Below are 56,434 nucleotides of genomic sequence, written 5' to 3' on the forward strand. Positions count from 1 at the left end.
ACACTATCCTCTGGGTCGGCAGCGTGAGTTGTGTATAGGAGAGAGGGGCGGGGGCGGGCGCCGCAGCAGGTGCCGCAGCAGGCGCCTGAGCGGCTCCCGGAGCCGGAGTGGCCGACTCCATCTGCGGCAGCGCCGATTGCGGCGCGGGCGGACTCACGGGTTGCGCAGGCCTCACGCTGGCGCCAGCGGCACGCGTCGCATCGGTCTGCGGTTCCGATTCCACCGCGCCGGTGACGCTGCGGGTCACCGCGCCGGTCACGGCCGGCGCCTGATCGTCCCTGGGGTACAGCAGATAACCGGCGACGCCCGCATCGACCACGAGCAGCCCGACTATCATCATCTTGCCGGTATTCGTCATATCTAAGCAACAACCATTAAGCAACTGCGATTGACTGATGATAAACGACCATTTCGACATCGACGCTTCTTGTCGGCATATTGCGGCGCGTCACGATGATTGATGTCCGAACGGACCTGGCACGAACGGCGCGCGCTTGCCGCTAAAGCCATTCGCCGGCACGACGGAAGCGGACATTTTTTCCGCGTGCCGCGATTTTCTTTTTCGACCAGTTAGTCCCCCGCAATTGCGCGACCGGCGCCTGCAGGAATGCGATTTAAGTTGTGCCGCCAATGCGCGGAGCCTGTACTATACGAACCATTGCAGACGACCGGCAGCCACGGTTCGATTATCCGGCGTGTGAAAGCGACTTGCAGCGACTGGCTCGCAGCGCACATGCCGGCAGGCCCGCGCCAGGCTGCGCCACCCGAGACGCGCGAACAGCGTCGATAGCGGCGCGAACAGCGACGGCGGGCGGTCACCGGTAGTAGCGACAAGAACCCATTGATCATGCGGACCCGCGGGCGAGGCATCGCCCGGCATTCCTTGGGCAGTCGCTTGGCGAAACGTCAGATCGACCGACCGGTCGGTCGGGGACCTTCGCGGCGGCGTGAGAAACACGTGAAGATATGAACAACTTTATTCGACCTCCCGTTTTTTATCCGTCCACAGTGGTTTTCGTCGACGACAACGACAGCTACCTCGACGCGCTCCGCCGTTTCTTCCCGGGCACCTACACGAACCTGTTTTTCACGCGTCCGCAAGCGGCCCTCAACTATATCCGCCAGCACGCGCGCGAGAATTCGCTCGAATTCGCGGCAGCGTCGGCGTGTCTGAGCGAACCGGGCGTCGAGCGCTTCGTAGAGACCTCGGCGGAGCGCGACATCGTCGCGCAGCCGTCGCGCTTCGAGGAAGTGGCGGCGGTCGTCGTCGACTACGACATGCCGGGCATCGGCGGCGTCGAGTTTTTGTCGTCGATCTCGCACTTGCGTTGCGCGAAGGTATTGCTTACCGGCGTCGCCGATGAAACCGTCGCGGTGAAGGCCTTCAACGCCGGCATCGTCGACCTGTACCTGCGCAAGACCGACGCGGATTCGGCCAATCGCCTCACGCACTTCCTGAAGGACGCCAAAAGCCGCCATTGCGCGGAGTCGGGCTGGCTCGCGCTCGGCGAAAACGGCATGACCTACTGCGATCCGCGCACGCGCAAGATGATCGACGAAGTGGTGGCCGCTCAGGGCATCGTCGAGTATTACTGGCGGCCCGAGCAGAACGTGATCCTGATGTTCGACGCCGCGGGCAACCCGAGCGTGTTCGTCGCGTGGGCCGAGAACGACTGGATCTCGCAGGGCGAGATCGTCGCTGACGAGGGTGGCCCGTCCGACCTGCTGCGCCAGCTCGCCACGCGCGAGGTGATGCCGCTGTTCTGGCCGGACCTCGCGTATCGTGGCGGCATGAAGTTCCGGTCGCTGACGCCCCAAAGCATTCCTGGCTGGGACGACGCGTTCTTCGGCTGGACCCGCATAGAGCCGGCCGAGGTCGGCCTCGATCTCGTCACGTTCGCGCAGTGGCGCAGCGACCGCAATCGCTGAGCCGCGATAACGCGCCGGGCGCGGCGGTGCATATCGCCGCGCTAATGGCGTGCGTTTTCGCGGAGAAATTCGCATACAGCCCTGTGCATGGCCTGCACGCCGGGGCTTGTTTCAAGCGCGCGCCAGCATCCATGCACGAGCCCCGTGCCGACCAGCAGCCGGGCATCTCCACCGGCTTCGCGAATTCGCTCGACGAACACGCGCGCGTCGTCGCGTAGGGGGTCGTGCTCGGCGCCGATGGCAAGCGTTGGCGGCAGCCCGTCGAAGCGGGTTGCGGCGAGCGGGATCGTCCACGCGGGGCCGGGCGTTGGGTCGGCTTCCTCTCCTTTTCCCCAGTAAGCGTCGCGAAACTTATGCACGTCCGCGAGCGTCAGCATCGGCGCATCGGACTCGGTGTCGCGCGCGGGCAATTGCGGCTCGGTGCCGAGCATCGGATAGACGAGCGCGATGCCGCGCACCCCGCTCGCACATTCGTCACGCAGGCGTAGCGCGACGCTTGCCGCGAGCGTGCCGCCGGCGCTATCGCCCGCGAGTTGCAATGCGGCGCGCTCTGGGAGGTCGAACGGCAGGCGGTGGTTCAACGCGGCACGCGTGATCTCGAGGCAGTCGTCGTGCGCGGCCGGCACGCGATGCTCAGGCGCGAGCCGGTAGTCGACCGCGATCACGTCGAGGCCGGTGTCGGCGGCGAGGCGCGCCGTCACCATCTGATGACTGTTCAGCGAGCCGAGCACGAAGCCGCCGCCATGAAAATACAGTACCGTGCCGCGGATCGTGCCGTGTTCGCTTGCCTTCGCTGGATGCCGGTAGAGCCGAAGCGGGATCGCATGGCCCGCGTCGGTGCGAAAGCTTGCGTCCCGTGTGGTGAGTTCGCTGGGCAGTGGTGGCGTCAACGTCGCGGCGTAGCGGTCATACAGCTCGCGCTGCTCGCGCGGCGTCATCGCCGCGTGATGCGACGGATAGAGCGCGCTCGCTCGTTCGATAAAGGCGGCGATTTCCGGCTCGAGCATGGTCACTCCGTTTGAGTAGTGTTTCCCGTTTGCACTGCGCATGGCAAAGCGATCACACGTCCCGCGAAACGCGCCGGCGGCAATGCCGCATGGGCTTGCGCCAGTTCGTGTACGCGCGCTTTGACGTCCGGATCGAAAGCAACGCCGCGCGGTCCGCTGGTATCGACGTGCAGCAGCATCTGCTCGCCCGAGGCGACGGGGCCGGTGCGTTGGCTTTGCGTCGTGTCCAGCGCGAACATTTCGAAGTACACGTGAATACGTTTCGCGTCGCAGCCGAGCACGCGCATGTCGACACGCACCTGCGTGCCTTGTTTGATTTCATGCAGATAGTTGAGATGCGCTTCGAGCGTGTAGATCGATCGATGCCGCTCTTTGCGCACCGCATCGGGCAGGCCGATCAGATCGATCAGCCCGTCGACCGCAAGACTGAAGATCAGCAGGTAGAACGCGTCGCGCATGTGGCCGTTGTAATCGACCCATTCGGCGCGCACGCCGTCGCGGTAAGAGGGCAGGGCAACGGGATGCGACATGAGCGTCTATCTCCTCGATCGAATGCGATGGCTGCGGCGCGTCGTTGGGCGTTATCAGTGTAGTGCATCGCGTTGAGGCTGCGCCGGAACGTGGTGGCCTCGAATTGTGGCCGCTATGGCAACAGTGAATTCATGGTTGAGGGCTTACTACGTGGCTCGACCGGCTTCTAAACTGCGTTAACCGCTGCGGATGGCCGATGGTCGCACCAGGCTCCGCGGCAATCGCATGAAGCCATCTCGGGAGGTTGGAAATCATGAAGTCCATCAGGTCGCTGATCGAAGCAGGGGCTATCGCCGCTCTCGTTGCCGCGCCGCTCGCGGCGTTTGCCCAGTCGAATCCGGCCGATCAGCCGCTCGCGCGCGCCCAGGTCCGCACCGAACTGATTCAGCTCGAAAAGGCCGGTCATGATCCGTCCAATGCGAACGTGATCGACTATCCGGCCAAGATCCAGGCGGTCGAAGCAAAGGTCGCGGCGCAAAACCAGGCCGCGCAGAATAGCGGCTACGGTGCGCCGTCGAATGGCTCGTCGCAGCGCAGTGGCCGCACCGATTTCGCGCCGACTTCGTATTCCGTGCCGGTGGTGAATTACACGCGTTGATTGCAGCGTGTACAACTATCGTCACTTCCGAAGTGCAGCAACGCGACGCCGTCGAATCTGACGAGCGGCGCGGCCGACAGCACGGGCTGAGGCTTCAGTTCACCGTTCGTCGTGAGCCCGATGGGCGCGGGCACCGACCAGCAGCGCATCCTCGGTGCGGGCCACGCGGCCAGCGCCGGCAGCGGCAGCAAGACGGCCGGAATGGCGGAGTGGATGATCGAAGCGAAGGGGCTTTGTGCGGTGGAAAGCGGCGGTATGAGGCGCGGAAGAAGTGTTGGCATTGCCCGGTGATCGAGATCACCCCCCTGCAGCACCGAGTGCAGGCGACGCGGAAAAAAACGGGCGGAGCGGCAGTGCGCTTCGCCCGTGCTGTCAGTTTTGAATCCGGCTGCTCAGTGCCGCGCGCGCGACGCGCGCCATCCTCAGATCACCCGTTCACGCAGCCACGCCGAGCCGAGATCGATCACCGTCACGACGACGATCACCATGATCATCACCGCGGCCGTCTGCGCATAGTTGAACGAGCGGATCGCTTCGTACAGCACGACGCCGATGCCGCCCGCGCCGACCATGCCGACCACCATCGCCGAGCGCACGTTCGACTCGAAGCGATACAACGCGTACGAGATCCACAGCGGCAGCACTTGCGGCAGCACCGCATAGACGATTTCGTCGAGGCGCGTCGCGCCGGTTGCGCGCACGCCTTCGGCCGGACGCGGATCGATCGCCTCGGCCGCTTCTGCGAACAGTTTGGCGAGCACGCCCGTCGTATGTACCCACAGCGCGAGCACGCCGGCGAACGGCCCGAGGCCGACCGCGACGATGAACAGCATCGCGAAGACCATTTCGTTGATCGCGCGGCACGCGTCCATCAGGCGGCGCATCGGCTGCACGACCCACTGCGGCGCGAGATTGTGCGCGGACATCAGGCCGAAAGGCACCGCGCAGACGAGCGAGAGCGCGGTACCCCAGATTGCGACCGCCAGCGTCACGTACATCTCGTGCACGTAGCTGCGCCACTCGGTGAAGTCGGGCGGGAAGAAGTCCGCGGCGAACTGGCCCATGTTGGCCGAGTCGCTCAGCAGATCGAGCGGCCGCATGTCGGCGCCGTGCCACGCGCCGCCGAGTACCGCGAGCACCGCGATCCAGCCGAGCAACGACCACCAGTTGCGCTTGCCGGCACGATCTTTATCTTGCGCCGTCCGCGCGGCGGCCGCTTCGCTCGCGCGCGCGGGCGACGTGCTCAGATCGGCGGAGTTCATTGCTTCGACTGTGCGTTGCTGAGCGCGCTCAGCTTCGCGTCGAGAGCGGCCAATTGCGTCTTGCGGTCGCTATCGGACAGATGTGCATCGTTCTCGATCTTCTGCTTCTGCTGGAACAGCACGATCTCGCGAATCGGCAGCAGTTGCCGATCCGACGATGCCTCGAAGCCGCTGTACTCGGTGATGCCGGCCATCACCGCTTTTTCGTGCAAATCGGTTTTCGCGTAGTTCAGGAAGAACTTGCGCAGCTTGTCCTTCGTCGCTTCCGGCAGATCCTTGCGCCACACGAGCGGGTCCGAAGGAATCAGCGGCGAGGTCCACAGCACGCGCACCTGTGCGAACTTGTCCGGATGCTCGCGCTTGAGCGTTTCCATCATCATGCTGTTGTTGGTCGCGATGTCGATCTTGTTGTTGACGACGGCCAGCAGATTCGCTTCGTGGCTCGACGGCAGCACGCTCTTGAACGACGTGTAGACCGGCGCGTTGTGCTTCGCGAACAGGTAGTAGCCAGGCACCAGCGTGCCCGACGTCGAGTTCGGATCGCCGAACCCGAGCGTCACGCTCTTCGTGTCCTTGAACACGTCGTCGAGCGTCTTGAAGCGGCTGTTCACGTTGGTGATCAGCAGCGAGTAGTAGCCGCTGTCGCCGTTCGCGTGCTGCGCTTTCGCGAATACTTCGCCATTCGAACGATCGACGGCTTCGATTGCCGACGCGTTGCCGAAATAGCCGACCTGCACCTTGTTGAAGCGCATGCCTTCGATGATGCCCGCGTAATCGGTCGCGAAGAATGCCTTCACGTTCAGGCCGGTCTGTTTCTTCATGTCATCGATCAGCGGTTCCCAGCGTTGCTTGAGCACCGCCGACGAATCGGTCGAGATGATCCCGAGGTTGATGTCCTCGGCGTGGGCCGCGGCGATGCAGGCGAAAGCGGCAGCGCCGGCCGCGAGCGTGATCAGGGAGCGCAGGAATTTCATCGGTTGAGATCCGGTTGAGTGGACGGAGAGAATCAAAAGCGCGCGATAGCGTGCGTGGTTCAGTTCGACGGCGCGGCGTTCAACGCGAACGCATAGCGCGCGGCGGCGGTGTCGGGGGCGTCAGGCTCGTCGTGAGTTTCGTCTGCGTCGTGCGTCGCGTCGTCGAGCAGTTCGCGCGCATCGCCGCCGTAGAGTTTCTTTAGCAGCGTCGGTGTCAGCGCACTGGAAGGGCCGTCGTAGACCACCTTGCCGCGACGCAGCGCGACCGTGCGCGGGCAGTACTGCATCGCGATGTCGACCTGATGCAGCGACACCAGCACTGTGATCCGGTGCTCGACGTTCAGCGCTTGCAGCATGTCCATCACGCGGCGCGACGACTCGGGATCTAGCGAGGCGATCGGCTCGTCGGCGAGTACGATTTGCGCACGTTGCACGAGCGCCCGTGCGAGCGCGGCACGTTGCTGTTGACCGCCCGACAGGTTCGCGGCCCGCTCGCGCGCATGTTCGCCGATCCCGACCTCGTGCAGCGCGGCCCGCGACAGCGCGCGTTCCGCGCGCGGGAAGCGGCCGGAGAGACGCCGCCACCACGGCAGGCGCGCGAGCGCGCCGATCAGCACGTTGGTTTCGACCGACAGCCGGTTCACCAGATTGAACTGCTGGAACACGAAGCCGATGTCGCGGCGAATGCTGCGAACCTCGCGCACGATGCGGCCGTTCTGCTGGATCGGCCGGCCGAGAATCTCGATTTGCGACGGCTGCGCGTCCGACGCGGTAAAGCCCGCGATAAGCCGCAGCAACGTCGATTTTCCCGAGCCGGACGCGCCGATCAGCGCGACCATTTCACCGGGCGCGACGCGCAGATCGATTTCGTCGAGCGCTTTGCGGCCGTTACCGAACGTCTTGCTCAAACGCTCGATTCGAATAGCTTCACGGATCGCTTCCATCTGTATTCCCTCTTGCATCCGGCCACTGCCGGCAGGTGTGGGCTCATTCTAGGAAGCGACTGTGACGGTTGAGTGAAGGCATCGCAACGTCTAGATGACTACATCTTTGTGCGTCGGGTTTTCCGCTGTGTCATGTGTCGTCAGGATGGCAAAACGAAGTCAGAGCGAAGTCAGTGATTCGAACGAAAAGTGACATACGGATGACACGATTCGCGTGCAGACGTGCGCGCTCGCGCGTGCTGACACACAGCCAGGCTATAGTGCGGGTTTTCCGGCCGTCCTTAATAATCCCGACACTCCGGTCACGCCGTCATGCCGACTCCTTTGAGCTTTCTTCCGGACAGTTTTGCCGAATATGAAGATCTCAAGTCGATACTCGACCAGGGCAGGGCGAGCTTCGAAATCCGCGCGGTCTGCGAGACCGAGGTACGCGGCCGGCGCTTTTCCATCTACACCGCGAGCATCGGTTCATCCGATCCGCTCGCGCCAGCCATTGGCTTTTTCGGCGGCATTCACGGGCTCGAGCGAATCGGCTCGCAACTCGTCCTCGACTATATGCGCGCGCTGCTCGCTCGGCTCGAATGGGACGAATTGCTGGTGCGCCAATTGCAGTCCATCCGGCTGATCTTTTTACCGATCGCGAATCCCGGCGGCATGTGGGCAGCGACGCGCGCGAATCCGCGCGGCGTCGACCTGATGCGCAACGCACCGCAAGACGCCGACGCGCGCGTGCCGCTGCTGGCGGGCGGTCAGCGCGTCGGCGCGTGGTTGCCCTGGTATCGCGGTCGCGCGGGCGAGCCGATGGAGGTCGAGGCGGCCGCGCTGCTGCATGTAGTCGAGACGCAGCTCGCCGCGCGGCCGTTGAGCATTGCGCTCGATTGCCATTCCGGCTACGGCTGGAGCGACAGCATCTGGTTTCCGTACGCCCGAACCCGCCGGCAGATGCGGCATCTGCCCGAAATGTACGTGTTGAAGAGCATGTTCGAACACGCGCATCCGCATCACGGCTACACGTTCGAGCCGCAAAGCCATCAGTATCTGGTGCACGGCGATCTGTGGGACTACGCGTATGACCGCACGCCGGCGCCGAACGTCTTTCTGCCGATGACGCTCGAACTCGGCTCGTGGCTGTGGATCAAGAAAAACCCGCGGCAGTTGTTTTCGCGGCAGGGCATGTTCAATCCGGTCATGGAGCATCGCACCGCGCGCGTGCTGCGGCGCCATGCGAACCTGTTCGACTTCCTCGCGCGCGCGGCGTTTTCGGCGCAGCGCTGGCTGCCGCAAGGCAACCGTCGCGAGCAGTTGCTGCAAAGCGCGCTCGATCACTGGTACAGGCCGGATCGCGTATGAGCACATGGATTCTGCTGCGCGGACTGACGCGGGAAACGCGGCATTGGGGGCGCTTGCCGGCGGCGTTGCGCGAAACCCTGGGTCAAATTTCGGGCGATCGCTTGCGCGATGCAAGCCCAGCCGCAACGAGCACGACCGGCTTGCGTTTGCTGCTGCTCGATCTGCCTGGCAACGGTGAATACGTGCGGCGGCGCGCGCCGGCGAGCGTCGCGGGCATGGTCGCATTCGTGCGGCAGGCAGCGCTCGAAACGGGCGTGCCGGGCCCCTACAACGTGCTCGCGATGTCGCTCGGCGGCATGGTCGCGACCCACTGGGCACAGCGTCATCCCGGCGAGATCGAACGGCTCGTGCTGATCAATACGAGCATGCGGCCATTCAGCCGCATGCACGAGCGGCTGCGGCCGTCGGCGTGGCCTGGTCTGCTCGGCGTCGCGGCGCATTGGAGCGATGCCGTCGATGCCGAGAGCGGCATTCATCGACTCACGTGCAATAACCTCCACACCATAGGCGCGGATCTCGCTGCCTGGACCGCGATTCGCCGCAGCGCGCCGGTGAGCCGCGCGAATGCGTTGCGGCAATTGTGGGCGGCCGCGTGCTTTAGCGCGGCGCCCGCCGCGCCGGAGTGTGCATTGCTGATTCTGTCGTCGGAAGCCGATGGGCTCGTCAACCCGGTCTGTTCGGCGAAGCTCGCGGTGGCGTGGGGCGCGCCGCATCGCAAGCATCCGTGGGCCGGCCATGATCTACCCCATGACGATCCCGCGTGGACGGCCGCGCAGATTCGCGCGTGGCTCACCCAGCGCGCCGAGAATAGCGATGCGGCCGCGCCGGCAGCGGCGCCCGCAAAGCCCGCGCGTTGAGCCGCGCACGGCGTTGCCGCGCCGCAGCGATGCGAGCAGAGCCTGGCGATTCTTCGACGACCGGTCAGCGGGTGGTCAGCGGGTATTACCTGACTGCGCGAAACGGCCGTATCGCGTACGGCAGGCGCATAATTCCAAGTCAGACGTTGCCTGCGAATCACGCGATACTCACCATTGCCGCCAGCCAGGGGAGTCGATCATGCAAGCAAAGAACGAAGAAGCCGTCACACACCTGCTGAACGATGTTGTCGAATTTGCGCGGGGGCGGTTGCCGGAGCCGGCCTTCAATATCGTCGAACCCTTCCTGCGGCATTACTACGATTTCGTCGACGCGGGCGATCTGCAAAGCCGCTCGATCGCCGATCTGTACGGCGCGGCGCTGGCCCACTGGCAGACCGCACAGCGCTTCGTGCCGGGCGAGCAGCGGCTGCGCGTGTATAACCCGATCCTCGAACAGCATGGCTGGCATTCCGATCACACGGTGATCGAAATCGTCAACGACGACATGCCGTTCCTCGTCGATTCGGTCTCGATGTCGGTCAACCGGCATCGGCTCGCGCTGCATTCGGTCGTTCATCCGGTATTTCGGGTCTGGCGCGCGCCGGACGGCAGCATCGCGCGCGTGAGCCAAGGTGCCGAAGAAGCCGGCGATACGCGCTCGCATCTGACCTCGTGCATCCATTTCGAGGTCGATCGTTGTGGCGATGCCGCAAAACTCGACGCGTTGCGCGACGACATCGCGCGCGTGCTCGGCGACGTGCGCGCGGCGGTCGAGGATTGGCCGAAGATCATCGAACGCGCGAAGCAGACCATTCAAGATATGAAGGTGCGCGAAACCGGTCCCGAGGGCGTCGAAGCGCGCGCGTTCGTCGAATGGATGGTCGCCGATCATTTCACGTTCCTCGGCCACCGTGATTACGAACTGGTGCAGCACGACGGCGGCTTCGGTTTGCGGGCGGTCGCGGGCTCCGGTCTCGGCATTCTGCGCGATGCGCTGCAGCCGGGCGGCGCGGCGGAAGTCACGCCGTTGCCGCCGGCGGCCGCGGAGATCATCTCCGGGTCGTCGCCGATCTTTCTGACTAAGGCCAATTCGCGCGCCACGGTGCACCGGCCCGGCTATCTCGACTATGTCGGCATCAAGCTGAGCGGCGCCGATGGCAAGGTGACGGGCGAGCGGCGCTTCATCGGCCTGTATACGTCGACCGCTTATTTCGTGTCGGCCGCGGAGATTCCGATCGTGAGGCGCAAATGCGCAAATATCGTCAGACGCGCCGCATTCCTGCCGAAAGGTCATCTGGCGAAATCGCTGGTGACGGTGCTCGAGACCTATCCGCGCGACGAATTGTTCCAGGCCGACGAGGACCAGCTGTACGACACCGCCCTCGGCGTGCTGCGTTTGCAGGAGCATCAGCGCACGCGGCTGTTCGTGCGGCGCGATCGCTTCGATCGCTTCGTATCGTGCCTCGTGTTCGTGTCGCGCGACAAGTACAACACCGATTTGCGGCAGCGCATCGCGAACCTGCTCGCCGACGCATTCAATGGTGAGAACGTCGAATTCACGCCGCTGCTGTCGGAGTCGACGCTCGCGCGAATTCATTTCGTCGTCCATGCCAAAGCGGGCGGCATGCCGAGCGTCGACACGCGCGAGCTCGAAGCGCGCCTCGTGCAGGTCGCGCGACGCTGGCAGGACGATCTGGCCGACGCATTGCTCGACGCGTACGGAGAAGAGCAGGGCAACCGTTTGCTGCAGCACTACGCCGATTCGTTCCCGGCCGGCTATCGCGACGACTATCCGGCGCGCACGGCCGTGCGCGATATCGAACTGATCGAGCGCGTGCAGGGCAGCGAGCGGCTCGCGATGAACCTGTACAGGCCGATCGAATCGGGACCGCGCGCGTTCCGTTTCAAGGTGTATCGCGCGGGGCTGCCGATCGCACTGTCGCGCAGCTTGCCGATGCTCGAACATCTGGGCGTGCGTGTCGACGAAGAGCGGCCTTATCTGATCGAGGCGCCCGGTGCGATGCCCGCGTGGGTCCACGACTTCGGCCTCGAACTCGCGGACGATACCGAGTTTGACATCGAGCGGGTCAAGGATCTGTTCGAACAGGCGTTCGAGCAGGTGTGGACCGGCACGATCGAAAGCGACGACTTCAACCGCCTCGTGCTGCGCGCGCAGCTCAATGCACGCGAGGTGACGATTCTGCGCGCTTACGCGAAGTACTTGCGACAGGTCGGTTCGACGTTCAGCGACGCGTATATCGAACGCGCGGTGACCGGCAATCCGGCGATTGCGCGCATGCTCGTCGACCTGTTCATCGCGCGCTTCGATCCGGCGCTCGGCGCGGTACGCGAGGCCCGCGTCAACGCTTGTCTGGAGACGATCGACAGCGCGCTCGACCAGGTGCCCAATCTCGACGAAGACCGCATCCTGCGGCAGTTCCTCGGCGTGATCAAGGCGACCAAGCGCACCAACTACTACCGCCATGACGCTCTGGGCCAACCGAAGCCGTATCTGTCGTTCAAGTTCGATCCCGCCCAGGTGCCCGGCTTGCCCGAGCCGAAACCGATGTTCGAGATCTGGGTCTATTCGCCGCGCGTCGAGGGCGTCCATCTGCGAGGCGGGCGCGTCGCGCGCGGCGGCCTGCGCTGGTCTGATCGGCGCGAGGATTTCCGCACGGAAGTGCTCGGCCTGATGAAGGCGCAGATGGTGAAGAACGTGGTGATCGTGCCGGTCGGCTCGAAGGGCGGCTTCGTCGTCAAGAATCCGCCGCCGCAGAGTGAGCGCGATGCGTGGATGCGCGAAGGCGTCGCGTGCTATCAGACCTTCCTGCGCGGCTTGCTCGACGTGACCGACAATCTGGCGAGCACCGACGTCGTGCCACCGCCTGACGTGGTGCGCCACGATCCCGACGACCCGTATCTGGTCGTCGCCGCGGACAAGGGCACGGCCACGTTTTCCGACTACGCGAATGCGATCTCGCAGGAATACGGTTTCTGGCTCGACGACGCGTTCGCGTCGGGCGGCTCGGTCGGCTATGACCACAAGAAGATGGGTATCACCGCGCGCGGCGCGTGGGAGTCGGTCAAGCGGCACTTCCGCGAAATCGGCGTCGACACGCAGAGCGAGGACTTCACGGTGGTCGGTGTCGGCGACATGTCGGGCGACGTGTTCGGCAACGGCATGCTTCTGTCGCCGCATATCAAGCTGCTCGCCGCGTTCGATCACCGCCATATCTTTCTCGATCCGAATCCCGATCCCGCGGCGAGCATGGCGGAGCGCGCGCGGCTCTTCATGCTCGACCGTTCGAGCTGGGCCGATTACGATCCGTCGCTGATCTCGGCCGGCGGCGGCGTGTTCCCGCGCAGCGCGAAGACGATTCCGCTGTCGACGGCGGTGCAGGCGGCGCTCGGGATCAGCGCGGCGGCGCTCTCGCCGGCCGAGCTGATGCGCGTGATTCTGCAGGCGCCGGTCGATCTGCTTTACAACGGCGGCATCGGCACCTATGCGAAGGCGAGCCGCGAGACCAATCAGCAGGCGGGCGATCGCGCGAACGACGCGATCCGCGTGAACGGCGCGGATCTGCGCTGCAAGGTCGTGGCCGAGGGCGGCAATCTCGGCTTGACGCAACTCGGGCGCATCGAGTTCGCGCAGCGCGGCGGCCGCATCAATACCGATGCGATCGATAATTCGGCCGGTGTCGATTGCTCGGATCACGAGGTCAACATCAAGATTCTGCTGGGCCTCGTCGTCGCCGACGGCGAAATGACGGAGAAGCAGCGCAATGCGTTGCTTGCCGAAATGACCGATGAAGTCGGTCTGCTCGTGCTGACGGACAACTACTATCAGACCCAGGCTTTGTCGATCGCGGGCCGTTTTGGCGTGGAGCTGCTCGATGCCGAAGCGCGCCTGATGCGCTATCTGGAGAAGGCGGGGCGGCTCAATCGCGTGATCGAGTTTCTGCCCACCGACGAGGACATCGCCGAGCGCGCGGCCGCGAAGCAGGGACTGACGACACCCGAGCGCGCGGTGCTGCTCGCGTACAGCAAGATGTGGCTCTATGACGCGCTGCTCGAATCGTCGATGCCGGAAGACCCGCTCGTCAGCGACATGTTGATCGAGTACTTTCCGAAACCTCTGCGGCAGCGTTTCCGCGAACCGATGCAGCGCCATCCGCTGCGCCGTGAAATCCTCGCGACGCATCTGACGAATGCGCTCGTGAATCGCGTCGGCTGCGAGTTCGTGCATCGGCTGATGGAGGAGACCGATGCACAGCCCGGCGACATCGTGCGCGCGTGCATCATGGCGCGCGACGTGTTCGATCTCGATCAGATCTGGCGCAGTATCGACGCGCTCGACAACCGCGTTCCCGACGACGTGCAGGCACGCATGTTCGCGGAGGTCGCGCGGCTCGTCGAACGTTCGGCGCTGTGGTTCCTGCGGCATCTGCAAACGGGCGCGGCCGGCGACGACGTGACCGGCCTGCTCGCGCGCTGTCGCGACGCCGCGCAGCGTCTCGCGCCACAATGGCCGGCGCTGTTGCCTGGCGCGGACCTCGAAGCGTTGTCGGAGCGGCAACGGGTGTTCGTCGATGCGGGTGTCGATAGCGATCTCGCGGTGCGGATCGCGAGCGGCGAGGTGTCGGCCGCTCTGCTCGATATCGCCGAAGTCGCGTCGACGTGCGGGCGCAATCTCGAACAGGTCGCGGGCGTCTACTTCGCGCTCGGCACGTTGCTGAATTACAGCTGGATCAGCGAGCGCGCCGCCTCGTTGCCGGCGCCGACGCATTGGGACATGCTCGCGCGCGCATCGGCGCTCGCCGAACTCGCGCGGCTCAAGCGCGCGCTGACCACGAGCGCATTGGCCGGCGCGACCGATGCGTCGACGCCCGATTCGCTGGTGCAAGCGTGGCGCGACAAACGCGCGGCACAGCTCGAGCGTTATACGCGTCTGCTGACCGATCTGCGCGCGACGGGCGGCGCGAGTCTTTCGGTGCTGCTGGTTGTCGTACGGGAGATGGCGGCGCTAGAGAGGGCGTGAGCTGCACGAATGGTGCAAAGGACGCCTGGGGAACTGGCGGCACGACGGCACATCAGGTCCGATTCCTGCGACCGGGTGTGTCGTTCATCCATAATATCGAGTACTTGCCGATCACTTCGCTCGTGCAATACCCAAAAATACCCAGCCCACTCACCGACCCCCGCCAGCAGATGAAAGAAGAATCGCCGAAAGCCATTTTCTACGCACTCGCCGCCAACTTCGGCATCGCCGTCTGCAAGTTCGCCGCGGCGGCGTTCACCGGCTCCGGATCGATGTTCGCCGAAGCGATTCACTCCACCGCCGACTGCGGCAATCAACTGCTGCTGCTATTCGGACTGCGCGAAGCGCGCAAGCCGGTGAGCCCTTTGCATCCGATGGGTAGCGGCCGCGAAATCAACTTCTATTCGCTGCTGGTTGCGTTGCTGCTGTTTTTCGTCGGCGGTGCGTTTTCGGTGTATGAGGGCGTGCATCGACTGATTGCGCGCGAGCCGTTGCAATATGAGTTCGTCGCGTTGGCGGTGCTCGGTGTGTCGGTGGTGCTCGAATCGCTATCGTTATGGGGCGCGGTCAAGGAGATTCGCAAGACGCATCCGGATAAAAATCTGTGGCACTGGTTTCGCGAGACGCGCGAGTCGGATCTGCTGGTCGTGGCCGGCGAAGATATCGCCGCGCTATTCGGTCTCGCGATCGCCTTCGTCGCGGTGCTATCGACGATGGTGACCGGCAGCCCCGTGTATGACGCGCTCGGCTCGGTGGGGATCGGTTTTCTGCTGATGACGATCGCGTGGCTCGTCGCGCGTGAAGTGAAGTCGATGCTCGTCGGCGAATCGGCGAGCCCGGAAGTGCGCAGCGCCATCGACGCGCATCTGCGCGCGCGTCCCGAGATTCGCGGCATCATCAACCTGATCACGCTGCAGTGGGGGCGTCACGTGGTGGTGGCGGTGCAGGCGGAAATGATCGACTACGCGAGCGGCCGCGCGATGGTCGATGCGATCAACGTCATCGAGGCCGATCTGCAGGCCACGTTTCCTCAGGTGCGCTGGGTGTTCTTTGAACCGGATGTGCCGCGCAATTAAAGAAGACTTCTCCACTCGGGCATGAATCGGGTCCATGAACCCCGCGGACGAGAGGAGCCGAGAGGAGGCGAGAGGAGGCGAAGCGACGCGCGCTGCAATCGTGGGTCATTCCGCCCGTCCCAACCGGATGCCAGTACGCTTCACAGCGTTTATTTGAACCCCGCCACCGCATGCGGCACATACAGTTCTTCGAGCCGGCGAACTTCGTCGTCACTGAGCTTCAACGAGAGCGCCGCAACCGCATCGTCGAGATGATGCAGTTTGGTAGCACCGACAATCGGCGCGGTAATCGGCTTCTTCTGCAGCACCCACGCTAGCGCAACCTGCGCGCGCGGCACGCCGCGCTCTTTCGCGATCTCGCTGACCCGCTCGACGATACGCCGATCCGCTTCCTGCGTGTGCGCGTACAGCGTGCGGCCGAATTCATCGGTTTCCGAGCGCGCGCTTTCGGTGTCCCAGTCGCGCGTCAAGCGTCCGCGGGCAAGCGGACTCCACGGAATCACGCCGATGCCTTCGCTTTCGCACAGCGGCAGCATTTCGCGCTCTTCCTCGCGGTACAGCAGATTCACGTAGTTCTGCATCGTCACGAAGCGCGTCCAGCCATTGCGCTCGGCCACCTGCAGCGCCTTGGCAAACTGCCATGCGTACATCGACGACGCGCCGAGATAGCGCGCCTTGCCGGCTTTCACGACATCGTGCAGCGCTTCCATCGTTTCTTCGATTGGCGTGCCATAGTCCCAGCGATGGATCTGATACAGGTCGACATAGTCGGTACCGAGCCGCCGCAGGCTGTTATCGATCTCCGCCATGATCGCCTTGCGCGACAGCCCCGCGCCGTTCGGGCCCGGATGCATGCGGCTATTGACCTTGGTGGCGAGCACGATCTCATCGCGCTTCGCAAAGTCCTTCAGCGCACGGCCGACGATTTCCTCGCTGGTGCCGTCCGAATAGACGTTGGCCGTGTCGAAGAAGTTGATGCCGTGATCGAGCGCCTGCTTGATGAAAGGCCGCGCGGCTTCGTCGTCGAGCGACCAGGGGTGCGTGCCGCGCGAGGGTACGCCATAACTCATACAGCCGAGACAGAGACGCGATACATCGAGGCCGGTGCGGCCGAGTTTCACATAATCCATCGTGTTGCTCCTATAGTGAAGCGCACAAATCCGCTGCGAGGGAAGGAAGTTCGATTATAGGGAAACGACGGCAAGCGCGTCGTCACAGGCCGCACCGCTTTCGATCGCGTCAATGCAAATGCGCCCGCGAAGCCACTTCGCGGGCGCATGACGGCGAGTGCCGTGAACGACAGCCAACGCTCAATGCTGTACCGGGCGATACGGTGTCCACACGGGCGTGTCGGTATTCCAGTTGTCGAGTTCCGACGGTGTCATGATGTGCTCCTCGATGAAGAGGCGCGCAGTTTTGCGCCGCAAGCGCGCCGGGTTCTGAATCAACTTCTTCTAACTCGTTACTGGCCCTTCGCAATGCGCGTCACTTCGCCGTTCGTTCCTTCCTGCAACGCGATGCGCGCGGCTTGCGTCTGGCCGATCAGGCCTTTGTCCGGATACGAGGTGCGATTCAGTGAGGGCAGCGAGCCGTCGCGATACGCGGCGACCAGTTCGGCCTTGACCTCGGCGCGTGTCTTCGTGCTCGCGGTCGGCGCCGGTTGCGTGTCATACGTTCCCGCGCGGCCGATACCGCCGCCGCCTTGCGCAAATGCCGGAACGCTGACGAGCAGCGACAGAGCGAGGCCCGCCAACAGATTGCGTTTCATGATTCACTCCTGTCGATTCATTGGCAGCGCGATGGCGCTGCGACAGGGTGAAATGTAGACGTCGACGCGGTGTGGATAAATCGCGGTTTTGCGAAATGAATTGTCGCGATTCAGGAACAATCGCGAGCGAGGCTTCACCGGGGCCGTGCGATTGCACGGGTGCCGCGGCATTGGCGCCGCGGCTGGAATTCACTGTTTCACTCCCCGTACTTCATGCGACCCATTCGGTCATCACCGGCGTGTCGAGTGCCGGCGCGGACTCGCGCTGCTCGAATGTGCGCTTCGTGCAGGTGGCGTCGAGAGTGCCACGTCCGCTCAGCAATGGGCAACGATCGAACAGCTCCGCGATCCAGTCTACGAAAACGCGGACTTTCGGCGACAGATGACGACTGTGCGGATAGACTGCCGAAATCGGCATCGGCAAGGGTTTCAAGTCAGGCAGTACTTCGACGAGCTGACCCGAGCCCAGATGCGGCAGCACCATGAAGCGCGCCGGCTGAATCAGGCCGAAGCCTTCGAGTCCGCAGGTCACGTAGGCATCCGCGTCGTTGACCGATACGATGCTTTTCATCTTCACTTCCACTTCGTTGCCGTTCACCAGGAACGCCCAGTCGAGCGTGCGTCCCGTGCGGCTCGAGAAGTAGTTGACGGCTTTGTGATTGTCGAGATCTTCGAGCGAAGCGGGCACGCCCGCGCGCTTGATGTAGTCGGGCGACGCGCAGGTCACGCCCTCGAACAGACCGATGCGGCGCGCGACCAGCGACGAATCCTGCAACGCGCCGACACGCACCACGCAATCGACACCTTCTTGCAGCAGATCGACGGGCCGGTCGGTCAGGCCCAGTTGCAGATCGATGTCCGGATAGCGCGTGTGGAATTCGCACAGCGACGGAATGACGAGCAGACGGCCAATCGAGCCTGGCATGTCGATGCGTAGCTTGCCGTGCGGCTTCTTGTTGCCGCTCTGGAAACTCGCCTCGGTCTCTTCGACATCCGCGAGGATGCGCACGCAGCGCTCGTAGTACGCGGCGCCATCGGGCGTCAGCGACAGACGGCGGGTGGTCCGGTGCATCAGCCGCGTGCCGAGAAACGCTTCGAGGTTCTGAATAATCGTAGTAACCGATGCGCGCGGCAGGTCGAGCGTTTCCGCTGCGCGGGTAAAGCTGTTGGTGTCGACGACGCGCGTGAACACTTGCATGGCCTGAAGCCGGTCCATTGCAAACCTCCAGAAGGGGCTGGTGCACAGGCGGGAATGGAGTCCGCGAAAACAATCACATCGGGATTGTTCAAAGGCACCGAATTGTGTTGCCGGATTATAGGCATTTATTTGCGAGTCTGCCGAACCCACAATTCGCACCATTGAAGTTCTATGCGCATTTGCGCGGCTCGACATGGATGCATTCAAATCGCCGTACCCGCCTTTTTCCACCGGCGTTTCCGCCGAAGACACTGGCGCTGAGGCCAATGACGCAACGCTTGAAGTCACCGACGTGGATATCGATGGGTACGCTCAACCCATTACGTTGCGCCTGTATCGGCTGACGAAAAAAACCGCGTTGCCGGTGCTGCTTTATTTTCACGGCGGCGGTTTTACGAAGGGTTCGATCGAGTGCGCGGACTTCGCCGCGCGGTATTTCGCAGAACACTTACCGGCGCTCGTGGTGTCGGTCGGCTATTCGCTCGCGCCGCGGTTTCCGTTTCCAGCCGCGCCGGAAGACGCGCATCGCGCGGCGCTGTGGGTGCAGACGCGGGCGCGGGCGTTTGGTGGCAATAGCAGAAAGATCGGCGTGGCGGGCCATGACGCGGGCGGCCAACTCGCCAATTGTCTCGCGTTCATCGCGCGAGATCGTGGCGACGTGCTGATCAGCGCGCAGGCGCTGTTCGGCCCGATGCTGGATCCGAGCCTGACGCGGCTCGGCGACGAGCAGCGGCTTGGTTCGGATATCACCGCGCGCGAGTGCGCCGCGTGTTATCGCGCGTATCTGCCGCAAGCGTCTCAGCGCATGCATCCGTATGCGGCACCGCTCGAATCGTCGCGGCTCGCCGGCTTGCCGGCCACGCTGATCGCGACCGCGCAGAACGACGTGCTGCACGTCGAGGCCGAGAAGTATGCAAGCAATCTGATCGACGCGGGCGTGCAGACCCAGGTGGTGCGCTTTCCGAGCGTGTCGCACGCAGCGCTCGCCGATCATCCGCCCGCTTTGCAGGAAGCGGTGCGCTTTTTCCAGTGGCGCTTCGACGCGCGCGCTCATCGATAAACAGAAATTCAATCAACGATACCGGGAGCTACACATGACTATCCTTCCTCTTTCCCGCCGCCGCGTGGCGTTAGCCGCCGTGGTCGTCGTCGTTCTTGCCGGGCTTGGCACGTTCGGCGCGATTCGTGTCGATGCGAGCTCGCCGGCCGCACCCACCATCGTGCCGGAAGTGGACGTGGCGACCGTCGTGCAGAAGACGATCACCGACTGGCAGTCCTATTCGGGCCGTCTCGAAGCCGTGCAGAAAGTGGACGTGCGTTCGCAGGTGCCGGGCACGATCGTGTCAGTCAACTTCAAGGACGGCGCGCTCGTGAAGCAGGGCGACACGCTGTTCGTGATCGATCCGCGTCCGTACGCGGCCGAAGTCGATCGCGCGCAAGCGCAGCTCGCGGCCGCGCAGGCACGTACCGGCTACACGCAAAGCGACTGGGAACGCGCGCAACGGCTGATCGTCGACAACGCGATCGCCAAACGCGACTACGACGAGAAGCAGAACGCCGCGCGCGAGGCGAGCGCGAACCTGAAGGCCGCGCAAGCCGCGCTGGAAACCGCGCGCATCAATCTCGGCTACACGAAGATCGTCGCGCCGGTGTCGGGCCGCGTGTCGCGCGCGGAGATCACGGTCGGCAACGTGGTGGCGGCGGGCGCCAGTTCGGTGCCGCTGACGACGCTCGTGTCGGTGTCGCCGATCTACGCGTCGTTCGACGCGGACGAGCAGACCTACCTGCAATACCTGAGCCGCGCGAAGGACGGCAGCAAGGTGCCGGTCGAACTCGGTCTCGCCGATGAATCCGGCTACTCGCGCAGCGGCACGATCGAGTCGGTCGACAACCGGCTCGACACGTCGTCGGGCACGATCCGCGTGCGCGCGAAGTTCGACAACGCGGACGGCGCGCTGATTCCGGGCCTCTACGCGCGCATCAAGGTGGGCGGCAGCGCACCGCATCCGGCGCTGTTGATCGACGATGCAGCGGTCGGCACCGACCAGGACAAGAAGTTCGTGCTGGTCGTCGATCAGGGCAACCACGTCGTTTATCGCGGGATCACGACGGGTTCGATGCAAGGCAATCTGCGCGTCGTCAAGGACGGCTTGAAGCCGGGCGATCGGATCGTCGTCAACGGCGTTCAGCGCGTGCGTCCCGGCGATACGGTCCGAGCGCACATGGTGCCGATGACGACCGACGACGACCCGAACAGCGCGGCGCTCGCGCAGTCGCGTGCCAAGGCCGAGGCCGGCGCGAAAGGCAATTCGTGAGCCGCGTGCTCCAACGCGCATGCTCCAACGTTAAGAGCTTCCAATGAACATATCCAAATTCTTCATCGATCGCCCGATCTTCGCAGGCGTGCTATCGGTATTGATCCTGCTCGGGGGCATCATCTCGCTGTTCAAGCTGCCCATTTCCGAGTATCCGGAAGTGGTGCCGCCTTCGGTGGTGGTGCACGCGCAGTATCCGGGCGCGAATCCGAAAGTGATCGCCGAAGCGGTCGCAGCGCCGCTCGAAGAGCAGATCAATGGTGTCGAGAACATGTTGTACATGCAGTCGCAGGCCAATAGCGACGGCAATCTGACGCTGACGGTCACGTTCAAGCTCGGCACCAATCCCGACCTCGCGACGCAGCTCGTGCAGAACCGCGTCAATCAGGCGCTGCCGCGTCTGCCGGATGACGTGCAGCGGCTCGGCGTGACGACGATCAAGAGTTCGCCGACGCTGACGATGGTCGTGCACCTGATCTCGCCGAACGATCGCTACGACATGACGTATCTGCGCAATTACGCGCTGCTCAACGTGAAGGATCGGCTCGCGCGGATTCAGGGCGTCGGCGAAGTGCAACTGTGGGGCTCGGGCGATTACGCAATGCGTATCTGGCTCGATCCGCAGAAAGTCGCGCAGCGCGGTCTCACGGCGACCGAAGTCGTCAACGCGATCCGCGAGCAGAACATCCAGGTCGCGGCCGGTGTGATCGGTGCGTCGCCGTCGGTGCCGGGCACGCAGTTGCAGTTGTCGGTGAATGCGCGCGGCCGTTTGAAGACCGAGGGCGAATTCGGCGACATCATCGTGAAGACCGCGCCCGACGGCGGCGTGACTTATCTGCGCGATATCGCCCGGATCGAGCTCGCGGCGTCGGAATATGGCCTGCGTTCGCTGCTCGACAACAAGCCCGCGGTTGCGCTCGCGATCAATCAGGCGCCGGGTGCGAACTCGCTCGCGATTTCAGAGCAGGTGCGCGCGGCGATGAAGGAACTCGCCGAAGACATGCCGGCCGGCGTCGAATACCGGATCGTCTACGACCCGACGCAGTTCGTGCGTTCGAGTATCGAGGCGGTGATCCATACGCTGCTCGAAGCGATCGCGCTGGTCGTGATCGTCGTGATCGTGTTCCTGCAGACGTGGCGCGCGTCGATCATTCCGTTGATCGCGGTGCCGGTGTCGATCGTCGGCACGTTCTCGCTGCTGCTTGCGTTCGGCTTCTCGATCAACGCGTTGTCGCTGTTCGGCATGGTGCTCGCGATCGGTATCGTGGTCGACGATGCGATCGTCGTGGTGGAGAACGTCGAGCGCAACATCGAAAGCGGGCTCAGTGCGCGCGATGCGACCTACAAGGCGATGCGCGAAGTGAGCGGGCCGATCATCGCGATTGCGCTGACGCTCGTCGCCGTGTTCGTGCCGCTCGCGTTCATGACGGGTCTCACGGGCCAGTTCTACAAGCAGTTTGCGATGACCATCGCGATCTCGACGGTGATTTCGGCGTTCAATTCGCTGACGCTGTCGCCGGCGTTGTCCGCGCTGCTGCTGCGCAGCCACGGCGAGAAGGAAGACTGGCTGACGCGTGTGATGAACCGTGTGCTCGGCGGCTTCTTCAAGCGTTTCAACAAGGTCTTTCATCGTGGTTCGGAAGCCTACGGCCGCGGCGTGACCGGCGTGCTGAGCCGCAAGGGCGCGATGCTCGCGGTGTACGCGATCCTCGTCGGTGCAACCGTATTGGTGGCGCGGGTCGTGCCGGGCGGCTTCGTGCCCGCGCAGGACAAGGAGTATCTGATCGCGTTCGCGCAGTTGCCGAACGGTGCCTCGCTCGATCGCACGGAGAAGGTGATCCGCGATATGAGCGCGATCGCGCTGAAGCAGCCGGGCGTCGAAAGCGCGGTGGCCTTCCCTGGTCTGTCGGTGAATGGCTTCACGAATAGTTCGAGCGCGGGCATCGTGTTCGTCACGCTGAAGCCGTTCAAGGAGCGCGGCAACAAGAAGCTCTCGGCAGGCGCGATTGCCGGTGCGCTGAACCAGCAGTACGGCGCGATCAAGGACTCGTTCGTCGCGGTGTTCCCGCCGCCGCCGGTGCTCGGGCTCGGCACACTCGGCGGCTTCAAGATGCAGCTCGAAGATCACGGCGCGCTCGGTTACGCGGAACTCAACAAGGCTGCCGAAGCATTCGTGAAGCGCGCGGCGCAAACGCCCGAACTTGGGCCGACCTTCTCCAGCTATCAGATCAACGTGCCGCAGCTGAACGTCGATCTCGATCGCGTGAAGGCGAAGCAGCTCGGCGTGCCGGTCACGGACGTGTTCGACACGATGCAGATCTATCTGGGCTCGCTGTACGTGAACGACTTCAACCGCTTCGGTCGCGTGTATCAGGTGCGCGTGCAGGCGGATGCGCCGTTCCGTCAACGCGCCGACGACATCCTGCAACTGAAGACGCGCAACGCGGCGGGCGAGATGGTGCCGTTGTCGTCGCTCGTCACGGTGACGCCGACCTACGGACCGGAGATGGTGGTGCGCTACAACGGCTACACGGCGGCCGACATCAACGGCGGCCCGGCGCCCGGCTTTTCGTCGGGCCAGGCGCAGGCCGCGGCCGAACGCGTGGCCGCCGAGGTGCTGCCGCGCGGCGTGAAGCTCGAGTGGACCGACCTCACGTATCAGCAGATCCTCGCCGGCAACGCGGGCATGTGGGTGTTCCCGATCAGCGTGCTGCTGGTGTTCCTCGTGCTCGCCGCGCTGTACGAAAGCCTGACGCTGCCGCTCGCCGTGATCCTGATCGTGCCGATGAGCGTGCTTTCCGCGCTGACCGGCGTGTGGCTCACCGGCGGCGACAACAACATCTTCACGCAGATCGGTTTGATGGTACTGGTGGGCTTGTCCGCGAAGAATGCGATCCTGATCGTCGAGTTTGCGCGTGAGCTCGAACACGACGGACGCAGTCCGCTGCAGGCCGCGATCGAAGCGAGCCGTCTGCGTCTGCGGCCGATTCTGATGACGTCGATCGCCTTCATCATGGGCGTGGTGCCGCTGGTGTTGTCGAGCGGCGCGGGCTCGGAGATGCGTCACGCGATGGGCGTCGCGGTGTTCTTCGGCATGCTCGGCGTCACGCTGTTCGGCCTGATGCTGACGCCGGTGTTCTATGTGGTGCTGCGTTCGCTCGCGGGCGGGACGATTCACGTCGCGCAGAAAGATGCGCCGCGCTACGGCGCGCCCGTTACGGACGCCTGAGGAGAAAACAACAATGAAACGCTTTGAATCTCGCTTTATATCTTTGCGCGGATGGGGCCGCGCGGCCGCGAGCGGTTTGCTGATCGCCCTGCTGGCCGCTTGTTCAGTCGAGCCGACGTACAAGCGTCCCGACGTCGATACGCCGGCGGCGTTCAAGGAAGCGCCCGCGATGGCGACGTCGGCTGCGGCGGCGTCGGGCGTGGCGGCTGGTTCGGCCGCGCCGGCGCAAAACACCGGCACGTGGAAGCCGGCCCAGCCCGCCGACGACGCCCTGCGTGGCGAATGGTGGAAGGTGTTCGGCGACCCGCAGCTCGACGCGCTCGAAGAGCAGGCCGCCGCCGCGAACCAGGACCTGAAGGCCGCAGCCGCGCGCGTGCAGCAGGCGCGCGCGGTCACGCAGGCGGCGAAGTCCGACTGGTTCCCGAAGCTCGACGCGGGCTTCGGCCCGACCCGGGAGCGCGCGTCGGCGGCGTCGCAATTCCAGCCGGACAGCGCAGGCGGCACGACGGGCACGATCTGGCGCGCGCAGGTCGGCGCGTCGTATGAGGCCGATCTGTTCGGGCGGGTCAGCTCGAACGTGAACGCGTCGCGCTCGGACGAGCAGCAGAGCGAAGCGCTGTTTCGCTCGGTGCAGCTGTCGTTGCAGGCCGACGTCGCGCAGAACTACTTCCAGTTGCGCGAGCTCGACACCGACCAGGATCTGTATCGCCGCACCGTCGCGTTGCGCGAGGACACGCTGAAGCTCGTCGAGCGGCGCTTCAAGGAAGGCGATATCAGCGAGCTGGATCTGTCGCGCTCGCGCAACGAGCTCGCGAGCGCGCGTGCCGATGCGGTCGGCGTCGCGCGGCAACGGGCGGCCTCGGAACATAGCCTCGCGATTCTGCTCGGCAAGCCGCCCGCGGATTTCTCGTTCGCGGAAGAACCGCTCGCGCCGGTGGCGGTGCGCGTGCCGCCGGGTTTGCCGTCGGCGCTGCTCGAACGCAGGCCGGACATCGCGGCAGCCGAACGCGCGATGCAGGCAGCGAATGCGCGCGTCGGGCTCGCGAAGTCGGCGTTCTTCCCGAAGCTCGACATCACGGGCGCGTTCGGCTTTGAATCGGCGACGCTCGGCGATCTGTTCATGTGGTCGAGCCGCGCGTTCATCCTCGGTCCGTTCGCGGGTACCGCGCTGACGGTGCCGATCTTCGACGGCGGCCGCCGCAAGGCCAATCTCGCGCAGGCCCGTTCGAAGTACGACGAGGACGTCGCGCAATATCGCCAGCAGGTGCTCGTGGCGTTCCGTGAAGTCGAGGACAATCTTGCCGATCTGCGCTTGCTCGACGATCAGATGCGCGAGCAGAACGACGCGGTCGATGCGTCGCAGCGCGCCGCGCATCTGTCGCGCACGCAGTACACGGAGGGCGCGGTCAGCTATCTCGACGTGATCGATGGCGAGCGGCAGGTGCTGCAGTCGCAATTGCAGGCGAGCCATCTGGCGGGCACGCAGGCGGTCGCGACCGTGAATCTGATTCGCGCGCTCGGTGGCGGTTGGGGCGATGTGACGGCGGGGGATACGGCGGTGGGGGCGGCGCCGGTGCCGGTTGGTGCTTCCGGCGGCGCGGCGGCTTCGCTGGCTGCGGCTTCCGGCTCTGCGGCCGGAGCCGCATCGGTTTCAGCGCAGCAGCAGGTGGCGAAGCGCTGAATTCCTAAGCCTGTTGGCAAGCGCTTCATCGACCACATCAACGACGCTTGGCATTATCGGCGCGACGGTGATGCCGCATAACCTGTATCTGCACTCGTCGATCGTGCAGACCCGCGCGGTGAAGCGCGATCCGGCCAGCATCCGCTCGGCGATCGGCATGTCACGCATCGACACGATCGCATCGCTCGTGATCGCGGCGCTGATCAACATGGCGATCCTGATTCTCGCGGCCGCCCACGACCAGGTCACGCAGATCGAGGACGCCTACCGGCTGCTAGCGCCGATCGTCGGCACCGGCTTCGCCGCCTTCCTGTTCGCGATCACGCTGCTCGCGTCGGGACAAAGCTCGACGTTCACCGGCACGGTGGCGGGGCAGGTCAACATGGAAGGTTTCCTGAAAATGAAGATTCCGTGCTGGCAGCGGCGCTTCATCACGCGAGCGCTCGCGCTGTATCCGCTGATCCGCATGACTAGCGACCGCTCGCTGATGGGCGAATTCGCCAACACGCTGCCGACGCGCCTGCTCGTGTGGATGCTGTTTGTTGCGATCAGTGCGGCGAATCTGTGGCTCGTTGTCCAGACGGTGGGGCTGGCCGGTTGATCTGAACGACCGGCCTTCGGCACGCCGGTTTGCCCGGCGCGAAGGCGAAAAAAATCCGCGCAGTTCAATCACTGCGCGGAATCATGTGAGCTTCGGTTTGAATCGGATCGAGCGCGTCTCGCGACGGCGAATCGATCGGTCAAGCGGCCTGCGCAACCTGCGCCGCATCGAGCGCTTCCCGGCGCGCGGCTGCTGCCTTCTTCGTCTTGCCGGCACGCGACGGCGGCTGGCAGGCGCCGCACACGACATTGTGCTGCAGGTCGTGCTTGTGCGCGACGAACTTGCCGGTACAGCGGCAGCATCTGGTCAACTGCAGGATGTCGGCGTCGAAGAAACGCACGAGCGTCCACGCGCGCGTCAGATCGAGCACCGGCTCGGTTTCGCTGTGCTGACAGTGTTCGAGATACAGCCGATAGCCCTTGGTGAGCGCATCCAGATGCGAGCAGCGCGCTTCGTTCTTGAGGAACAGGTACGTGTTGTAGAACAGCGACGCGTGAATGTTCGCGAGCCACGTCATGTACCAGTCCGCCGAGAACGGCAGCATGCCCTTGGGCGGCGATACGCCCTTGACCTCGCGATACAGGCGGATCATACGGTCGCGCGACAGCGTCAACTCGCTCTCGAGCACCTGCATGCGGGCGCCGAGCTCGATCAGTGCGATCGCGCGAAATACTTCCTGTGCATCTTCGGTCAGGCTTCGCTTGAGCATTGCAGTCACCTCGATCAGGCAAATTGCTCGGCGGGCTGGCCTGCAAGCAGGATCGCCGTGTGGGTCGGTGCAACTGCGGTGTGCTTCGTCGTTTGCGTCAACGCCGACAGCATCGCGTGGTCGTTGAAGCGGAAGAAGCACAAAAGCTGGTCGGAAGCGGCCAGCTTGACGATTTGCGCGAGCGACAGCCCGGCAAGCAAGTCAGCCAGTTCCGACGACAGTCCCAGCCGGAACATTCCGACCGGTTTGTCCTCGCGCAACATGCGTTGCGCGAGCATGATGTAAGACAAGTTGATCTCGCGGATTGAATCCAGCGTCTCGCTGCTACGGTCCATTTTGTCTGTTTCCGAAGCCCCGAATTACTATGTCGGCTTTGCGCCGTTATGTCTTTTCTGCCTCGCCGGCAACGTGGCCTCCGGCTACATGTTGCTACCTGCTACAGACAGCGAACATTTGATACAAGACGTTACATTTCGTAACAGCTCGGGACGAATTGTATGAAGGCTAAAACCAGAAATCAATCCCTTCTCAAAAAAATATCTCAAAAAACTACATCATTTTTCGGTAAGTTTTTCACGCCATTGTAATGAATGATGCCAAGTGAATTTATAGCCTTTCGACACTGGCCTCTATTCCATGAAAACCCTTGCTGGATGGGCATCCTACGCGACTGTCCGAGACGTGCGTGCGCACCGCGCGGCGATCGGTAAATTTGTTTTGGATTAGAAAGGAACAGAAAGCGATGGAATGGACGGTAATAAATACTCGTGCTGGGTGGCGCGTGAGGGGCGGATGGAGCCTGTAACCGTATGAAGCGTCCCCCGTTACAAACTACGCAAACGAGGGCCGGATTTGTAACGGCTCGATGAGGATGGGCAGCCGGTCTGTCGCACGCGTTCGACCCCGAGACCGAACAGCGGTGGCAGACGCGTACCGATCACGTTGCGGACGGAGGCTGCGAGAAGCCAGTGCCGTGCAGGCTGCCTGACATGATGTCTGTGCAATAGGACGACATTACAACGTTGACGAGGCGCCGGGAATGGCCGCAAGGAGGCGTTGTCAATGATTCCCGGGGGCGCTATGCGAGGAATCGCGCCATCAGATCCTCGTCATGGAACACCCCGTCGACGTTCAAGGCGCCGACTTCGCACGGCTTTGTCCGAACGAAGCGGGGTGCGCCTTCAGCCCGCGCAGACGAAGCTGGAAATAGGCGTCCCGGTCGGCGGGTCCGAGTTGGCGGATCAACAGGGTGTCGGCGTTGACGGACATCTCACTTTTTCGTGGTGAGTGGAGTCGAGGTACGCGAGCGGCTAGCCGCGCTGGTGTTCGACAAATTCGCGCAGCGCCGACGCGGTTTGCTGATCCGCCGGAAAGAACGCCTCGATGGCGAGTTCCGACAGCGTAACGTCCACGGGCGTGCCGAACACCGTGGTGGTGCTGAAAAACGACAGCACGCCAAGCGGCGTACGCAGCCGCAATGGCACGGCGATCTGGTTGAGGACTGCATCGTCCAGCGTCGAGGCGTCTGCATCCGGCGGCGCGGGGTAGCCGGCCAGTTCGTCGCGCAGTGCGCTCAGCGTGTCGTCGCCGCTGACGTCGATCTGCCGTTGCAGGCGGCCCAGCACATGCTCGCGCCACGCATGCCAGTTGACGATCGACGCCGCAATGCCTTGCGGATGCAGACTCAGGCGCAGTGCGTTGACCGGTGGCTTCAACAGTTCGGGACTCGCGCCGCTCAACAACGGCGCAATCGCATTGTTGGTCGCGACGATGGTCCAGTGCCGGTCGATCGCGAGGGCCGGGTAGGGCTCATGTCCTTTGAGCACCAGTTCGACGGCTTCGCGTGCGGCGGCGAGCTGCGGGTCGGAGAGGGGACGTTCGCGAAACAGCGGCGCGTAACCGGCCGCGACGAGCAGAGCATTGCGCGCGCGCAACGGCACGTCGAGGCGCTCGGCGAGATGCATGACCATTTCCCGGCTCGGTAGCGCGCGCCCCGATTCGACAAAGCTCAGATGGCGGGTCGAAATGTCAGCCTCCGTGGCGAGCAGCAACTGACTCATGCGCCGCCGCTGCCGCCATTCGCGGAGAAGTTCGCCGACCGCCCGAGTGCCGATCGGCGCGGATGATGGAGCCGCTTGTGCAATAGAGAGTGTGTTCATGCCACCGATCATAGTCAAAGCGTGCAAGCAATCGATTACCTGAGAGGTAATGCCCCGCCAATTTCAGTCAACGAGACGCGTGCCCGGCTCAGGCGGCAGCCAGGCGCAACGGCACGGCGGTGAATTTGACGCCGATCGCACTCGCCAGTTTGAGGACCGTGTCCATGCGTGGCTTGGAGCCGGGCGCGAGTGTCTTGTAGAGGCTTTCGCGGCCCAGGCCCGCTGCCGCGGCGATCTTCGTGATGCCGCGTGCCTTGGCGATATCCGCGATGGCGGCGAGCAGCAGATCGGAGTCGCCTTCGTCGAGGGCGGCGTTCAGATAGGCCGCGACCATTTCGTCGTTGTCGAGGTACTTCGATGCATCGAAGCGTGCCGTTTTGATCTTGCTCATGACCGTTCCTTTCCGATGGTTGTCCACATTGCTCCGGCATGCCTGATATCCGCCTGCTGCGTGGACTTGTTACCCCCGCAGAGCAGCAGATACATCATGCGTTCCTCGCGCGCGTAGTAGACCCGGTAACCCGGCCCGCAATCGATGCGCATCTCGAACACGCCGTTTTCCAGCAACTTCGCGTCGCCGAAAAGCCCGCGTTCCGCGCGGCGGATCCGCACGAGAATTTGCGCCTTCGCCTTGAGGTCGGTGAGGCCGTGAAGCCAACGGTCGAACTCTTCGGTGCAGTTGATCGTGTACACGCGCGGTGTTTCGATCTGCGGATGATTGTATCTCCGGGGATACGGTCGTGCAAGCGAGAAAAGCGTCTCGATAAAGCGGTCCAAGCGGCCCTCCTGTTCATTGCATTGCCCGCCTCGCGATGTCGTCGGCGGGCTTCGATGAGTCACTTGAGGTTAGCGGTGCGAAGGTTCTTTGACGACTCGGCCGAATGACCTATTTGGCGAGAAAAACAGTGAAAAGCGCTGCGTGACAGCGAAGGCTGCATCCGCTTGATTACCTCTCACGTAATCGACGCAATGCACGCGAGCCGTCAATCTTCATTCCGAGCCCGCCGCATGCGATGCGCATGCCGCGCGAAGTGCTCAGTCCTGTCAATCGAGGAGTTTGAGATGAATGCGCATACCGATTTGATCGACCGTTATTTCGATACCTGGAACGAGACCGATGGCGCGCGTCGTCGCGAGTTGATCGCGGCAACGTGGAGCGCCGATGCCGACTATCGCGACCCGCTGCTGGCGGGCGCGGGCCACGATGGCATCGACGCCATGATCCGCGCGGTGCATGAGCGTTTTCCGCATCACACGTTTCGCCGTACGACCGACGTCGACGGCTTCGCGAATCGCCTGCGCTTCTCGTGGGCACTGACGACCCCCGCGGGCGAGGCGATCGTGAAGGGCTCGGACTTCGGCGTGGTGGACGCGCATGGGCGTCTGCAAGCGGTCACCGGTTTTCTCGACGAAACCCCCGGCGCCGCCTGAGGCGTTTTTCACGGAGACGATCATGCATGAGCCCGCCGCTGCCAAGCCCGCACAAGTCCATCTCGCGTTGCTGCGCGTCGCGGCCGCGCTCGATGCGTTATCGAGCGCGATCGCCGGTTTCGCGCTGCTCGGCGGCGCGCGGGCGTTCATGTTCATCGCACTGCTCGGTTGGCGCGAGCCGGTGCTCGGCGGCGCGGGGCTCGTGCTGCTCGCTCTGGTCGGATGGCTGCGCTGGCAATGCGGTGCGAGCGCAGCGCCGCAAGACGTCCGGCGCGCTTGCTACAATCGATCGTCGTGCGGATGAAGCGTGACACGCATCGTCTTGCGCAAAGCTCACGACCTTACCCCCGCAGCATGTTCCCAACCGAACGACCTGGAGACCCCGTGCTGAAAAATCTGGACCCGCTACTGAACGCCGATATCCTGCACGCGCTGCGCTCGATGGGCCACGGCGACGAGCTCGTGATCTGCGACGCCAACTTCCCGGCCGACGCCGTCGCGCGCGATACCGTGCTCGGCAAGCCGCTGCGTCTCGACGGCGTCAGTTCGCCGCGCGCGATCCGCGCGGTGTTGTCGGTGCTGCCGCTCGACACCTTTATCGAGCATCCCGCGTCGCGCATGGAAGTGGTTGGCGAGCCGCACACGATTCCCGCGGTGCAGCGCGAAGCGCAAGCCGAGGTCAACGCGGGCGAGGGGCGCGAGGTGCCCTTCGTGTCGATCGAGCGGTTCGCGTTTTACGAGCGTGCGCGCCAGGCATACTGTGTGATCGCGACGGGCGAGGAGCGCGGCTACGGCTGCTTCGTATTCACGAAGGGCGTGTTGCTCGCGCCGGACGCGCCACGCGCATAGTCGCTACCACCTTTCTCGATTCATCACGACAAACCCATGAGCTTCCAGCTAGCCAGTCTCGATCATCTCGTTCTGAACGTCGCCGACGTCGAAGTGAGCGCGGCGTGGTACGCGCGGATGCTCGGCATGCGACGCACCGAGTTCGCGTCGCGCACCGGCACGCGCGTGGCGATGAACTACGGTAATCAGAAGATCAATCTGCGTCCCGCGTCGGCCGATACCGTCGCTTGGATCACGTCGCGCGAGGCGGTGCCGGGCACGGCGGACCTGTGCTTCGTGACCACCGCAAGCCCGGACGACGTCAAGGCGCACTGGCTTGCGCAAGGCGTCGCTATCGAGGCGGGGCCGGTGGAGCGCGACGGCGCGCGCGGCAAGATGACCTCGGTGTATTGCCGCGACCCGGACGGCAACCTGATCGAGGTCGCCACGTATCCGTCAGCTTGAGCGGGCTTGGAAATCGCGGCCATTGCTCATATGCTCAGGGGCGAGGCGGGGAACTGAGCCCGTCCATTCGGGTCTGCTGCTTATTCATTACAGGAGTCCCCCATGTCGCGTCCCGTCGATTTCGGCATTATTTTCATCGCCCGTCTTGCGCTTTCCGTGCTGTTCCTGTGGAGCGGGGTGATGAAACTGCTGGGCTATGCGGGCTTCGTCGGCTACCTGCATTCGAAAGGCGTGCCGTTCGTGCAGATCGCCGCGCCGATCGCAACCGCGATCGAGGTGCTCGGCGGCCTGCTGCTCGTGGTCGGCTTCAAGGTACGGCCGCTCGCGCTGGTCATGGCGGCGTATACGGTCGCGACGGCGGTGCTCGGCCACGACTTCTGGAATATCACCGACCCGGCCTTGCAGCACGACATGGTGATTCATTTCTGGAAGAACATCGGAATCGCGGGCGGTTTCCTGCTGCTGTTCGTTACCGGCGCGGGGCGTCTGAGCATCGACAACGCGCGCGCGCCGCGCGGCGGACTCGGCGGCCTGTAAAGCGGGCTGTAAAGCGTGAGCGCGCGCAGTCGGCGCGGCCCGCATCCTGCTACACAGCAGGATTTCCAATCCGCGCCAATCATGGGAGCAGATGATGATTCAGAACTTCGAGCAAATGATCGGCGGCAAGCTCACGCAACTGTGCGCGAGTCTCGGCGAAGGGCCGACGCCGCATCGTGTGATCATCAGCCTCGCCGAGTCGGCGAAGACGCTGGTGGTTCTGGATGCGTCCGGATTCATCGGCACGCTGAAGGCGGACATCGAGGACCCGGAAAAGCTGCTCGCGGATGCGATCGCCAAAGCGCGCAACGAAGGCCTGATCGAGCGCGCAATCGCTACCGGCACGATTCAGGAGGCGTCGCTGTAGGCGCCTGCATCACACACCGCTTACTTACTCGCGGCGCTCGCGCCGCGCGCAGACGATGCCGCCGCGTGCGGCTCCGGATGCACGAAACACCCGAGCACGAGACCCAGCACCAGCAGTCCCACTGAAATAGCCGTCGCCGCTTGCATCCCCGGCACGATCTGCGTCGCGGCCGCACCGCCCGCGAGCGCGCCGAAGGCCGCCACACCCACCGCGCCGCCGGCCTGGCGCGCCGTGTTCAATACCGCCGACGCCGTGCCCGCGCGCCGCGCTTCGGTCGATGCGAGCACCGCCGTGGTCATCGCCGGCACTGCGAGTCCCATGCCCGACGGAATCAGCAAAAACGGCAGCAGCAGGCCAATCAGCGGCGTCTCGGCGCCGACGAGATGCAGCAGGCCATAGCCGAGACCGGCCGTGATCGCGCCGAGGATCATCGGCACGCGTACTCCCAGGCGGCCGATCACCCAGCCGCTCGCGACGTTCGAGATCAGGAAGCCGCCCGTCAGCGGCAGGAACGCGAGGCCCGCCTGCAACGGCGTGTAGCCGCGCACGCGCTGCAGGTAAAGGCTCAGCACGAACACCATGCCGTAATACGTCAGATTCACGCAGATGCCGAACAGCACCGCCGCGCTGAACGTGCGCGTGCCGAACAGCGACAGCGGCAGCATCGGGCGCGCGACGCGCGCTTCGACGAACACGAACGCACCCGCCGCCAGCAGCGCCAGCAAGAAGCCGCCGGCGACCAGCGGATGCGCGAGCCCGAGCGGCCGCCATTCGATCACCGCGGCGACGAACGCGGTTAGCGCGACGATCGCGAGACACTGGCCGCCGAGATCGATGCCGCGTGGCGTCGCGCCGGTGTTGCCGCGAGCGGCGGCCGGCACGCCGCCTTGCGAGGTTTGCGGACGCGGAATCCACAGCAGTGTCGCGAGCAGGCCGGCCGCGCAGATCGGTAGATTGACGAGAAAGATGCTGCGCCAGCCGAACGCGGCGATCAGCAGACCGCCAGCCACCGGTCCGGCCGCGATCGAAATCGCGCCGGAGGCGGTCCACAGGCCGACCGCGCGTGCCCGCAGCTTCGGTTCGTGGCCGAACGACTGATTGAGCAGCGCGAGCGAATTCGGCAGCATCGCGGCCGCGCCGATGCCTTGCACCGCGCGCGCGGCGATCAGCATCGGGGCGTCGAGCGCGAGCCCGCAGGCCAGCGACGCGAGCGCGAACAGCACGATTCCGCACGCATACATGCGCCGCGCGCCGAAGCGGTCGCCGAGCGCGCCGGCCGACAGCATCAGCACCGCAAACGCGAGCGTGTATGCATCGACGACCCATTGCAGGCCCGCGACGTTCGCGTGCAGGTCCGCGCCGATTCGTGGCAACGCGATGTTGACGATGGTCACGTCGAGTTGCGTGACCACGAAGCCGACGCTGACGGTCGCGAGAACGCGACCGAGGGCGGGCGAAAAGGAGGGTGTGGATGAGTTCATGACTGCATCGTAAGCCCGATGCAGCGCGCCACGTTTCGGCGTGGCGTGAAGTATGGATGTCGCCGGATCAACGCGCCCGCGGCGCATCCTTGATGAACAGCGTGGTCAGTGCGCCCAGCACGCAGATCGCCGCGACGTACAGCGGCGCGGCCAGCGGGTTCGACTTCATCATCAGCGATACGGCGATCGGCGTCAGACCGCCGAACACCGCATACGCGACGTTGTACGAGAACGAGATGCCCGAGAAGCGCACCACCGGCGGGAATCCGCGGACCATCACGAGCGGAATCGCGCCGATCACGCCGACGAAAAGTCCGGCCAGTGCATACAGCGGCACGAGCAGGGACGTATCGACGGCCAACTGGCGAAACATCACGTAGTACGTGATCGCAAGCGCAACACCGCCGACGAAAATCGTGCGACCCGCGCCAATGCGTCCGGCGATCGAACCGGCCACCACGCAGCCGATCGTCAGGCACAGCGTCGCGACACAGTTCGCGAGCAGCGCGGTGGCCGGCTCGATGTGAAATTGCTTTTGCAGCAGCGTCGGCGTCATCAGGATCACGACGACGATCGCCGCCGACAGCATCCAGGTGAGCAGCATCGACACGATCACCGCGCGGCCGTGATCGCGCAGTACGGCCTTCAGCGGCACTTCCGCGGCGATCGCCTTGCGTTGCTTCAGTTCGGCGAACACCGGCGTCTCGTGCAGCCAGCGGCGCAGATAGACCGAGAACATACCGAACACGCCGCCGATGAGGAACGGAACACGCCACGCATATTCGAAAATATCGGCCGGCGTGAAATGGCGATTGACCGCCGACGCAATCAGCGAGCCGAGCAGAATGCCCGCCGTGAGGCCGGCCGTCAGCGTGCCGCACGCATAGCCGACGTGCCGCCCGGGCACATGCTCTGCGACGAACACCCATGCGCCCGGGACTTCGCCGCCGACCGCCGCGCCCTGCATCACGCGGAACAGCAACAGCAGCACCGGCGCGAGCACCCCGATGCTCGCGTAGGTGGGCATCAGGCCCATCAGCAGCGTCGGCACCGACATCAGCAGCACGCTCAGCGTGAACATGCGCTTGCGGCCGAACAGGTCGCCGAAGTGCGCCATGATGATGCCGCCGAGCGGCCGCGCCAGATAACCGGCCGCGAAAATGCCGAAGGTCTGCACCTGACGCAGCCAGTCCGGCATCGCCGCCGGGAAGAACAGCTGGCCGATCGCCGGCGCGAAGAAAACGAAGATGATGAAGTCGTAGAACTCGAGCGCTCCGCCGAGCGCGGCGAGACCGAGTGTCTTGTAATCGCTGTGCCCAAGCGGGCGGGGGGTGACAGCCTGCGCTCCACCCAGATTTGTCGCTTGCATTGCCATGTCTTTTGATGAATTGTGAGCCACGCGGGAGACGCGTGGACATACGGCGTTCGTCGGGCGAGAAGTGTGGCAGGCGCTGGGTAGAGCACGGGACACGGGCGCGCCGTCCTGATAGGGCGGGCGCGCTGACGACGGAGGCCGGCGCGGATTTTACAGGATGAAAGCGGAAGTCCTGCGGAAGCGCCCAGTTGGGCGAAGAAAGCGGCGGAAAATCGGAATGCTCCGAAGGGAGGGACCGGGGTGCGGCTCGGAGAATGGCCTGCATGTCCTTGTCGAGAGTCTATCCCATGCGCGTTGCAGTTCTTCAGCGTGACCCGGTCATGCGTCAGTCCATTAAATCAAGTCTGGTGAGAGCCGGCCATTTCTGCGCGGCCTATGACGACGGCGTTGCGATGTCGAGGTCGCTCGTGCGCTCCACGATGGATCTGCTGGTGCTCGACTGGCAGGAGATGCGGCCCGCCGGCGCGGACCTGTTGCGCTCGGTGCGCCGCGTGGCAGGCGAGCACGTGCCGATCATGTTCGTGTCGAACGACGGCTCGGAGGAAAGCATGGTGCGCGCGCTCGCCGGCGGTGCCGACGATTACCTCGCGTTGCCGCTGCGGGACGCCGAGTTTCGCGCGCGAGTCGCGGCGCTTCTGCGGCGCGCGTATCCGGAGCGTTTCAGCGCCGCGACCTGTTTCGAGATCGGCCCCTATTGCTTCGACACGATCCGCCGGGCGGTCACGCTGCGCGGCGAGCCGGTGCCGCTGTCGCCCACCCAGTACCGGATCGCGGCGCTGTTCTTTTCCAACGTCGATCGCGTGATGTCGCGCGACCATATCTTCGCGACGGTGTGGGGCCGCGAACTGCGCGAGTTCACGCGGACCATCGACAGTCACGTGTCACGGCTGCGTCTGCTGCTCGCGATCGAGCCGCACAATGGTTTCCGGCTGCAGCCGGTATACAGAAGCGGCTACCGGTTGCTGCAGCTTCACGACCATGTGCTCAGGGAGTGAAGATTCGCAGTCGGCGCGCACGGCATGAGGTCGCCACGGCCAGGTATATGCTGAAATCCGCGTTGCAGCCCGTCGCGCTCGCCAGCGGTGTTCATTCTCCTTACGTGTCCGTATCGGTTAGCCGGGTTGCCGCGTTTGTGCCGATGGTCATCGACGCCGATACCGAATAGCGGGACGTTTCGCGCGCCGCGCGCGCGGCGGCTCACGCATCGCGCCGCTATGCCGAGATCGTCTCAATCCGCGCGCACGCGCACCAAGACCCACCGGCCCGCGATTCCTACCATGGGCGACATGAAAACCCTCAACATCATCGACTCGCACACCGGCGGTGAGCCCACCCGCCTCGTGGTGTCGGGTGGCCCGGATCTGGGCGGCGGCACGCTCGCGCAACGGCTCGAGGTGTTCCGCACCCGCTTCGACGACTGGCGCGCCGGCATCGTCACCGAACCGCGGGGCTCGGACGTGGTGGTCGGCGCGTTGCTCTGCGAGCCCGACGATCCGACTTGCGCGGCCGGCGTGATCTTCTTCAACAACGTCGGCTATCTCGGCATGTGCGGGCACGGCACCATCGGGCTCGTCGTGTCGCTCGCGCACATGGGGCGGATCGGGCCGGGACGACACCGCATCGAAACGCCGGTCGGCATAGTGGAGGCGACGCTGAACGAAGACGGCGGCGTCGCGGTGCGCAACGTGCCCGCGTATCGCCACCGCAAGGCGGTGCAGGTCGACGTGCCAGGCTATGGCGCGCTGAGCGGCGACATCGGCTGGGGCGGCAACTGGTTTTTCCTCGTCGCCGAGCATGGGCACGAGCTCGAAGCCGCGAACATCGCGAGCCTGACGGCTTTCAGCTCGGCGATTCGCGACGCGCTGATCGCACAGAACATCACCGGCGCGAACGGCGCGCTGATCGACCATATCGAGCTGTTCGGACCGGGTTCGCGCGAGGGTCTCGACAGCCGCAGCTTCGTGCTGTGTCCCGGCAATGCGTACGACCGCTCGCCGTGTGGCACCGGCACGAGCGCGAAGGTCGCGTGTCTCGCGGCCGACGGCAAGCTCGCCGAAGGCGCGGTGTGGCGCCAGGAGAGCATCATCGGCAGCGTGTTCGAGGCGAGCTATCGCACGGCGGGCGACGGCGTCCACGTGATTCCGACCATCACCGGTCACGCGCACATCATGGCCGAAGGGCGTCTGTGTTTCGACGAGCGCGATCCGTTCGCGTGGGGTATCCGGACCGCATGAGCCCGGACGCGCTGATCATCGGAGCGGGTATCGTCGGTGCCGCGTGCGCGGCGGAACTGGCCGCGCTCGGCATGCGCGTCGACGTGCTCGATGCGCAGCGCATCGGCGGCGGCGCGACGGCGGCCGGCATGGGCCATATCGTCGTGATGAACGACTCGCCCGCCGAATTCGCGCTGAGCCGCTATTCGCGCGAGCTATGGCTCGAGCTCGCGCCGCAGCTGCGCGCGCGCGACGCGTTCGCGCGCTGCGGCACGCTGTGGGTCGCAGCCGACGACGAAGAACGGCAAGCCGCCCGCGCAATGCAGGCGGCGTTTGAGAGCCAAGGCGTCGCCGCGCAATTGCTGGACTCGGCCGAACTGCGCGCCTGCGAACCGGCGCTCGCACCATCGATGGCGGGCGGCTTGCGCATCGAGCACGACAGTATCGTGTATGCGCCGACCGCCGCCGAATGGCTGCTCACGCAGTCGCCGCATGCGGCGAATATCAGCGTGCGACCCGGAGCGCCGGTCGCGTCGGTCGGTGCGGGTGGCGTGACCCTGGCGTGCGGCGAGCGCACCAGCGCGGCGCACGTGGTCGTCGCGAACGGCCTCGGGGCGGCGCAATTGTTGCCGTGGCTGCCGTTGCAGCCGAAGAAAGGCCATCTGCTGATCACCGACCGCTACCCGGGGCTGATCCGTCATCAACTGCTCGAACTTGGCTATATCAAGAGCGCGCATCACGCGACCGGCACGTCGGTCGCGTTCAACGTACAGCCGCGTCCGACCGGGCAACTGCTGATCGGCTCGTCGCGCCAGTTCGAAACAACCGATCCGGCCGTCGAGATGCCGGTGCTCGCCCGGATGCTGCAACGCGCCGCGCAGTATCTGCCGCGGTTGCCGGCGCTCAGCGGCATCCGCGCGTGGACGGGGTTTCGCGCGGCGTCGCCGGACGGCCTGCCGCTGATCGGACCGGCCGGCGAGTTCGCGCCCGACGTCGGCGCTGGCTCCGCATCCCGCCTATGGCTCGCGGTCGGCCACGAAGGGCTTGGCGTGACGACCTCGCTCGCGAGCGCGAAACTACTCGCGGCGCAGATCGCGGGCCATGCCGCGCCGCTTCCGTGCGAACCTTATCTACCGGTGCGTTTTGCAGAGCAGGTGGCCCATGACCGACACTGACGCGGCCCGCATCCGTTTGAGCGTCGACGGCCGCAGCATCGAAGTGAAACCCGGCACGACCATAGCCGCGGCGCTCGCGATCGCGGGTGTGCGCGGCTCGCGGCTGTCGGTCAAGGGCGAGCCGCGCGAAGCCTTGTGCGGGATGGGCGTGTGCCAGGAGTGCCGCGTGACGATCGACGGCCACGCGCACGCGCTCGCGTGCCAGACGCTATGCCGCGACGGCCAGCGCGTGCAGACCCGAAACGGGACAGTACACGCATGACGCAGCACTTCGACATCGTGGTGATCGGCGGTGGTCCGGCCGGACTCAATGCCGCGCGAGCGGCGGCGCAGGCGGGCGCGACGGTCGCGCAGATCGATGACAATCCGCGCGCCGGCGGCCAGGTCTGGCGCCAGGGGCCCGCCTATCCGCCTCAAGCAGCGTTGCATGTGTTGCTCGCGGCGTTGCAATCGCAGCAAAACTTCACTTACTGGCCATCGACTCGCGTGATCGCGCCGCTCGGCGCGCAAGGCTTGCTGCTCGAATCCGCCGAACACGGCGGCGTGTCGATCACCTATGACAGACTGATTCTTGCGACCGGCGCGCGCGAGCGTCTTCTGCCGTTTCCCGGCTGGACCTTGCCCGGCGTGACCGGCGCGGGCGCATTGCAGGCGCTGATCAAAGGCGGCATGCCGGTGCGCGACGAACGGATCGTGATCGCCGGCAGCGGCCCGCTGCTGATGGCCGCGCTCGCCACCGCGCGAGAGGCCGGCGCGCGCGTGATCGCGGTGGTCGAGCAGGCATCGGCGGCCGAGGTCGCGCGTTTCGGCGTGTCGCTGCTGCGCGAGCCCGCGAAGCTGCGTCAGGCGATCAGCCTCACGCGCGGCTTCGCGGGACTGCGCTACTGGACCGGCAGCATCGTGAGCGAAGCCCGTGGCGCGCAGCGCGTGCAACAGGTGACGATCCGGCGCGGCGAACGCGAGGTGACGCTCGATTGCGACCGCGTCGCGTGCGGCTTCGGACTGCTGCCGAACGTCACGCTTGCCCAGGCGCTCGGCTGCGCGATCAACGACACGGGCGAAATCGTCATCGACGACGGACAGCGCACCTCGCTCGAACGCGTTTATGCAGCGGGCGAGTGCACGGGCGTCGGCGGCGCTGAGCTCGCTGGCGCGGAAGGCGAGATCGCCGGTCTCGTGGCGAGCGGCGCGGCGAGCACGCAACGCGCCGCGCTGGCGGCGCTCGTCGCGCAACGCGCTCGCTGGCGGGGCTTTGGCGGACGCGTCGCGGCGTCGTTCGCATTGGGCGAGGCCGCGCGCACGCCGCCCGCCGACGCGACGCTGTTGTGCCGTTGCGAGGACGTGAGCGTCGGCGAGGTGCGCCGCTGCGCCGACTGGCGTGACGCGAAACTGCAGACGCGCTGCGGTATGGGCCCTTGCCAGGGGCGCATCTGCGGCGCGGCCGCGAGCCTGTACTTCGGCTGGCCGGCCGCCGCGCCGCGTCCCCCGTTCAGTCCGGCGCAAATCGGCACGCTGATGAGCGCCGCCGAACCGCCGACTGCGGCGCCATGACGGCTCCGCGCTTACCCTCGGTAGATATTGGCGGGCGACGCGCGGCTCTATAATCGACCGCAATCAACCGCACGAGCGGGCTGCCCGGCCGCACCGGCGCAGCGATCCGCGCGCAACCTAACGCAATCAACCAGGCACGCACCCACGGAACCGCACGATGAACACGCTGGCGCATCCGCTCGAAACCGACGATACGACGCTGTCCGGCATGCTGTCGCATTTCAGGTTGCTCGAGCCGGTATTCGATGCAATGCCGGACGTCGTGTTCTTCGTCAAGGACGCCGACGCGCGGTATGCGCTCGTCAACCGCACGCTCGCTTCGCGTTGCGGCTTCAAGGAAAAGGCCGCGCTGCTCGGCAAGACCGCGGAAGACGTGTTTCCGCGCCGCTTCGGGCGCATCTATACCGCGCAGGACAAGGCGATCATCGGCGTCGGCAACCAGATGCTCGATCAGCTCGAACTGCATCTGTATCCGGGCCGTCAACCGGGCTGGTGCCTGACCTGCAAACAGCCGTTGCGCGATGCGACCGGCAAGGTGGTCGGCCTCGCCGGCATCTCCCGCGATCTGAAAGCCGACGAACGCAGCCATCCGGCCTACAGCCGGCTTGCCGCCGTCGTGCAGTCGATCCAGCAGAATTACGTGCAGCCGCTGAACCTGAAGCAGCTTGCGGCGATGGCGGACATGTCGGTCGCGCAGCTGGAGCGCTACTTTCACAAGGTGTTTCATCTGACGCCGCGCCAGGTGCTCCTGAAAACGCGACTCGATGCGGCGACCGCGCTGCTGGTGTCGCACGACAAGGTCACCGACGTCGCCGCGCGTTGCGGCTACACCGATCACAGCGCGTTCACACGGCAATTCAAGGCGACCGTCGGCGTCACACCGACCGAATACCGGATGTTGCTGCACGGTACGCTGCGCGGCTGAACGGCGTCGCACGTGTCATGGCGGGTCGCGCGCATCACTACTACGTATACGTCGTCGCGCTCGACGACAAGGTGTGGAACGAGGCGCGCTTTCGTCGCGCGAATCCTGGTTACCGTTTCGACAAGCCGTGCGTGTACGTCGGCATGACGGGGCTCGACCCGGACTTGCGCTTCGATCGGCACAAGGCGGGCATTCAGGCGAATCGCTTGTGCGCGACTACGGCCTGCGTCTGATGCCCGAACTGTACGACGTGTTCAACCCGATGCCTTACCGCGGCGCGCAGGATATGGAAGTGGAATTGGCGATCGGGCTGCGCGAGGCGGGGTATGGGGTATGGCAGGCTTGAAAGGCTGGACGCGGCCGAATTCCATTTTGACGAGCGTGCTCAATGTGCTCGCCGCCATGCGATGACGCTTGCCGGCACTACCAATGCGATGGCGACGATATATCCCGAAACGATCAGCACAAAATTGCCCCAAGCCTCGACATCGTAGGCGTCGGGCTCCCAAAGCGATTCGTGGCGCTTTTTAATGAGATCGAGAGACGCGTTACGAATTGGATGTTTCCTGGTTTCTAAGGCATCTGGCTTCTCGGATTATTCGAGCCGATATGGGTGCACAGTTTCTATGTGGTTTGCCAGCGATCATCTTGATCTTTCGTGCTTGCTTAAAACGCTTTATAAATTACAGCATGTTCTGTCAGAATCATCCGTCGCCCATAGCCAGATGGCGAATCGACCTGTTAGCGTGAAGATCCAATAGTAATAAGAGGATTTTTTGCATGTCACAGGCGAATGAATCAGACGGTGTCCGCATTGTACTGAGTGCCCCGCAACTGGCAGCTGTACTGGCCCGTCAGTCAATTAGCCCGACTGAGATGCTTGCCAACCGACTATGGGGCGGTTGGCAGGTTCTCGGCGGTGTACTGGAAATGGTCGGCGCGGGTGCATTATGCGTGCTGCCAGAGCCGACGATGGCAAGCAAGGTCGGTTGCGTCGTGTTTGGCGTGCATGGCTCGGACACGGCGGTGGCGGGTCTGCGACAGGTCTGGACTGCGCAGGATACCAGCACGCTCACCCAACGCGGTGCCGCAAAGCTTGCCGAGGCGATGAAAGCCAGTCCTGACATGGCGAACAATATCGGTCTGTCGCTTGAGATGATCGTGCCCTTCGGCTTCGCTGGCTCAATCAAAGCTGCACGCGCGGCGAGCGTCACGATGGGCCGGATCGATCTGGAAATGCACGAGGCGAAAGCGCTCCATCCAAGGATTGGTGGGCACACACACTCGAAAAGCATGTGGGGCGCACTGAAGTGCAGTTGCGCGAGCGACTAGTACGTGAACCAAAGCGGCAAACGGTTTCGTCGTTTAGGAATTTGCAGTGTGCGCAATGGGCAATTTCAGAGGTTATGCGGTACGACGCGTCTCGCATCAAAATATGGGCGCAGTCTGCATCTCGGAACAAGCCACTCGAATTGGAAAAAGATGTGGGGAGGAAGGTCGGTTACGGAATATCCAGAAAAACAGGTGTTTTGACAGAAATGAGTATCGTGCACGTGGTTCTGAAATATGAAACCTACAACGGCATGCCATACTACGTTCTGACGGCGTATCTATACTGAGGTCGGATAAATGCGACATTCTGAGTATCCTGAACTGAGCCAACTATTTGGTGTTTATCTGAATCAGGATTTCGATATATGGGGTGATACCATTCCTGCTATTGTTGCATGCTACAAAAGAGATAGTCCGGTGGCTGACCATAAATCAATGCTTGCTGAAATAGACAGGTTTGAGAAAAGGCACCCACATGATCTCGATGTTGCATTCGAACAGATGTATGGGCACGAGTTCGCTCCAGAGCCGTGGGGTCACACGACCGCCTCATTTCTTCAGGAGTTGAAGCGACTCCTAAGCGAGTAGTCCCCGATCGCACCATCTGACGGTGCGTCTACAACCTATGTGCGGGACTACGGCTTACGGCTGATGCCCGAACTGAACTATACGAAGTGTTCAACCCGATGCCTTACCGCGGTGCGCAGGAGATGGAAGTGAAGTTGGCGATCTCCGAAAAGGAAACAGCCCGATCAGAGTAAGCCGATCGGGCTGTTTTGGTCGGGCTGACCATCTCATTAAAGCCGCGTCAACGCAAAGCGCTGACGCGGCCTCGGATGACCGGGTCGCGAGCCGATCTGCTTACTTCACCCCAAGCCCTCGCAACACCGCATTACCCTCGGACGTCAGACGGATATGCGGCGTGCCCGCATCGTTCGAAACGGTCTCGACGAGACCTGCTTCGTAAAGCTGCGGAATTTCGGGTTTTGCGGATGCATCGATCGGCGCGTGCAGCAGCAGCAGCAGCGTCGCGAGTTCGTGATGGCTCAACAGACGGCGCAGGATAGTAGGCCGTTTCGCCGGTGTTTCGTTGGTGTTGATTTCGGGCTGATTCATGGAGCGCACCTCGTGCGGGGACATGTCCGGGGATCTTGCGGACGAAGTCTTAAACGATTCTTAAGACTCCATTGTCCTGTAACACCGTGACATGAACGTTGCAATGGATCAGATTCCGGCGCCTGCAACTTCGCCTTTATGCGCCACAAAGCCTTATGGCGCGCAGGTTTTGCTTGCCGATTCGATCCACAGGTTGCTTACATGACGCTTGCCCGCATAGAAACGGTAAGTTGTCGCGCCGTTGTCGCTGCGTACCTTGACGACGTTCGAGTCGCCGAAGTCGAGCATCTGACCCTGCGGGATCCCGGTCGACTTGAACGCGGCGTTGTGATGATTGGCCATCTGCGTCAGACAGGCGACCACGTCGTCGACGGAACGCTGTGTCGTCGTGTCCGTGACGGGTTCACCGGAATCCGGGTCTTTCTGGAAATACGCGCAAGCGCTGAGCAGTAGCGAAAGGGACAGGACTGCAGCGAACTTCTTCATATCTCTCCTGGCGTTGATTCGGCGATTCGGCTGAGCAGGCGCCATTATATCGAGACGGCGAGCCTGCCCCGATCGGGGACGCAGGTCGCGTGCCTGAAAAGACGAAATCCGTATCGACGCGGCGACCTCCAATGACGAAGCCGCGGTCGTGCCTCCGGTGTCCGCCCGTTACTTGCGCCGCTGCGCCTGCGCCGCGAGCCGCACCGCCGCATTGGCCGCGCCGTAGCCGTCATAGCCGCCGCGCCGCTCGACGATCTCGAGGAAGAAGCGCTGGTCGAGTTGCTCCGTATAAGCGTGGAAAAACTCGCCGCCGCGTTCGTCGCGGTCGTACAGGATATTGTTCGCGCGCATCGCTTCGAGCAGCGTGTCGGACAGCGCGTAGCGGGCCGCGAGGTCGTCGTAGTAATTGCGCGGAATGCGCAGGATCGGCACGCCGTCGGCGACGAACTCGGGGAGAGCGCCGAAGATGTCGCCGGTACTGAACGCGACGTGGTTCAGTCCGGAGCCGTGATACGTGTGCAGCGCCTCGGCCACCGCCGTATGGCGATCCACCGATGCATTCAGCGCGATCCGCACCGAGCCGTCGGGGCTGCGCAGCGCGCGGCTGCGCACGAGGCCGTACGGATCGGGAACGAGCACCCCCGGCTCGGCCAGGAAGCCGAACGCGGTGCGCAGAAACAGCACCCACGTATCGAGCGCACTCGCCGGCACCGACAGACACACGTGATCGATGCGCTCGAGCGGTCCCACCTCGGTCGGGCCGTTGACGTCGGTCAGCACGAAGTCGGCCTCGAACAGCGTGGGCTGATCGGGCGTTTCGTCGACGAAATAGTTGAGGCTGCCATCCGGCGCCTGCACAGCCGGCAGCACGCGCTCGTTCGGCCCGATCTGGCCGGAGAACGGCGCGTAGCCAAAGCCGGCCGCGCGCTCGAATGCGTGGCTCGCGTCATCGACACGAAATGCCGATGCGCACAGCGACAAACCATGCTGCTGAAAAAACGCGTTCGCGAACGAATCGGGCTCGGCGTTCAGCACGATCGAGGCCGCGCCGTGCTGATACAGCGTGACGTCCTTCGAGCGATGCTGGCCGGCCTGGCGAAAGCGCAGCTTGCCGAGCCAGTCGGCTAGCTGCGTGCGCGTGGTGTGATCGACCGCGAATTCGAGGAACTGATAGCCGACGTGCGCGGGCGCGGCGGGCGAGCGGTACAGGCCGCCTGTCGTTTTGCGCGGCTGCTGTTGCTCTTCGAGCAACGCGCGAGTTTGCTCTTCGAGGAACAACAACGAGCGATGGCCATCGGCGGCCGTGATCGTGGTGGGGGCGGCGCGAAAGCCGTCGTTGAAGATTTCCAGCGAAAGCGGGCCCTTGTAGCCAGCCTTGACGACCTGCGCGGTGAAGTTCGCGAGATCGAAGTCGCCCTGGCCGGGGAAGCAGCGGTAGTGGCGGCTCCATTCGAGCACGTCCATCGCAAGCTTCGGCGCGTCCGCGATCTGCACGAACGCGATGCGCTCGCCAGGAATGTCGGCGATCGCGTCGGGCGTGTCGTTCAGCGACAACGTATGAAAGCTGTCGAGCACGAGCCCGAGATTCGGATGATTCACGGCGTCGACAAGCTTCCACGCGTGGCGATAGGTCTTTACGTGCCTGCCCCAGGCGAGCGCTTCGTAGCCGGCGACCACGCCAGCCGCTTCGGCCGCGCGGGCGAGCGCGCCCAACTGGTCGATCATCAGCGAGTCGTCGCAGATCGTGTCCGGCGACACGTTGCTGCACACGAGGATGCGGTCCGTGCCTAGCTCGTGCATCACGTCGAACTTGCGCTTCGCGCGGTCGAGATTACGCTCGAGCCGTTCGGGACTGACGCCGTCGAAATCGCGAAACGGCTGGAACAGCATGATCTTCAGGCCGAGGTCGTCGGCGATGCGGCGCACGTCGGCGGGCGAGCCGTCGAAATACAGCAGGTCGTTCTCGAAGATTTCGACACCTTCGAAACCCGCCGCGCGGATCGCGCTCAGCTTCTCGACGAGGGTGCCGCTAATCGACACGGTGGCAATCGAACGTTGCATGAACGGCTCCTGCAAAAACGGACAAACGAGGGGGAAACTCAGAGAAAAACCGCGGCGGCGCGCCTGGAGGCGCGGCCTGCCGGGCTTGCTGCAATGCGCAAAAATGAGCTAGTTCGTTACGCACTGAAGCAAGACGCAGGCCAGAATACCCCACACTACCCGGGAGTTTCGATAGTCTATACAAACTAACTAGATGGTACAAATTCGTAGAAACCCCGAATGACGACGACGACCGATGCGCGCACACTTCGCCATGCGTCGAAGAACCGCCGCGGGTGCCGCGGTTCGAGTCGCGCCTTATTTTGCGGGAGTCGTTGTCATGAGCTTTGCCTCCGTACTGGTCCTGAACGGACCGAACCTCAATCTGCTCGGCACGCGCGAGCCGGCCATCTATGGCGCGCAAACGCTCGACGACGTCGCGAAGCTGTGCCGCGAGGCGGGCGAGCGCCTCGACCTCGCGATCGACTTCTGCCAGTCGAACGCCGAGCATCAGCTGATCGACTGGCTGCACGCGGCGCGCACCAAGGTCGACGGCGTCGTGATCAATCCGGCCGCTTACACCCATACGTCGGTCGCGATCGCCGACGCATTGAGCGCGATCGAAAAGCCCGTCATCGAGGTGCATATCTCGAACGTGCATCGGCGCGAAGCGTTCCGGCATCACTCGTACGTGTCGGCGGTGGCGGACGCGATCATCGTCGGCTGTGGCACGCAGGGCTATGTGCTCGCGCTGGAACGGATGGCGACGATTCTTAAGAATAGGGCGGCGAAATGAACACTCAAGCGAACACCCGGGGAAATTCCCGGACCGACGCGCAGATCGCCGCGTTGGCCAATGCGCAGGCGAGCTTGCGGGCCACTCCCCACTCCTTTCTGGTCGGCCTGATCGGCTCGGGCATCAGCGGTTCGCTCACGCCCGCGATGCACGAGGAAGAGGGCAGCAAGCTCGGACTGCACTATGTCTATCGACGCATCGATCTCGATGCGCAGAAGCTCGACACCGCCGCGCTGCCGGAGCTGCTGACGGCGGCCGAACGGATGGGTTACAACGGCCTGAACATCACGTATCCGTGCAAGCAGGCGGTGATTCCGCTGCTCGACGAACTGTCCGACGACGCCCGCGCGCTCGGCGCGGTCAACACCGTGCTGTTCAAGGACGGCAAGCGCATCGGTCACAACACCGACTGGTCCGGCTTCGCGCGTGCGTTCCAGCGCGGCTTGCCGGACGTGTCGCTGGAACGCGTCGTGCAGCTTGGCGCCGGCGGCGCCGGCGCGGCGGTCGCGCATGCGGCGCTGAACATGGGCGCGCAGTCGCTGACGCTGTTCGACGTCGATGCCGCCCGCGCGCAGTCGCTCGCCGACGAGTTGCAGGCGCGTTTCCCGAAAGCCAAGGTCAGCGCGGGCACGTCGCTCGAAGAATCGCTCGGCGCCGCGCAAGGCCTGATTCACGCTACCCCGACCGGTATGGCTAAAATGCCGGGCCTGCCGCTGCCGGCCGAATTGCTGCACCGCGACCTGTGGGTCGCCGACATCGTCTATTTCCCGATTCGCACCGCGCTGCTGCAGGCGGCCGAGGCGCTTGGCTGCCGCACGCTGAGTGGCGGCGGCATGGCGGTCTACCAGGCGGTCGACGCCATGCGTATTTTCACGGGCCTCGAGCCGGACGCCGAGCGCGTCTACTCCCACTTTCAATCGTTGTTGCAACGCTAACCGGCCGCGTAGAGACCGGCACCCAAGCTGATCGAGGAGACAAGCACGCCATGACGCAATCGTTCCAATCCAGCTCCGCGGGCTCGCCCGCGCAGAACAAGGCGGCGAGCCCCGCGCGCCGTTCGAAAGCCCGTTACAAGATCCTCGCGCTGCTCGCGGTCGGCACGATGATCAACTATCTCGACCGCACCGTGCTCGGCATCGCGGCACCGCAGCTGACGAAGGAGCTCGGCATCAACGCCGCGCTGATGGGCCTGCTGTTCTCCGTGTTTTCGTGGAGCTACGTGGCCTCGCAGATTCCGGGCGGCCTGTTTCTCGACCGCTTCGGCAGCAAGCTCACATACTTCCTGTCGATGACGTTCTGGTCGCTCTGCACGCTCGCGCAAGGGCTCGTGGGGAGCATCGGCGGGCTGTTCGCCTTCCGTCTCGGCCTTGGCGTTTCGGAGGCGCCATGCTTTCCGACCAATAGCCGCGTGGTCGCCACGTGGTTTCCGCAAAGCGAGCGCGCGATGGCGACCGGCACCTACACGGTCGGCGAATATATCGGCCTCGCGTTTTTCAGCCCGTTCCTGTTCATGCTGATGGGCGCATTCGGCTGGCGCTCGCTGTTCCTCGTGGTCGGCGGCGTCGGTATCGCGTTCGGCGTGGTGTGGTGGCTGCTCTATCGCGAGCCGCGCGATCATCCGTCGGCGAATCAGGAAGAGCTCGACTATATCGAGGCGGGCGGCGGTCTCACGCAACGCAACAAGGATGTCGCGGGTGCAGCCGCGGGTGCGGCCGATACTGCGGCATCGAAGAAGAGCGGCTTCCAATGGGGCACGATTGGCCAGTTGCTCAAGCATCGCCAGTTGACCGGCATCTGCCTCGGCCAGTTCGCGGGCAATTCGACGCTGGTGTTCTTCCTCACGTGGTTCCCGACGTATCTCGCCACCGAACGTCATATGGCCTGGCTGAAGATCGGCTTCTTCGCGATCATGCCGTTCATCGCGGCTTCGATCGGCGTGATGTTCGGCGGCGTGTTCTCCGACTGGCTGCTGCGCCGTGGCAAATCGCCGAACGTCGCGCGCAAGCTGCCGATCATCGCGGGTCTGCTGCTCGCGTCGACGATCATTCTCGCCAACTATGTCGAGAGCAACGTCGTGGTGATCGCGATTCTGTCGGTGGCGTTCTTCGCGCAGGGCATGGCCGCGCTCGGCTGGACGCTGGTGTCGGATATCGCGCCCGAGGGCTTGCTCGGCGTGACCGGCGGCATCTTCAACTTCGCCGCGAACCTGGCGGGTATCGTGACGCCGCTCGTGGTGGGCCTGATCGTCGCGGCGACCGGTTCGTTCGTGGGCGCGCTGGTGTTTATCGGTGTCATCGCGTTGATCGGCGCGCTGTCGTATATCTTCGTCGTCGGCGATATCAAGCGGATCGTGCTGGTGGATTGAGTCTTCCCGCTGAGCCGTCGCTTCATGTGACGGTCGTAGTTCCCTTCGAATCCCCGGTTGTCGTCGCGGTGCGGCGGCGACCACGTCGACTGCCGTCACCGGTTTGCCGGGGCAGTAAGCCGCTGAACGGGCTGCGTTTCTCGAAGCGATAAAAAACGGGATGTGGCTTTCACCACATCCCGTTTCCATTTCAGCCGGTCGCCGCGCAACCGGGTCAATCGTCCTTCTTCACGAACCGCAAGATCGCATCGACGATCATCGCCCGATGCCGCGCCCGCAGCCGCGGATGCGACGGATCGCGCCCAAACGCGGTGCCGAACGTATGCCGGTTGCCCACGCGGTGGAAACACAGCGAGCTGATCATCAGATGCAGATCGATCGGATCGATGTCGCTGCGGAACTGGCCCGCCGCGATGCCGCGCGCGAGCAGATCCTCGATCGTGTGAATCACGGTGACGTTGCGTCCTTTGAACGTCTTGACCTGCTCGACGTACTTCGCGCCGTGAATGTTTTCGATCGTCACGAGGCGCACGAAATCGCGCTGGCGGTCGTGGTAGTCGAACGTGAATTCGACCAGCGCGCGCATGCCTTCGACCGGATCGAGTTCGCTGATGTGCAGGTCCTGTTCGAGCGCGCGAATGTCTCCATACACCTTTTCCAGCACCGCCTGGTACAACCCTTCCTTGCTGCCGAAGTAGTAGTACAGCATGCGCTTGGTGGTGTTCGTGCGTTCCGCGATCGCGTCGACGCGGGCACCCGTCAGCCCCATCGCGGAGAACTCCTGGGTCGCGACGTCGAGGATGTTGCGCTTAGTCTGCTCGGGATCGTATTTGCGTGGGGCGTCCACACGCGGGGCGTCGGTACGTCTCGCGCCGGTACGTCGCGCGTCGGCGTGCGGCGTGCCAGACACGATGCCGTTGGTATCAGGCTCGGCGGCCTTGCTTCCCTTTTTCATTGTGGTTTCGAGCGGCAGTGACGGCGCATTCTAGCATGGCGAAACGGGCCTCTGGCGTGGGTCCCGGGCATCGACGAAGGCATCTCGAAGGAGCTTGCGTGGCGCTTACGCGACCGGGCGCGTGGGCCGGCGGCGCGCGGCGAGTGCGTCGCGTGTTTGCATCGCGGTGTACGTGAGCTGCGCGGCCGCGAGGCCGAGCGCGCCGTACGTGCGCGCGAGGCCGAAGGTCGCGAACGCGTCGGGCACCGGCCGCTCACCGGAGATAGCCGCGGCCAGCAGTTCGCCCGACACCGTGGTCGGCGCCATGCCGTGTCCGCCGAAACCGACCGCGTACCAGACGCCGTCCGTGCTTTGGCCGATCTGCGGCATCTTGTGTCGCGCGTAGCTCATCAGGCCGCCCCATGCGTGCTCGATGCGCACGTCGCGCAGCTGCGGATAGACCTTCAGCAGGTCCTGTCGCAACAGACGCGCGATCGCCTCGGGCTCGCGCTCGCGCACGGAGATGCGGCCGCCCCACAGGATGCGCGTGTCGGGCAACGGGCGGTAGTAGTCGAACGCGAAGCGGGTGTCATAGATCGCGGCGCGTGTGGCGATTGCGTCGTGCAAGCGTTCGCCGAGCGGCTCCGTTGCCATCACGTAGGTGGCAATAGGCAGCACCGCGCGCTCGACGCGCGCGTACACGTTGCGTGCATAGCCGCCGCCCGCCATCACGACGTGACGCGCGTCGAGCGCACCTTGCGGCGTCTCGACGACGAAGCCGGCGCCGTCGCGCCGCAAGCTGACGACCGGCGAGCGCTCGTGTATCGTCACGCCCGCTTGCGCGGCCGCCGCGGCGACGCCGACAACGTACTTGAGCGGATGAAAATGGAACGCGTTGCGCTCGAACAGGCCGCCGTGATAGCGGCTCGTTTTCAGATGCGCGGCGAGTTGGTTGGCAGCGATCGGTTCCCAATCGACGCCGAACGAATCGCGCATCAGACGCCGTTGGGCTTCGAGACGCGCAGGTTCGTCGAACCAGTTCGCGAGGATCACGCCGGCATCGGTCGCGTCGCAATCGATCCGATAGCGCGCAATTCGCTTGCGCATCAGCTCGACCGCGTCGGTGGTCAGCGCATAGAGTTCGCGCGCGCGAGTCGGCCCGAGCGTCTTCAGCAGGTCGGCGCAATCGAGGCTGTAGCCGCCGAACACGAAGCCGCCGTTGCGTCCCGATGCGCCGAAGCCGACCTGCTGCGCCTCGAGCACGACGACGTCTTCGACGCCGCGTTCGGCGAGGCCCAGCGCGGTGGAGAGTCCCGCAAGTCCGCCGCCGACGATGCAGACGTGCGCGCTGCGTCGGCCGTTGAGCGGCGCGCAGGCGGAGGAGCGGGTGACGGTGGCTTCGTAGAAACTTTGCATGGGGCGCGAGCTTGTGGATAGGCCCTAGGTTAGCGGCAATCGCGTGTGCCCGTCCAGCCCGCGTGAGCCCGCACGTCGACAGGCGCCCCGCCGCGCTTCGTTCTGCGTTATCGACCCCAGCGCAACACCAGCGGATCGAGCCGGCGTGCGATCTTCAACAGTCCTTCGCGCGTCGCCGGATGCATCTGCGGCAGCGGGTGACGCACCGCGTCCGAACCGATCACGCCGCCTTCCTTCATCAGCGCCTTGCACGATGCGAGGCCGCCCTGGCGATTCTCGTAGTTGATCAGCGGCAGCCACTGCTGATAGTGCGCGGCGGCGGCCTCGGTATCACCGGCCGCATAGGCATCGACGATCAGGCGGATGCCATCGGCATAACCGCCGCCCGTCATCGAGCCGGTCGCGCCCGCATCGAGGTCGGCCATCAGCGTGATTGCTTCCTCGCCGTCCCACGGACCGACGATCGCGTCGCCGCCCAGTTCGATCAGCTCGCGCAGCTTGTTCGCGGCCTGCGGCGTTTCGATCTTGAAGTACGACACGTTGTCGATCTCGCGCGCCATGCGAGCGAGGAACGGCGCGGACAACGGCGTGCCGCTGACCGGCGCGTCCTGGATCATGATCGGAATCTGGATGGCATCGGACACCGTACGATAGAACTCGTAGATGCCGCGCTCGCCGATGCGGATCGTCGCGCCGTGATACGGCGGCATGACCATCACCATCGCGGCGCCCGCGGCCTGCGCTGCGCGGCTGCGCTCCGCGCACTGGTACGAGCTGAAGTGCGTGGTCGTGACGATGACCGGCACGCGGCCCGCGACGTGTTCGAGCGCGAGATGCATCAGGGTGTTGCGCTCGTCGTCGGACAGCGCGAACTGCTCGGAGAAGTTCGCGAGAATGCACAGGCCGTTCGAGCCGGCGTCGATCATGAAATCGAGGCAGCGCCTCTGGCCTTCGAGGTCGAGACGCCCGGCGTCGTCGAAGATCGTCGGCACGACGGGGAAGACGCCGCGCAGGGCGGGAGAGTGTGACGCTTGGCTCATGGCGATGTGGTCCGTACGGGGATGGAAGGATTGCGCTCGAGCCCGCGAACGGGCGGCGCAACTGGATGAATGTCTCCTTCGGCGACTATACGGCGCTGGGCCTCGCGGGTATATTGAATTGTTTCCATATCGTGATCGCTTTTGCGACTCACCCCACCGATGAAAGACACGCTCAACGTCCTGCTGTCGAAGCTGCGCATGAAGCAGCTGCATCTGCTGATCGCGCTCGACGATCACAAATCGCTGCACAAAGCGGCCGGCGTGATGTCGATGACGCAATCGGCGGCGAGCAAGGCGCTGCAGGAGCTCGAATCGATGCTCGACGCGCCGCTTTTCGAGCGCTCGAAAAGCGGCATGATCCCGAACCAGCTCGGTCATTGCGTGATCCGATATGCGCGCGTCGTGACGTCGGACCTGACCGCGCTCTGCCAGGACGTCGCCGAAATTCGCTCGGGGCGCGGCGGGCGGCTCGCGCTCGGCGCGATCATGGGCGCGATTCCCGACTGCGTGGTGCCCGCGCTGAATCAATTGCATGCGGCGCAACCGGGTCTGGCGATCGAAGTGGTCGAGGACACCAGTGCACGAATGCTCGCGCAGCTCGACGACGGGCGGCTCGATCTGGTGGTCGGCCGAGCGGCGGTCGCGGCCGATCCGTCGAAGTATCAGTATCGTCCGCTCGGCGACGAGCCGTTGGCGGTGGTGGTCGGTTATCAGCATGCGCCGTTGCCGCGCCGCGAGATGATGTTGCGCGATCTCGCCGGGCATCGCTGGGTCATGTATCCGTCACACATGCCGCTGCATGCGCTGCTCGAACGCGAGATGGATCTCGCCGGCCTCGACATGCCCGACAATCCGATTTCGACGGCTTCCACATTCGTGACAGTTGCACTGCTGCAAAGCAGCGCCGAACTCGTTTCGCTGCTGCCGAGCGCAATTGCTGGGCCGTTCGTGCGGCACAAGATGCTGCGCGTCGTGCCGGTCAGGCTCAAATCGCCATCGCAGACGTTCGGCATCGTCACGCGCAAGGGCGGCGTGCTGTCGCCGCCGGCGGAACGGTTTATCGCGCTGTTGCGGGCACAGACGAAAGCGCGAATTTAGGCGCTGCGCAATCAAATTGCTCAGCCGTCCGCCCGGTTGCCGGTAAGAATGCAGCCAAAAAACGACTTTCTTTCGGCAAGGCCCGCCAGAAACGGCAAAACCGCCCGAAAAGGCGGTTTGTTATTCGTATGAAAAGAGCTTCAATATCTCATGCCGGTTCGCGTTTTGTCATCCGACGCCAGCAGGTGTTGTAGCCGCGACACTGTCACACCAATCCGAACCGATGAGGGTTTCTCGTTCCGAGCTACACTGGTTTGAATGAACTGAGCCAGGCTCGACACCCTGGCCATCGCTCGGGGAGAGCAGCCATGAATCGGCCACCGCTTCGGTTTCCGCTTCGCGTGACCAGCACCGTGCCCGTGCGGAGTTGGCGTTGGCTCAAATGGGGGCTTGGCGCGTTTTTGCTGCTCGCGGTGGCGCTGATTGCGCGGCTCGTGCAGATCGAGATCGAGACCTCGCGACTGCAGGCGCGGTACCTTTCCGAGCTGACCCGCGACGTCGCTTTTTCGGTCACCGACGGTCCCAGTCATTCCATCCGCTTTCCGCAAGCCGACAAGGGCCCGTACGACGCGCGCCTCGGCTACGCGCTGTTGCCGGCTATCCAGCAGCGTCTGTTGCAACATGGCTTTGAAATCAGCTCGCAGGCGCGCGATTCAGAACGCATGCTTTCGCTAGCCGATGACGGCCTGTTCCTGCCTTACGACGAAAAAGACACGGCCGGCCTGCAATTGTTCGACGGCACCGGCGTGCCGCTATACAGCGCTCAGTTTCCCGGTCGCGTGTACGACAGCTTCGGCGCGATTCCGCCGCTCGTAGTGAACTCGCTGCTGTTCATCGAAGACCGCTATCTGCTCGATCCGGATCAGCCGAACCGCAATCCGGCGATCGACTGGGGGCGCTTCAGCCGCGCGCTCGTCGACCAGGGCGCGCGCGTGTTCGATCGTCATCGGCAGACGCCCGGCGGCAGCACGCTCGCGACGCAGATCGAGAAATTCCGTCACTCGGCGGGCGGCCGCACCGCGACGCCGCCGGAAAAGCTGCGGCAAATCGCGTCGGCGTCGGTGCGCGCTTATCTGAACGGACCGCAAACGCTGCCCGCGCGCGAACAGATCGTGGTCCATTATCTGAACTCGGTGCCGCTTGCCGCGCAGCCCGGCGTCGGCGAAATCAACGGTATCGGCGATGGGCTCGCCGCCTGGTATGGGCGCGATTTCCGCGAGACCAACCGGCTGCTGAAGGCGCCGTCGACCGATGCAAATCTGCCCGACCAGGGTCTGGCGTTTCGCGAAGTGCTGTCGCTGATGATCGCGCAGCGCGCGCCGTCGTTTTTTCTGCAGCGCGGCTATCCCGACCTCGAACGGCTGACCGACAGCTATCTGCGGCTGCTCGCGAGTGGCGGCGTGATCACTGAGCAGTTGCGCGACGCGGCGCTGGCGGCGCACGTCGAACTGCATCGCGCGCCGCGCAGCACACCGGATCTCGGTTCGTTCGTGTCGCGCAAGGCCGTCACGTCGATGCGCTCGCATCTGCTCGCCGCGCTCGGCGTGCGTAGTTTCTATGAACTGGACCGCCTCGACGTGCAGGCGACAGGCACGCTGAACAATGACGTGCAACAAGCCGTTGCCGAGCGCCTCGCCGCCGCCGCGACGAAAGACGGCGCGAAGGCCGCGGGTCTCGTCGGCTACGAAATGCTGCGCGGGTCCGACGATCCGTCGCATATCGCCTACAGCTTCACGCTGTTCGAGCGGCACGGCGACGCGAACCTCGTGCGCGTGCAGACCGATAGCGTGAACCAGCCGTTCGACATCAATTCCGGCGCGCGCCTGAACCTCGGCTCGACCGCGAAACTGCGCACCGTCATCACGTATCTGCAGATCGTCACCGATTTGCACACACGTTACGCATCGCTGAGCAATGCCGAGCTGAAGGCGATCACGCCCGATCCGAACGATCGGCTGACGCGCTGGGCGATCGACTATCTGCTGCACACGCGCGACCATTCGCTGCAGCCTATGCTCGACGCCGCCGTCGAGCGTAAATACTCGGCGAGCCCGGGCGAAACGTTCTTTACGGGCGGCGGCGCGCAGACCTTCACGAACTTCGAGTCCGACGACAACAGCCGCATCCTGACCGTGCATCGCGCGTTCCAGCATTCGGTGAACCTCGTGTTCGTGCGGCTGATGCGCGATATCGTGCACTATGAAATGGTGCAGACCACCGGGCCGTCGTCGCAATGG

General features: G+C 64.3%; 53 protein-coding genes and 4 pseudogenes (1 of these 57 cut by a window edge). 32 read left to right on the top strand and 25 right to left on the bottom strand.

Annotated elements, in window-relative coordinates; all coding sequences use genetic code 11:
* Positions 1-358 (bottom strand): annotated as a pseudogene (locus F6X39_RS15920) (hypothetical protein); the annotation flags it as partial.
* A gap of 608 nt (positions 359-966) precedes the next feature.
* Here F6X39_RS15920 and F6X39_RS15925 point away from each other — a divergent pair.
* Positions 967-1,929 carry a response regulator gene (locus F6X39_RS15925; RefSeq protein WP_187617306.1) on the top strand — a complete coding sequence of 321 codons (963 nt, stop codon included), beginning with the start codon at positions 967-969 and terminating at the stop codon, positions 1,927-1,929.
* Positions 1,930-1,970: 41 nt separating this feature from the next.
* Here F6X39_RS15925 and F6X39_RS15930 read toward each other — a convergent pair whose 3' ends face one another.
* Both F6X39_RS15930 and F6X39_RS15935 read right to left on the bottom strand, forming a co-directional pair.
* Positions 1,971-2,936 carry an alpha/beta hydrolase gene (locus F6X39_RS15930; RefSeq protein WP_187617307.1) on the bottom strand — a complete coding sequence of 322 codons (966 nt, stop codon included), beginning with the start codon at positions 2,934-2,936 and terminating at the stop codon, positions 1,971-1,973.
* Positions 2,937-2,938: 2 nt separating this feature from the next.
* A complete protein-coding gene (locus F6X39_RS15935) occupies positions 2,939-3,466 on the bottom strand; it encodes a thioesterase family protein (RefSeq protein ID WP_187617308.1) in 528 nt (175 codons plus the stop codon).
* 254 nt (positions 3,467-3,720) lie between these two features.
* On the opposite strand from F6X39_RS15935, the gene F6X39_RS15940 reads away from it, so the two are divergent.
* A complete protein-coding gene (locus F6X39_RS15940) occupies positions 3,721-4,065 on the top strand; it encodes a DUF4148 domain-containing protein (protein ID WP_187617309.1) in 345 nt (114 codons plus the stop codon).
* Here the strand turns inward: F6X39_RS15940 and F6X39_RS15945 are convergent.
* The 4 genes from F6X39_RS15945 to phnC all read right to left on the bottom strand — a co-directional run bounded on the left by F6X39_RS15945 (position 4,053) and on the right by phnC (position 7,245).
* The gene (locus F6X39_RS15945; protein WP_187617310.1) at positions 4,053-4,346 is read right to left on the bottom strand and encodes a hypothetical protein; all 294 of its coding nucleotides are present in this window, start codon (positions 4,344-4,346) and stop codon (positions 4,053-4,055) included. The genes F6X39_RS15940 and F6X39_RS15945 overlap by 13 nt on opposite strands.
* Positions 4,347-4,487: 141 nt before the next feature.
* Positions 4,488-5,327, bottom strand: coding sequence for a phosphonate ABC transporter, permease protein PhnE (gene phnE, locus F6X39_RS15950; protein ID WP_184063056.1), 840 nt, complete (start codon positions 5,325-5,327; stop codon positions 4,488-4,490).
* Positions 5,324-6,301, bottom strand: a complete 978-nt coding sequence (phnD, locus tag F6X39_RS15955) for a phosphonate ABC transporter substrate-binding protein (RefSeq protein ID WP_184025290.1) — start codon at positions 6,299-6,301, stop codon at positions 5,324-5,326. The genes phnE and phnD overlap by 4 nt, the downstream gene beginning before the upstream one ends.
* A gap of 59 nt (positions 6,302-6,360) precedes the next feature.
* Positions 6,361-7,245 carry a phosphonate ABC transporter ATP-binding protein gene (phnC, locus tag F6X39_RS15960; protein ID WP_187617311.1) on the bottom strand — a complete coding sequence of 295 codons (885 nt, stop codon included), beginning with the start codon at positions 7,243-7,245 and terminating at the stop codon, positions 6,361-6,363.
* Positions 7,246-7,557: 312 nt separating this feature from the next.
* Here phnC and F6X39_RS15965 point away from each other — a divergent pair, with 312 nt between their 5' ends.
* From F6X39_RS15965 to F6X39_RS15980, 4 genes are all read left to right on the top strand, one after another.
* On the top strand, positions 7,558-8,595 hold the full coding sequence (locus tag F6X39_RS15965) for a M14 family zinc carboxypeptidase (protein ID WP_184063052.1): 1,038 nt from the start codon (positions 7,558-7,560) through the stop codon (positions 8,593-8,595).
* Positions 8,592-9,452, top strand: a complete 861-nt coding sequence (locus F6X39_RS15970) for an alpha/beta fold hydrolase (protein WP_187617312.1) — start codon at positions 8,592-8,594, stop codon at positions 9,450-9,452. Before F6X39_RS15965 ends, F6X39_RS15970 begins: the two co-directional genes overlap by 4 nt.
* A 199-nt stretch (positions 9,453-9,651) precedes the next feature.
* Positions 9,652-14,490 carry an NAD-glutamate dehydrogenase gene (locus tag F6X39_RS15975; protein WP_187617313.1) on the top strand — a complete coding sequence of 1,613 codons (4,839 nt, stop codon included), beginning with the start codon at positions 9,652-9,654 and terminating at the stop codon, positions 14,488-14,490.
* Between the two features lie 170 nt (positions 14,491-14,660).
* Positions 14,661-15,566 carry a cation diffusion facilitator family transporter gene (locus F6X39_RS15980; RefSeq protein WP_187617314.1) on the top strand — a complete coding sequence of 302 codons (906 nt, stop codon included), beginning with the start codon at positions 14,661-14,663 and terminating at the stop codon, positions 15,564-15,566.
* 149 nt (positions 15,567-15,715) lie between these two features.
* On the opposite strand, the gene F6X39_RS15985 is transcribed toward F6X39_RS15980, so the two are convergent.
* The 4 genes from F6X39_RS15985 to F6X39_RS16000 form a co-directional block, all read right to left on the bottom strand.
* Positions 15,716-16,696, bottom strand: a complete 981-nt coding sequence (locus F6X39_RS15985; RefSeq protein WP_018423448.1) for an aldo/keto reductase — start codon at positions 16,694-16,696, stop codon at positions 15,716-15,718.
* A gap of 180 nt (positions 16,697-16,876) precedes the next feature.
* Positions 16,877-17,014 (bottom strand): hypothetical protein, encoded by a 138-nt coding sequence (locus tag F6X39_RS15990; protein ID WP_018423447.1) that lies wholly within the window; start codon positions 17,012-17,014, stop codon positions 16,877-16,879.
* 14 nt (positions 17,015-17,028) lie between these two features.
* Positions 17,029-17,334, bottom strand: coding sequence for a DUF4148 domain-containing protein (locus F6X39_RS15995; RefSeq protein WP_184025305.1), 306 nt, complete (start codon positions 17,332-17,334; stop codon positions 17,029-17,031).
* Between the two features lie 211 nt (positions 17,335-17,545).
* Complete coding sequence (locus tag F6X39_RS16000) at positions 17,546-18,550, bottom strand: LysR family transcriptional regulator (protein WP_018423444.1); 1,005 nt, start codon at positions 18,548-18,550, stop codon at positions 17,546-17,548.
* Between the two features lie 175 nt (positions 18,551-18,725).
* Here F6X39_RS16000 and F6X39_RS16005 point away from each other — a divergent pair, with 175 nt between their 5' ends.
* From F6X39_RS16005 to F6X39_RS16025, 5 genes are read left to right on the top strand one after another with little or no spacing between them, the layout of a single operon-like run.
* Positions 18,726-19,592, top strand: coding sequence for an alpha/beta hydrolase (locus F6X39_RS16005; protein WP_187617315.1), 867 nt, complete (start codon positions 18,726-18,728; stop codon positions 19,590-19,592).
* 34 nt (positions 19,593-19,626) lie between these two features.
* Positions 19,627-20,847 carry an efflux RND transporter periplasmic adaptor subunit gene (locus tag F6X39_RS16010; RefSeq protein ID WP_184025310.1) on the top strand — a complete coding sequence of 407 codons (1,221 nt, stop codon included), beginning with the start codon at positions 19,627-19,629 and terminating at the stop codon, positions 20,845-20,847.
* A gap of 43 nt (positions 20,848-20,890) precedes the next feature.
* The gene (locus tag F6X39_RS16015) at positions 20,891-24,076 is read left to right on the top strand and encodes an efflux RND transporter permease subunit (RefSeq protein WP_187617316.1); all 3,186 of its coding nucleotides are present in this window, start codon (positions 20,891-20,893) and stop codon (positions 24,074-24,076) included.
* Between the two features lie 13 nt (positions 24,077-24,089).
* Positions 24,090-25,757: an efflux transporter outer membrane subunit gene (locus F6X39_RS16020; RefSeq protein WP_187617317.1), complete on the top strand. Its 1,668-nt coding sequence runs from the start codon at positions 24,090-24,092 to the stop codon at positions 25,755-25,757.
* A complete protein-coding gene (locus tag F6X39_RS16025; protein WP_316251694.1) occupies positions 25,660-26,358 on the top strand; it encodes a divalent metal cation transporter in 699 nt (232 codons plus the stop codon). The genes F6X39_RS16020 and F6X39_RS16025 overlap by 98 nt, the downstream gene beginning before the upstream one ends.
* Positions 26,359-26,497: 139 nt before the next feature.
* Here F6X39_RS16025 and flhC read toward each other — a convergent pair whose 3' ends face one another.
* From flhC to F6X39_RS16055, 6 genes and pseudogenes are all read right to left on the bottom strand, one after another.
* The gene (flhC, locus tag F6X39_RS16030) at positions 26,498-27,067 is read right to left on the bottom strand and encodes a flagellar transcriptional regulator FlhC (protein ID WP_018423439.1); all 570 of its coding nucleotides are present in this window, start codon (positions 27,065-27,067) and stop codon (positions 26,498-26,500) included.
* 14 nt (positions 27,068-27,081) lie between these two features.
* Positions 27,082-27,402, bottom strand: a complete 321-nt coding sequence (gene flhD, locus F6X39_RS16035) for a flagellar transcriptional regulator FlhD (RefSeq protein ID WP_184007179.1) — start codon at positions 27,400-27,402, stop codon at positions 27,082-27,084.
* Between the two features lie 817 nt (positions 27,403-28,219).
* A pseudogene (locus tag F6X39_RS16040) lies at positions 28,220-28,336 on the bottom strand (N-acetyltransferase); the annotation flags it as partial.
* Positions 28,337-28,377: 41 nt separating this feature from the next.
* On the bottom strand, positions 28,378-29,226 hold the full coding sequence (locus tag F6X39_RS16045) for a helix-turn-helix domain-containing protein (protein WP_187617318.1): 849 nt from the start codon (positions 29,224-29,226) through the stop codon (positions 28,378-28,380).
* Positions 29,227-29,314: 88 nt separating this feature from the next.
* On the bottom strand, positions 29,315-29,617 hold the full coding sequence (locus tag F6X39_RS16050) for an addiction module antidote protein (RefSeq protein WP_018423436.1): 303 nt from the start codon (positions 29,615-29,617) through the stop codon (positions 29,315-29,317).
* Positions 29,614-30,003, bottom strand: coding sequence for a type II toxin-antitoxin system RelE/ParE family toxin (locus F6X39_RS16055; RefSeq protein WP_222945232.1), 390 nt, complete (start codon positions 30,001-30,003; stop codon positions 29,614-29,616). Before F6X39_RS16055 ends, F6X39_RS16050 begins: the two co-directional genes overlap by 4 nt.
* A 285-nt stretch (positions 30,004-30,288) precedes the next feature.
* Between F6X39_RS16055 and F6X39_RS16060 the strand changes: the two genes are divergently transcribed.
* The 6 genes from F6X39_RS16060 (at position 30,289) to F6X39_RS16085 (ending at position 32,854) form a co-directional block, all read left to right on the top strand.
* Complete coding sequence (locus F6X39_RS16060; RefSeq protein WP_176379337.1) at positions 30,289-30,657, top strand: nuclear transport factor 2 family protein; 369 nt, start codon at positions 30,289-30,291, stop codon at positions 30,655-30,657.
* 22 nt (positions 30,658-30,679) lie between these two features.
* Positions 30,680-30,961 carry a hypothetical protein gene (locus tag F6X39_RS16065; RefSeq protein ID WP_090806947.1) on the top strand — a complete coding sequence of 94 codons (282 nt, stop codon included), beginning with the start codon at positions 30,680-30,682 and terminating at the stop codon, positions 30,959-30,961.
* A gap of 80 nt (positions 30,962-31,041) precedes the next feature.
* Positions 31,042-31,506 (top strand): RbsD/FucU family protein, encoded by a 465-nt coding sequence (locus F6X39_RS16070; protein ID WP_184025325.1) that lies wholly within the window; start codon positions 31,042-31,044, stop codon positions 31,504-31,506.
* Between the two features lie 36 nt (positions 31,507-31,542).
* Positions 31,543-31,950: a VOC family protein gene (locus tag F6X39_RS16075; protein ID WP_187617319.1), complete on the top strand. Its 408-nt coding sequence runs from the start codon at positions 31,543-31,545 to the stop codon at positions 31,948-31,950.
* A 102-nt stretch (positions 31,951-32,052) separates the two neighbouring features.
* The gene (locus F6X39_RS16080; RefSeq protein ID WP_184054217.1) at positions 32,053-32,487 is read left to right on the top strand and encodes a DoxX family protein; all 435 of its coding nucleotides are present in this window, start codon (positions 32,053-32,055) and stop codon (positions 32,485-32,487) included.
* Between the two features lie 94 nt (positions 32,488-32,581).
* Entirely contained in the window at positions 32,582-32,854 is a 273-nt protein-coding gene (locus F6X39_RS16085) for a hypothetical protein (protein ID WP_090810195.1), read from the top strand.
* A gap of 20 nt (positions 32,855-32,874) precedes the next feature.
* Here the strand turns inward: F6X39_RS16085 and F6X39_RS16090 are convergent, their stop codons facing one another.
* Positions 32,875-34,335: an MFS transporter gene (locus tag F6X39_RS16090; RefSeq protein ID WP_187617320.1), complete on the bottom strand. Its 1,461-nt coding sequence runs from the start codon at positions 34,333-34,335 to the stop codon at positions 32,875-32,877.
* Positions 34,336-34,402: 67 nt separating this feature from the next.
* Positions 34,403-35,704 (bottom strand): MFS transporter, encoded by a 1,302-nt coding sequence (locus tag F6X39_RS16095; protein WP_187617321.1) that lies wholly within the window; start codon positions 35,702-35,704, stop codon positions 34,403-34,405.
* A gap of 293 nt (positions 35,705-35,997) precedes the next feature.
* On the opposite strand from F6X39_RS16095, the gene F6X39_RS16100 reads away from it, so the two are divergent.
* The 10 genes and pseudogenes from F6X39_RS16100 (at position 35,998) to F6X39_RS16140 (ending at position 43,494) form a co-directional block, all read left to right on the top strand.
* Positions 35,998-36,705, top strand: coding sequence for a response regulator transcription factor (locus F6X39_RS16100; protein ID WP_187617391.1), 708 nt, complete (start codon positions 35,998-36,000; stop codon positions 36,703-36,705).
* A 47-nt stretch (positions 36,706-36,752) separates the two neighbouring features.
* Positions 36,753-36,875 (top strand): hypothetical protein, encoded by a 123-nt coding sequence (locus F6X39_RS36830; protein WP_262414727.1) that lies wholly within the window; start codon positions 36,753-36,755, stop codon positions 36,873-36,875.
* 112 nt (positions 36,876-36,987) lie between these two features.
* Positions 36,988-37,944: a 4-hydroxyproline epimerase gene (locus F6X39_RS16105; RefSeq protein ID WP_187617322.1), complete on the top strand. Its 957-nt coding sequence runs from the start codon at positions 36,988-36,990 to the stop codon at positions 37,942-37,944.
* Positions 37,941-39,098: an NAD(P)/FAD-dependent oxidoreductase gene (locus tag F6X39_RS16110; protein WP_187617323.1), complete on the top strand. Its 1,158-nt coding sequence runs from the start codon at positions 37,941-37,943 to the stop codon at positions 39,096-39,098. Before F6X39_RS16105 ends, F6X39_RS16110 begins: the two co-directional genes overlap by 4 nt.
* A complete protein-coding gene (locus F6X39_RS16115) occupies positions 39,085-39,360 on the top strand; it encodes a 2Fe-2S iron-sulfur cluster-binding protein (protein WP_187617324.1) in 276 nt (91 codons plus the stop codon). The genes F6X39_RS16110 and F6X39_RS16115 overlap by 14 nt, the downstream gene beginning before the upstream one ends.
* Positions 39,357-40,649, top strand: coding sequence for an FAD/NAD(P)-binding oxidoreductase (locus tag F6X39_RS16120; protein WP_187617325.1), 1,293 nt, complete (start codon positions 39,357-39,359; stop codon positions 40,647-40,649). The genes F6X39_RS16115 and F6X39_RS16120 overlap by 4 nt, the downstream gene beginning before the upstream one ends.
* 157 nt (positions 40,650-40,806) lie before the next feature.
* Entirely contained in the window at positions 40,807-41,574 is a 768-nt protein-coding gene (locus F6X39_RS16125) for an AraC family transcriptional regulator (protein ID WP_187617326.1), read from the top strand.
* Between the two features lie 17 nt (positions 41,575-41,591).
* A pseudogene (locus tag F6X39_RS16130) lies at positions 41,592-41,920 on the top strand (hypothetical protein).
* Positions 41,921-42,354: 434 nt separating this feature from the next.
* Positions 42,355-43,193: pseudogene (locus F6X39_RS16135) on the top strand (RNase A-like domain-containing protein).
* A gap of 10 nt (positions 43,194-43,203) precedes the next feature.
* Positions 43,204-43,494: a contact-dependent growth inhibition system immunity protein gene (locus tag F6X39_RS16140; protein WP_187617327.1), complete on the top strand. Its 291-nt coding sequence runs from the start codon at positions 43,204-43,206 to the stop codon at positions 43,492-43,494.
* Between the two features lie 273 nt (positions 43,495-43,767).
* Here the strand turns inward: F6X39_RS16140 and F6X39_RS16145 are convergent, their stop codons facing one another.
* The 3 genes from F6X39_RS16145 to F6X39_RS16155 form a co-directional block, all read right to left on the bottom strand.
* Positions 43,768-44,022 carry a hypothetical protein gene (locus tag F6X39_RS16145; RefSeq protein ID WP_090810191.1) on the bottom strand — a complete coding sequence of 85 codons (255 nt, stop codon included), beginning with the start codon at positions 44,020-44,022 and terminating at the stop codon, positions 43,768-43,770.
* Positions 44,023-44,175: 153 nt separating this feature from the next.
* Complete coding sequence (locus F6X39_RS16150) at positions 44,176-44,508, bottom strand: hypothetical protein (RefSeq protein ID WP_090806920.1); 333 nt, start codon at positions 44,506-44,508, stop codon at positions 44,176-44,178.
* Between the two features lie 168 nt (positions 44,509-44,676).
* A complete protein-coding gene (locus tag F6X39_RS16155) occupies positions 44,677-46,569 on the bottom strand; it encodes a bifunctional sugar phosphate isomerase/epimerase/4-hydroxyphenylpyruvate dioxygenase family protein (protein WP_187617328.1) in 1,893 nt (630 codons plus the stop codon).
* Positions 46,570-46,888: 319 nt separating this feature from the next.
* Between F6X39_RS16155 and aroQ the strand changes: the two genes are divergently transcribed.
* Genes aroQ through F6X39_RS16170 form a run of 3 tightly spaced genes read left to right on the top strand, consistent with a single transcriptional unit; the run spans position 46,889 to position 49,709 of the window.
* Entirely contained in the window at positions 46,889-47,344 is a 456-nt protein-coding gene (gene aroQ / locus F6X39_RS16160) for a type II 3-dehydroquinate dehydratase (protein ID WP_187617329.1), read from the top strand.
* Positions 47,341-48,279 (top strand): shikimate dehydrogenase, encoded by a 939-nt coding sequence (locus F6X39_RS16165; protein ID WP_187617330.1) that lies wholly within the window; start codon positions 47,341-47,343, stop codon positions 48,277-48,279. Before aroQ ends, F6X39_RS16165 begins: the two co-directional genes overlap by 4 nt.
* 50 nt (positions 48,280-48,329) lie before the next feature.
* Positions 48,330-49,709, top strand: a complete 1,380-nt coding sequence (locus F6X39_RS16170) for an MFS transporter (protein WP_187617331.1) — start codon at positions 48,330-48,332, stop codon at positions 49,707-49,709.
* A gap of 214 nt (positions 49,710-49,923) precedes the next feature.
* Here the strand turns inward: F6X39_RS16170 and F6X39_RS16175 are convergent, their stop codons facing one another.
* The 3 genes from F6X39_RS16175 to F6X39_RS16185 form a co-directional block, all read right to left on the bottom strand.
* The gene (locus tag F6X39_RS16175) at positions 49,924-50,664 is read right to left on the bottom strand and encodes a TetR/AcrR family transcriptional regulator (protein ID WP_090806910.1); all 741 of its coding nucleotides are present in this window, start codon (positions 50,662-50,664) and stop codon (positions 49,924-49,926) included.
* Positions 50,665-50,769: 105 nt separating this feature from the next.
* Positions 50,770-52,059: an NAD(P)/FAD-dependent oxidoreductase gene (locus tag F6X39_RS16180; RefSeq protein WP_187617332.1), complete on the bottom strand. Its 1,290-nt coding sequence runs from the start codon at positions 52,057-52,059 to the stop codon at positions 50,770-50,772.
* 107 nt (positions 52,060-52,166) lie between these two features.
* Complete coding sequence (locus tag F6X39_RS16185; protein ID WP_187617333.1) at positions 52,167-53,099, bottom strand: dihydrodipicolinate synthase family protein; 933 nt, start codon at positions 53,097-53,099, stop codon at positions 52,167-52,169.
* A gap of 159 nt (positions 53,100-53,258) precedes the next feature.
* On the opposite strand from F6X39_RS16185, the gene F6X39_RS16190 reads away from it, so the two are divergent.
* Positions 53,259-54,197, top strand: coding sequence for a LysR family transcriptional regulator (locus F6X39_RS16190; protein WP_187617334.1), 939 nt, complete (start codon positions 53,259-53,261; stop codon positions 54,195-54,197).
* 308 nt (positions 54,198-54,505) lie between these two features.
* A protein-coding gene (locus tag F6X39_RS16195; protein WP_187617335.1) for a transglycosylase domain-containing protein crosses the window boundary here: on the top strand, positions 54,506-56,434 show its 5' portion. 1,185 nt of this gene lie beyond the right edge of the window; only the first 1,929 of its 3,114 coding nucleotides appear in the window; the start codon lies at positions 54,506-54,508; its stop codon lies off the right edge, out of view.

Origin of the sequence: Paraburkholderia sp. UCT2, assembly GCF_014397665.1 — a bacterium.
Classification (GTDB): domain Bacteria; phylum Pseudomonadota; class Gammaproteobacteria; order Burkholderiales; family Burkholderiaceae; genus Paraburkholderia; species Paraburkholderia tuberum.

Coding starts and splice junctions, on each gene's coding strand:
- F6X39_RS15940 (WP_187617309.1), top strand. CDS start 3,721: ATGAAGTCCATCAGGTCGCTGATCGAAGCAGGGGCTATCGCCGCTCTC.
- F6X39_RS16110 (WP_187617323.1), top strand. CDS start 37,941: ATGAGCCCGGACGCGCTGATCATCGGAGCGGGTATCGTCGGTGCCGCG.
- F6X39_RS16090 (WP_187617320.1), bottom strand. CDS start 34,335: ATGAACTCATCCACACCCTCCTTTTCGCCCGCCCTCGGTCGCGTTCTC.
- F6X39_RS16095 (WP_187617321.1), bottom strand. CDS start 35,704: ATGCAAGCGACAAATCTGGGTGGAGCGCAGGCTGTCACCCCCCGCCCG.
- F6X39_RS36830 (WP_262414727.1), top strand. CDS start 36,753: ATGCTGAAATCCGCGTTGCAGCCCGTCGCGCTCGCCAGCGGTGTTCAT.
- phnD (WP_184025290.1), bottom strand. CDS start 6,301: ATGAAATTCCTGCGCTCCCTGATCACGCTCGCGGCCGGCGCTGCCGCT.
- F6X39_RS16115 (WP_187617324.1), top strand. CDS start 39,085: ATGACCGACACTGACGCGGCCCGCATCCGTTTGAGCGTCGACGGCCGC.
- F6X39_RS16155 (WP_187617328.1), bottom strand. CDS start 46,569: ATGCAACGTTCGATTGCCACCGTGTCGATTAGCGGCACCCTCGTCGAG.
- F6X39_RS15975 (WP_187617313.1), top strand. CDS start 9,652: ATGCAAGCAAAGAACGAAGAAGCCGTCACACACCTGCTGAACGATGTT.
- flhC (WP_018423439.1), bottom strand. CDS start 27,067: ATGCTCAAGCGAAGCCTGACCGAAGATGCACAGGAAGTATTTCGCGCG.
- F6X39_RS16105 (WP_187617322.1), top strand. CDS start 36,988: ATGGGCGACATGAAAACCCTCAACATCATCGACTCGCACACCGGCGGT.
- F6X39_RS15985 (WP_018423448.1), bottom strand. CDS start 16,696: ATGGATTATGTGAAACTCGGCCGCACCGGCCTCGATGTATCGCGTCTC.
- F6X39_RS16165 (WP_187617330.1), top strand. CDS start 47,341: ATGAACACTCAAGCGAACACCCGGGGAAATTCCCGGACCGACGCGCAG.
- F6X39_RS16015 (WP_187617316.1), top strand. CDS start 20,891: ATGAACATATCCAAATTCTTCATCGATCGCCCGATCTTCGCAGGCGTG.
- F6X39_RS15925 (WP_187617306.1), top strand. CDS start 967: ATGAACAACTTTATTCGACCTCCCGTTTTTTATCCGTCCACAGTGGTT.
- F6X39_RS16140 (WP_187617327.1), top strand. CDS start 43,204: ATGCGACATTCTGAGTATCCTGAACTGAGCCAACTATTTGGTGTTTAT.
- phnC (WP_187617311.1), bottom strand. CDS start 7,245: ATGGAAGCGATCCGTGAAGCTATTCGAATCGAGCGTTTGAGCAAGACG.
- F6X39_RS16145 (WP_090810191.1), bottom strand. CDS start 44,022: ATGAATCAGCCCGAAATCAACACCAACGAAACACCGGCGAAACGGCCT.
- F6X39_RS15930 (WP_187617307.1), bottom strand. CDS start 2,936: ATGCTCGAGCCGGAAATCGCCGCCTTTATCGAACGAGCGAGCGCGCTC.
- F6X39_RS16000 (WP_018423444.1), bottom strand. CDS start 18,550: ATGGACCGGCTTCAGGCCATGCAAGTGTTCACGCGCGTCGTCGACACC.
- F6X39_RS16190 (WP_187617334.1), top strand. CDS start 53,259: ATGAAAGACACGCTCAACGTCCTGCTGTCGAAGCTGCGCATGAAGCAG.
- F6X39_RS16170 (WP_187617331.1), top strand. CDS start 48,330: ATGACGCAATCGTTCCAATCCAGCTCCGCGGGCTCGCCCGCGCAGAAC.
- F6X39_RS16020 (WP_187617317.1), top strand. CDS start 24,090: ATGAAACGCTTTGAATCTCGCTTTATATCTTTGCGCGGATGGGGCCGC.
- flhD (WP_184007179.1), bottom strand. CDS start 27,402: ATGGACCGTAGCAGCGAGACGCTGGATTCAATCCGCGAGATCAACTTG.
- F6X39_RS16050 (WP_018423436.1), bottom strand. CDS start 29,617: ATGAGCAAGATCAAAACGGCACGCTTCGATGCATCGAAGTACCTCGAC.
- F6X39_RS16060 (WP_176379337.1), top strand. CDS start 30,289: ATGAATGCGCATACCGATTTGATCGACCGTTATTTCGATACCTGGAAC.
- F6X39_RS16005 (WP_187617315.1), top strand. CDS start 18,726: ATGGATGCATTCAAATCGCCGTACCCGCCTTTTTCCACCGGCGTTTCC.
- F6X39_RS15995 (WP_184025305.1), bottom strand. CDS start 17,334: ATGAAACGCAATCTGTTGGCGGGCCTCGCTCTGTCGCTGCTCGTCAGC.
- F6X39_RS16010 (WP_184025310.1), top strand. CDS start 19,627: ATGACTATCCTTCCTCTTTCCCGCCGCCGCGTGGCGTTAGCCGCCGTG.
- F6X39_RS16120 (WP_187617325.1), top strand. CDS start 39,357: ATGACGCAGCACTTCGACATCGTGGTGATCGGCGGTGGTCCGGCCGGA.
- F6X39_RS16085 (WP_090810195.1), top strand. CDS start 32,582: ATGATTCAGAACTTCGAGCAAATGATCGGCGGCAAGCTCACGCAACTG.
- F6X39_RS15980 (WP_187617314.1), top strand. CDS start 14,661: ATGAAAGAAGAATCGCCGAAAGCCATTTTCTACGCACTCGCCGCCAAC.
- F6X39_RS15965 (WP_184063052.1), top strand. CDS start 7,558: ATGCCGACTCCTTTGAGCTTTCTTCCGGACAGTTTTGCCGAATATGAA.
- F6X39_RS16185 (WP_187617333.1), bottom strand. CDS start 53,099: ATGAGCCAAGCGTCACACTCTCCCGCCCTGCGCGGCGTCTTCCCCGTC.
- F6X39_RS16080 (WP_184054217.1), top strand. CDS start 32,053: ATGTCGCGTCCCGTCGATTTCGGCATTATTTTCATCGCCCGTCTTGCG.
- F6X39_RS16175 (WP_090806910.1), bottom strand. CDS start 50,664: ATGAAAAAGGGAAGCAAGGCCGCCGAGCCTGATACCAACGGCATCGTG.
- F6X39_RS16125 (WP_187617326.1), top strand. CDS start 40,807: ATGAACACGCTGGCGCATCCGCTCGAAACCGACGATACGACGCTGTCC.
- F6X39_RS16045 (WP_187617318.1), bottom strand. CDS start 29,226: ATGAACACACTCTCTATTGCACAAGCGGCTCCATCATCCGCGCCGATC.
- F6X39_RS16180 (WP_187617332.1), bottom strand. CDS start 52,059: ATGCAAAGTTTCTACGAAGCCACCGTCACCCGCTCCTCCGCCTGCGCG.
- F6X39_RS16150 (WP_090806920.1), bottom strand. CDS start 44,508: ATGAAGAAGTTCGCTGCAGTCCTGTCCCTTTCGCTACTGCTCAGCGCT.
- aroQ (WP_187617329.1), top strand. CDS start 46,889: ATGAGCTTTGCCTCCGTACTGGTCCTGAACGGACCGAACCTCAATCTG.
- phnE (WP_184063056.1), bottom strand. CDS start 5,327: ATGAACTCCGCCGATCTGAGCACGTCGCCCGCGCGCGCGAGCGAAGCG.
- F6X39_RS15945 (WP_187617310.1), bottom strand. CDS start 4,346: ATGCCAACACTTCTTCCGCGCCTCATACCGCCGCTTTCCACCGCACAA.
- F6X39_RS16100 (WP_187617391.1), top strand. CDS start 35,998: ATGCGCGTTGCAGTTCTTCAGCGTGACCCGGTCATGCGTCAGTCCATT.
- F6X39_RS15935 (WP_187617308.1), bottom strand. CDS start 3,466: ATGTCGCATCCCGTTGCCCTGCCCTCTTACCGCGACGGCGTGCGCGCC.
- F6X39_RS16065 (WP_090806947.1), top strand. CDS start 30,680: ATGCATGAGCCCGCCGCTGCCAAGCCCGCACAAGTCCATCTCGCGTTG.
- F6X39_RS16075 (WP_187617319.1), top strand. CDS start 31,543: ATGAGCTTCCAGCTAGCCAGTCTCGATCATCTCGTTCTGAACGTCGCC.
- F6X39_RS15970 (WP_187617312.1), top strand. CDS start 8,592: ATGAGCACATGGATTCTGCTGCGCGGACTGACGCGGGAAACGCGGCAT.